Source organism: Methylobacterium sp. Gmos1 (genome assembly GCF_053764715.1).
This window is the reverse complement of record NZ_JBSNCC010000009.1, coordinates 167,729-223,606: the sequence shown is the minus strand read 5'-3', so window position 1 is coordinate 223,606 and position 55,878 is coordinate 167,729. Positions and strand designations below refer to the sequence as shown.

Below are 55,878 nucleotides of genomic sequence, written 5' to 3'. Positions count from 1 at the left end.
AGCGGGCGGGCGGAGATCAGGTTGGTGAAGTAGAGCGCCGGAATCGCCCCCTCCTTGGCCTTCTGCACCACCGGCGTCGTGCCGATGGCGAGGTCGGGCCGGAACTCCTCGACCGCCGCGAGGTCCTGCTCCAGGGAGGCGCGGAACTGCACATGGCAGCCGCGCGCCTCGAGCCAGTCGCGGTCGGCCTCGGAGTGGGGGGTGCGCGGGCAGGCGGTGCCGACGTAAGGCACCTCGGCGCCGCTCTCGACGAGGAGGCGGGCCACCAGCAGTTCCGAGCCCTCGTAGCCGGTCAGCGTGATCCGGCCGCGGATCGGGCTGGCAGACAGCGCAGCCCGGATCGCCGGCAGGAACCGGTTCTTGGCCGCCGCGACCGCGGATGGCGCGACGCCGCAGGTCTCAGCCATCGCCTCGAGCCAGGCGGCGGTGCCCTCGAAGCCGACCGGGCCCGAGGCGACCGCCGGGCGGCCCGCCGCCTCGAACTCGCGCAAGGACGCGGTGTAGAACGGGTGGATCGCCGCGACCGCCGCGCAGTCGAGGGCGGCGTAGAGCTCGCGCCATTCCCGCGTCGGCACGACCGGGCCGGCGCTCAGGCCCAGCGGTTCGAGGAGCGCGCCGATCTGCATCGGATCGGCCGGGAACATCTCGCCGAGAAGCGCCACGCTCGGTCGCCCGTCCCGGGGCTGGCGCGGCGCCGCGACGGGGCCGTGCTCGGCCTCGGTCCGCGCGACCTTCAGCATCGCGCCGGCGAGCACGTCCTTGGCCTCGGCGTGGGTCGGCACGCCGAAGCCCGGCACGTCGATGCCGATGATCCGCACGCCGTCGATCTCCCGCGGCAGGAGCCGCAGCGGCACGCCCGACGCCGTGGGGACGCAGAGGTTGATGACCACCACCGCGTCGTGCAGAGCCGGATCGGCGGTGGCGTGGACCGCGTCGCGGATGTCCTCGAACAGCTTGCCGGTGACCAGGGTCTCGGAATTGAACGGCACGTAGCCGACGGTGCGGCGGGCGCCGTAGAAGTGCGAGGTGAAGGTAAGGCCGTAGACGCAGCAGGCCGAGCCCGACAGGATCGTGGCGGTGCGGCGCATGCGCAGGCCCACCCGCAGCGAGCCGAAGGCCGGACACATGCTCTGCGGCTGGTCGTGCGGCCCGGTCGGGTAATCGCGCTTCAACGCCTCCAGCGTCTCGCCCATGCCGGCGGCTTGCGCGGCCCGGGCCATCGTCTCCTTGCCGGAATGGCAGCCGAGCCCGTCCTGGCGCGTCGCCGCGAGGTTGACCGGAGTCTCGACGGGTTGTCGGGCCCGCAGGGCCGCGAGATCGAGGGAGGCGCCCATGGTCAGACCGCCTCGTAGACGACTTCGAGGGAGGGCTTCTGCACGACGGGTCGGCCGCGCATGTCCTCGTCGCTCGCCGGATCGAGCACCACGCCGCGCCCGACCGCCTCGCCCTTGAACAGGCCGAGCAGCGCGTCCTGGGACAGCGGCGCCGGCTGGTGCGGCAGAGCGGTGCCGATATTGTCGGCGAGTTCGGCGAAGAGCGGGCCCCAGCGCCCGTCCGGCCGGCCGATGATCTCGTAGTTCGCGCTCTTCCTGCGGATGTCGTCGTCGGCGGGGATCGAGGCCAGCACCGGGATGCCGGCGGCCTCGGCGAAGGCCTGCGCCTCGCCGGTGCCGTCGTCCTTGTTGATGACGAGGCCGCCGACGCCGACGTTGCCGCCGAGCTTGCGGAAATACTCCACCGCCGAGCAGACGTTGTTGGCGACGTAGAGCGATTGCAGGTCGTTCGAGCCGACGACGATGACCTTCTGGCACATGTCGCGGGCGATCGGCAGGCCGAAGCCGCCGCAGACCACGTCGCCCAAAAAGTCGAGCAGGACGTAGTCGAAGCCCCATTCGTGGAAGCCGAGCTTTTCGAGCAGCTCGAAGCCGTGGATGATGCCGCGGCCGCCGCAGCCGCGGCCGACCTCCGGCCCGCCGAGCTCCATCGCGAACACGCCGTCGCGCTTGAAGCAGACGTCGCCGATCGCCACCGCCTCGCCGGCGAGCTTGCGCCTGGTCGAGGTCTCGATGATCGTCGGGCAGGCCCGGCCGCCGAACAGGAGCGAGGTGGTGTCGCTCTTCGGGTCGCAGCCGATCAGCAGCACCCGCTTGCCCTGCTGCGCCAGCATGTAGGACAGGTTGGCGAGCGTGAAGCTCTTGCCGATGCCGCCCTTGCCGTAGATCGCGATCACCTGGGTCTCGCGGGTCGCGGTGGTGGGGACCGGATCCGGCGGGATCGCGGCCTCGGCGCGCAGCAGCGTGGCGGAGGCCTGGAGGGCGGCGCCGTTGATGACAGCGTTCATGAGCGGACGCTCCAATCGAGGACCATCTTGAGGCAGGCGGGATCGCCAAAGGCGGTGCGGTAGGCGCTGTCCGCCTCCGCCGCCGGGCGGCGGTGGGTGACGAGGCCGTCGAGGGACAGGGCGCCGCTTCCGGCGAGCGCCGCCACGGCGTCGAGGTCGCCGGGCTGCCACTGCGCCGCGACGCGGATGCGCGCCTCGCGCAGGAAAGCGGGCGGGAAGGCGAAGGAGAGCGGCGCCTCGTAGAAGCCGGCGAGCACCACCTCGCCGCCGGGCGCGAGCCGGGCGATCAGGGTGTCGAGGAGGCCGGCATCGCCGCTCGCGTCGATGATGCGGGCGTACCGCGTCTCGTCGTGCTCCGGGTCGATCACCGGATAGTCCTCGGTGCTGCGACGCGCGGGGTCGCGCTCCCACACCACCGGGTCGAGGCCGTCGATCCGGGCGATGCGCGCCATGAGCCGCCCGAGCACCCCGTGGCCGACGATGAGCTGGCGCCCGGAGCCCGCGCTCCCGGCCAGCGCGTGGTGGGCGGTGGCGGCGAGCGCCAGCAGGATGCCCTGCTCGGCCAGCGTGTCGGGAATCGGCCGCAGCCGGCTGCCGGCGGAGACGAGGTGGGAGGCCGCCCCGCCGAAGAGCCCGCGGACCGGCCCGAAGCAGCGCGCCCCCGGCACGAACACCGTCTCGCCGACGCGGCGGCCGGATTCCGGGCCGGCCTCGACCACCCGGCCGACGGATTCGTAGCCCGGGACCAGCGGGTAGCCCATGCCGGGGAAGTCCGGCATCCGGCCCGACCAGAGCAGGCGCTCGGTGCCGGTGCTGATGCCGCTCCAGGCGACCTCCACGGTCGCGTCGGCGGGGCCGGGTGCGTCGAGAGCGAGCCGGGCGAGGCCGAGCCGTTCGGGACGGTCGAGGATCACGGCCTGCGCGTCCATGCGGGGCGGCCTCCCTCTCGCTGAAAAACTGCCGCATCGCGCGGCAAACGTCATCTTAGTTGGACAACAGTGTGCGTCAAGTTTGCTTTACACTTTTGGTACGGATGAACCGTCACGGCGCGGTCGCGACGAGCAGGCGGACCAGCAGCGGGCGCCGCGTCCGGTGCTCGCGCACCCGCGCGAAGCCGGCGGCCTCGAGCATGGCGGTGAGCTCGGCGGCGGTCCGGGGCCGGCCGCTGCCCATGGCGAGGAGGTAGAAGCCGAAATAGGCGTCGCCGACCGGCTCGGCGCCTGGGGTGCCGGCCATCGGCTCGGCGACGAGTAGCGTGCCGCCGGGCGGCAGCGCCGCGCGGGACGCCTTGAGAAGCGCGAGGGCAGGCCCGTCGTCGTGGTCGTGCACGACCCGCACCAGCGAGACCGCGTCGGCGCCCGCCGGCAGCCCGTCGTGAAAGCTGCCGCCGCGGGCGGTGGCGCGCTCCGCCAGCCCTTCCGCGGCGAAGCGGCGCTCGGCGCGGGCGGCCACCGGCGGCAGGTCGAACAGCGTGACGCGCAAGCCCGGGGCGCTCTTTGCCGCCTCGACCGCGAAGGCGCCCTCGCCGCCGCCGACGTCGAGGAGGTGGGCATGAGGGCTAAGCGGGTAGGCGTCGAGGATGTCGCCGGCGACGAGCGCCTGCGAGGCGCCCATCAGCGCGCCGTAGGGGGCGACCGCGGACTCGTCGACCGCGGCCGGGTCGTCGGTGGCCGCATAGGCCCAGTAGGACGAGAGCCGGGTCGAGCCGGCGGTGCCGCGCAGGAGCGCGACGGGATCGCGCAGGTCGTCGTAGAGCATGGCATGGTGGGCGACCATCGCGGCGACGGAGGGGTTGCCGATGAGGGCCGCGCCGAGGTCGCCGAGGGCGAAGCGGCCGTCGCGCAAGGGCGTGAGGAGGCCGAGGGAGGCGGCGGCGCGCAGCAGGCACAGTGCCCGGTCGGGGGGCAGGTCGAGGCGGCGAGCCAGGTCCTCGGGCGGAAGCGGGCCGTCGGCGAGGATCCGGAACAGGTCGAGGCGCAAGGATGCGGCGAGCACCTGGGCGTAGACGAAGCCGGCGCAGAGATCGAACAGCGCCCGGGCGTTGCGGCGGGCGATCCCGCGGGTCGGCGGGAAGGCGGCGGCGAAGCGCTGGAAGCGGGGGCTCGCGATCAGGCGGTGGCGCCAGGCGAGGAGGCGGTCGCGCCAGGGAGGCGGGGCGGCTGCGGTCGCCGGAAGGACGTGCGGGCTGGGCCTCATACCCCTCCCCCCACGGAACTCGGGCTTGCCCGAGTTCCGCATCTACCTACCCAAGTCGGGCATGCCCGACTTGGGATGGGGGAGGGTGGCCTGCGAAGCAGGCCGGGAGAGGGGACGCCGTTTCCGGAGAAGTCGCGACCGTCATGAAGGGCGCCACATCCTTCACCGTCGCGCCGCCCCTCTCCCGCCCCAGCACGAGTGCTTCGCACTCGCCGTGGGGCACCCTCCCCCGCAGAGGGGGGAGGGGTCAGAGGGCGCGGTGTCCCTCGCACGCGGGCCATCGTCCTCACGCCACCACCAGGCTCTGCGCCAGCCGCGCCGGCAGGAACAGCCGGGTCTGGGCCAGGATCTCCTCGCGCAACGCCGCGACGCCGGGGCAGTCGGGGATCACCGCCATCGCCTCGTGGGCGAGGTCGGAGAGGCGGCGAAGCGCCCCGTCCATGCCGAGGAGCGCCGCCGCGTTCGGCCGGCCGAGGGTCACGTCGCGCCCGACCGGCTTGCCGATCTCCTCCTGGCGGCAGGCGACGTCGCGCAGGTCGTCGGCGACCTGGTAGGCCTCGCCGAGATATTCGCCGAGAAGCCGCCAGCCCATCGGCTCGGCCCCGGCGGCGGCGGCCCCGGTCACGGTCGAGGCGGCGAAGAGCGCGCCGGTCTTGGCCTGCTGGTAGACCGAGAGCCCGACCTGCGGCTCAGATTCCCAGGCCTGGCCCGCGACGATGCCGGCGGGCGAGCCGACCGCCCGGGCCACCAGTCCGACGAGGGCGGCGAGCCGCGTCGGGGTTCGCGCGGCGCCCCGCGCCAGGGTCTCGAAGGCGAGCACGATCAGCGCGTCGCCGGTGAGCAGCGCCACCGGCTCGCCGTAGGCGACGTGGACCGTCGGCTTCTGGCGCCGGAGCGCCGCGTCGTCGAAGCACGGCAGGTCGTCGTGGACGAGCGAGGCGCAGTGCAGGAGCTCGATGGCGGCCGCCGCCGCGTCCGCCGCCGCCGGGTCGTCGTCGCCGCAGGCCCGGGCGACCGCGAGGCAGAGGCGGGGCCGGATCCGGTGCCCGCCCGGGAACACCGCGTAGCGGATCGCCTCCGCCAGCTGCGGCGGGGCGCCGGGCGCCTCCGCGTAGGACACGGCCACGTCCAGGGCGCGCTCGATGCGCCGCCCGTCATCCATGGTTCCCGCCATCATGACGTCTCTCCCGGATGTCATTTCGTTTGAACATCTCAGACTGTCAACTTACATTGACACTGTTGCCGCGGGAGATCAACGGCGTGGCGGACGAGCGCGTGGTGGTGATCGGGGCGGGAATCGGCGGGCTCGTCGCCGCCTTGCGGCTCGCCGCCGCCGGCCTGCCGGTGACGCTGGTCGAGAAGGGCCCCGCCCCCGGTGGCAAGATGCGCCGGGTGCCGGCGGGGCCGCTTCACGTCGAGGCCGGCCCGACGGTCTTCACCATGCGCTGGGTCTTCGACGAGATCTTCTCGGAGTGCGGCGCCGATCTGTCGTCCCGCGTCGTCCTGGCACCGGCGGCTGTGCTCGCCCGCCACGCCTGGAGCGGGAGCGAACGGCTCGATCTCTTCGCCGATCCCGACCGCTCCGAGGCGGCGATCGCGGAGTTCGCCGGCCCGCGCGAGGCGGAGGGTTTTCGCCGGTTTCGCGCCCGGGCGGCGGAGATCTACCGCACGCTCGAGGGACCGTTCATCCGCGGCCAGCGGCCGAGCCCGGTCGACCTCGCGATGCGGGCCGGGCCCGGGGGCCTGGGCGGGCTGATGCGGATCCAGCCCTTCACCACGCTCTGGACCGCGCTGTGCGAGCATTTTCGCGATCCCCGCCTGCGCCAGCTCTTCGGCCGCTACGCCACCTATTGCGGCTCCTCGCCGTTCTCGGCGCCCGCGACGCTGATGCTCGTCGCCCATGTCGAGCTGGAGGGGGTCTGGACCGTGGCCGGCGGGCTGTCGCGGCTCGCGAGCGCCGTCGCGGATCTTGCCGCCGAGCGCGGGGCGACCTTGCGCTACGGCGCGGCCGCGACGGAGATCGTCGTCGCGGGCGGGCGCGTCGCGGGCGTCGTGCTCGACACCGGCGAGCGGCTGCCGGCGACCCGCGTCGTCGCCAACACGGATGCGGCGGCGCTCGCCGACGGGCTGTTCGGGCGCGAGCCCGCCCGGGCGGTCGAGCCGGTGCCGCCGGGCGAGCGCTCGCTCTCGGCCGTCACCGTCGCGGTGGCGGGCGTGCCCTCGGGCTTCGACCTCGTGCGCCACAACGTGTTCTTCTCGCCCGACTACGCCGCCGAGTTCGCCGACCTGCGGGCCGGGCGCCTGCCGCGCGACCCCACCGTCTACGTCTGCGCGCAGGACCGCCACGACGACGGCGTGCCGGCGCGCTCGCCCGAAGCCCTGCTCTGCCTCGTCAACGCGCCCGCCCGCGGCGCCGCCTTGTTCCCGGAGGAGATCGCCCGATGCCACGACACGATGAGCCGGCGGCTCTCCGCCTGCGGCCTGACGATCAGCGAGACGGCGCGGACGACCACGACTCCGGCGGAGTTCGAGCGGCTGTTCCCGGCGACGGGCGGGGCCTTGTACGGCCGGGCCTCGCACGGCTGGATGGCGTCGTTCCGCCGCCCGGGGGCGCGCACGCGGCTGCCGGGGCTCTACCTCGCGGGGGGCAGCGTCCATCCGGGGCCGGGCGTGCCGATGGCGGCGCAGTCGGGGCGGCTCGCGGCGGCGAGCGTCCTGCTGGACCTCGGTTCGACCTGAGCGTGCCGCCCGGCGGCTACGCCTGGTGGTACGTCGACGGCGTCAGCGACGACGGGCAGCACGGGATCACCGTCATCGCCTTCCTCGGCAGCGTGTTCTCGCCCTACTACGCCTGGAGCGGGACCAAGGACCCGATCAACCACTCGGCCGTCAACGTGGTGCTTTACGGCCGGCCCAAGGCCTGGGCGATGACCGAGCGCGGCCGCGCCAGCGTCGCCCGGAGCGCGACCTCGCTCGCCATCGGCCCGAGCGCGATGGAGTGGGACGGCACGATGCTGACCATCCGGGTCGAGGAGGTGACGAGCCCCCTGCCCTCGCGGATCTCCGGCACCATCCGGGTGCGGCCCTCCGGGATCACGCCGGGCCCGTTCACCCTCGACGCGGAGGGCCGACATCGCTGGTGGCCGCTCGCGCCGTCCTCGCGGATCGAGGTGGCGCTCGACCGGCCGTCCTTGCGCTGGAACGGCCACGCCTACTTCGACACCAACGACGGCGACGTGTCCCTCGAGGAGTCGTTCCGCGGCTGGACCTGGTCGCGCTCGACGCTCTCGCGCGGCGCGGCGATCCTCTACGACGTCGAGCGCCGCGACGGCAGTCGCCAGGACCTGTCGCTGCGCTTCGACCCCGACGGCACCCCGCGCCCGATCGAGCCGCCGGTGCCGGCCGCCCTGCCGCCGACGCTCTGGCGCCTTCCCCGCGCGACCCGCAGCGACGACGGCCGGGCCGCGGTGTTGCGCCGGTTCGAGGACGCGCCGTTCTACTCCCGCTCGCTCCTCTCGGCGCGGATCTGCGGCGAGGCGGTGCAGCCGGTGCACGAGGCCCTCGACCTCGACCGGTTCGCGAACCCGCTGGTGCGCCTGATGCTGCCCTTCCGCATGCCGAGAGCCCTGCGCTGAACCCGACCCCTCGCCACGCATCCGGAGACAGCCATGGTCGAGACCGCGAAACTGGAGAAGGCCGAAGCGGAGGGCGGGCGCCTCACGCGGCTCTCGGCCTTCGTCTTCCTGCACACCGAGCACGCGATCTACGCCGCCCTCGGCGTGCTGCTCGCGCTCACCGCCGTGATGGCGCTGGTCGACGCCGCCGGCATGACGCTGAAGGCGGTCACCTCGGTGGGCGCCGCAGCCCAGCTCCTCGACGTGGTCGACCGGCTGCTGTTCCTGCTGATGCTGGTCGAGATCCTGCACACGGTGCGGGTGTCGATGCGCTCCGGCCGGCTGACCTGCGAGCCGTTCCTGATCGTCGGGCTGATTGCCTCGATCCGGCGCGTCCTGGTGCTCACGCTCCAGACCGCCGAGCAGATGCACGAAGCGGCCTGGACGCCGCAGAAGGAGGCGCTGTTTCGCGCCTCGATGATCGAGCTCGGCGTGCTCGCCGGGCTGATCCTGGTGATGGTGGTGTCGATCTACCTGCTCCACCGCGCCCGGGACGCCGACGAGCCGGCCGGGTCCGAGTAGCCGCGGCCGTCCTCGTGCGGCCGGCGTGCAACCCCCGCCGGGCGCGCGGCATTGATGGGGTTGAGCACCACACAACCGAAGGGAGGGTCTCGATGGGCTTGCTGTTCTTCCTGGTCTTCGTCTGTCCGTGGATCGCGGTGGCGATCGTCTCCAGCCGCGGCGTCTTGATGAAGCCGAAGCCGTATTGAGGCGGGCGTGGCGCGCCGGCCCGACGCGGCCGGTGCGCTGCCGTCACAGGCGGGCCATGATCCGCCGCCACCACGGCAAATCCCCGCCGCGCGCGCGGCCGGCATGCTGCTCGGCCGCCTCCTGCTTGAGACGGTGGATCACCGGGTTGCAGGCCTCCTGGTCGGCGACGAGGGCCGAGGCCGGCGTTCTCGGCAGGCCGTGGCGCGCGCGGTAGGCCTTGGCGTCGAATCCGGCGCACGGGTCGAGATCCCGCTTTGCGCCATGGCGCAGGAGGTGGGCGAAGGCGTCTCGGTTGCGGCCGATCTCGGCGCCGTGGCACGCGAGGTAGAAGGCGAGGTCGAACAGGGCGTTGGGCGCGTAACGCTGGCTGCGCCGGTGGGTGAGGTAGTGTCGCAAGGCCGAGGTACCGGACCGCAGACCATAGGTGCGGGCGTACCAGGCCGGATCGAAGGTGCAGGCCGGCCGGAAGCCGGCGCGCTCGCCGACCCGGATGTAGTGGCAGAGCGGGTTCACGCCATCGGGATTGCCGCCGAGATACAGGCCCGCGTACCAGGCGGGATCGAAGTAGAGGTTCGGGCGCCGGCCCTCGCGGGCGCCGAACCGGCAGAAGTGCTCCAGCGGATCGCCACCATCCGCGACCACGTCGGGGGATTCCAGCAGGTAGTGGTTGACGTCAAACAGGCCCGAGCCTGCGATGAGGGCGTGGTCGCGCGTCGGGGTCATGGCGGGGCGGGCTTCGTGGATCGTGCGACGGCAAGGCTACGGTGTGCGGACGCGACGGCCAAACCGCGCGGACCGGCGTGGTCCCGTGGTCGTCGTTTCCCCGAGAGCCTGTTCGATCGCCTCGACGGACTCTTCGCCTTCCTCGTCGTTCGGGGCTCCGCTGTCGCGGCCCCGGGGTGACGCCGAGGGGTCGAGGACGGTCGGCTCGACGGCTGGCTCATGGGGGCTCCTGGCTCATGGGGGCTCCTGGCTCATGGGGGCTCCTGGGCGAACCGCTCACGAAAAAGGCCCGCGGCGCACCTGTCGAGGGCGCCGCGGGCCGGGTTCGTCGGGCCGGCCCGGGGGCCGGCGGAGGTCAGGCCCGCCGGATGAGGCGCGCGAGGAGCGAGCGCTCCGGCTTCACCGCGGCGAGCCGCGCCCGGACGCGGTCGACCACCGGGCCGTGGAGCAGGAACGGCGCGCAGGCCAGTTCCAGGTTCAGGGCCACGGCGACGAAGTCCGGGTGCAGGGTGACCGGGCCGTCGTGGTTCTCGAAGGTCCCGCGGTTGCCGCAATCGAGATAGCTCTCGGCGGGCATCCCGTCGGCCACCAGCACGTCGTGAACCGGCAGTTCCACGTGGTGGTAGACGACCTCGGGCAGGTCGAGCTGGGCGACCGACGTACCGTTGACCAGCACGCCCGCCGGGATCAGCACGTCCTCGACGAAGAGGGCGTGGCCGGGGGAGACGACGAGGTCGCGGTGCGGCAGGCCGGGACCGAAGGCGTGCGCCGCGATCCGGATCGGCTGGGCCCGCTCGGGCTGCGGATGGCGCCGCAGGTCGACGTGACGGCGGCCGACCCAGCGGATCGCGACCGTCTCGCCGGCCGCGGTGACGACCGCGTCGCCGGCCCGCAGGGCCTCGACCGGACGCTCGCCCTGCGGCGTCAGGATCATCGTTCCCGACGCGAAGCAGATCACCGGACCGGTCGCTCCGTCAGCGCCTGTCGCACCGCCGGGACCGGTCGCTCCTCCCGCACCGGTCGCTCCGCCAGGGCCTGTCGCACCGCCCGGACCTGTCGCGCCGCCCGAGCCTGTCGCACCACCCGGACCAGTGGCGCCGCCCGAGCCTGTCGCTCCACCCGGACCTGTCGCGCCGCCCGAGCCTGTCGCACCACCCGGACCGGTGGCACCGCCCGGACCAGTGGCGCCGCCCGAGCCTGTCGCTCCACCCGGACCTGTCGCGCCGCCCGAGCCTGTCGCACCACCCGGACCGGTGACACCGCCCGGACCTGTCGCGCCGCCCGAGCCTGTCGCACCACCCGGACCGGTGGCACCGCCCGGACCAGTGGCGCCGCCCGAGCCTGTCGCACCACCCGGACCGGTGACACCACCCGGACCGGTGGCACCGCCCGGACCAGTGGCGCCGCCCGAGCCTGTCGCACCACCCGGACCTGTTGCACCACCCGGACCGGTGGCGCCGCCCGGACCGGTGGCGCCGCCCGGACCTGTCGCGCCGCCCGGACCTGTCGCGCCGCCCGAGCCTGTCGCACCACCCGGACCGGTGGCACCCGTGCTGCCGCCTGCTCCGGTTGCGCCCGTGGGACCGCCTGCTCCAGTCGCACCCGTGCTGCCGGCCGCACCGGTCGCGCCTGTGGGACCGCCTGCTCCAGTCGCGCCCGTGCTGCCGGCTGCTCCGGTCGCGCCCGTGGGACCGCCTGCTCCGGTCGCGCCCGTGCTGCCGGCTGCACCGGTCGCGCCCGTGGGACCGCCTGCTCCTGTCGCACCACCCGGACCGGTGGCACCCGTGCTGCCGGCTGCTCCGGTTGCGCCCGTGGGACCGCCTGCTCCGGTCGCGCCCGTGCTGCCGGCCGCACCGGTCGCGCCCGTGGGACCGCCTGCTCCGGTGGCACCCGTGCTGCCGGCCGCTCCGGTCGCGCCCGTGGGACCGCCTGCTCCGGTGGCACCCGTGCTGCCGGCCGCACCGGTCGCGCCCGTGGAACCGCCTGCTCCGGTGGCACCCGTGCTGCCGGCCGCTCCGGTCGCGCCCGTGGGACCGCCTGCTCCGGTGGCACCCGTGCTGCCGGCCGCTCCGGTGGCACCCGTTGCGCCGGCGCCCGTCGCGCCAGTGGCGCCTGTCGCGCCGGTCGAACCGGTCGCGCCCGTGGCTCCCGTCGCGCCGGTCGAACCGGTTGCGCCCGTGGCACCGGTTGCGCCCGTGGTTCCCGTCGCGCCCGTGGCACCGGTTGCGCCCGTGGCACCGGTCGCGCCCGTGGCTCCCGTCGCGCCGGTCGAACCGGTTGCGCCCGTGGCACCGGTCGCGCCCGTGGCACCGGTTGCGCCCGTCGCCCCGGTAGCACCGGTTGCGCCCGTATCACCGGTGGCTCCGGTTGCGCCCGTGGCTCCGGTCGCGCCCGTCGCCCCGGTAGCACCGGTTGCGCCCGTATCACCGGTGGCTCCGGTTGCGCCCGTGGCACCGGTTGCGCCCGTGGCGCCAGTCGCGCCCGTGGCCCCGGTTGCGCCCGTGGCGCCAGTCGCGCCCGTGGCCCCGGTTGCACCCGTGGCGCCAGTCGCGCCCGTGGCCCCGGTTGCACCCGTGGCGCCAGTCGCGCCCGTGGCCCCGGTTGCGCCCGTGGCGCCAGTCGCGCCTGTGGCTCCGGTTGCGCCCGTGGCGCCAGTCGCGCCTGTGGCTCCGGTTGCGCCCGTGGCGCCAGTCGCGCCTGTGGCCCCGGTTGCGCCCGTGGCCCCGGTGGCACCCGTCGCCCCGGTAGCCCCGGTAGCCCCGGTAGCCCCGGTAGCCCCGGTGGCGCCTGTCGCTCCGGTGGCTCCCGTCGCGCCCGTCGAACCGGTTGCGCCCGTCGCACCGGTCGCGCCCGTATCGAAATTTGCCGCCGTGGAATTCAGCGTCATCGTCTCAGTGCCACTAGACGCCGACGTGTCGCCGCCACCCACGTTGTCGGTCACGGAGAAGAAGTTGTTGTTGACATCCACGGCATATGCCGTAAGCGCCGTGGGCGGAGATGTTCCGTTATATATGTACTGATAAGTATAAGGTAAAGCTGATCCCTGGGCGTAGCCGCCTGGCGGTGCGCCAGGCCCGCTTGCAGCCGTGGTCGTGGTTCCTATAAAAGTGCCTGAACTGGTATATAGCGATATAAATGCCGTGTAAAATTGTGGACCTTGGAATGTCCCTGTTATCGTAAACAATGTCTGAGGCATTTGGTGTATATCCTAAGTGCAGGTCTGAAAAATCCCGTTCCGTAAACGACATCGGGCGGCGTTGGTCGCAGACTCGTGAGGAGCCACATCTTGCGCGTCAGATACTCGTACAGGGTGTTGCTTCTCCGCCACAGGTTGTGCCCTACAATGCCCAATGCGCAGCTGTTGGGGAAGGACAATCCCAGCTCCTTGTCGTCGTGGTTCGCCAATTTCAAGCCTAGTGACAATTTTGCACTTTTGAGTCGTCGTGATGACGGCGAATTTTCTTTGAAGATCGTCCGTGTATTCATAAGTTTAGATATTTATTTTTTCTTGCAGAGTCAATTTTTAGATGAAAAACGATGCAATTTCGATGATCGGAAGGGAAAAAAATATTTTTTTTCTAGATATTGATAAGGTAATCCCGCGCTGTTGCGCGTTCCGCGGCGATGATCTCGATCTCGGTCACGATCGACCTGCCGGCAGTTCGGCCGACGGTCCCCGCCTGGGCGGCCGGTCGCCCGGCGGCGCGCGGGGCCGCAGGATCGCCGACTCAGCGCCTCAAATCTCACCTGCGTCTTGTCAGGCCATGTCCATAGAGGAAACGGATATATTTTACAAAAACCCGCTTGCGGAATACCGCTCGCGTCCTTTACCAGTCTGCGTGCCGGGTGAAGCGCCGCCGAGATTGATTCGGTTTTGCGACACTCTTGTGCACGGCAGCATTCATCGAAGGATATTCGTCATGGAAGCGATGACCGGCATGATCTTCATGGTTCCGTTCGACTGGGCGCCGGACGGATATCAGAAGTGCCAGGGCCAAACCCTGGCGATCCAGCAGTATCAGGCCCTGTACAGCCTGCTCGGTACCCTGTACGGCGGCACCGGCACCACGACCTTCGGCATCCCGAACCTGGTGGGGCGCTCGGCCATCGGCACCGGCGTCTTCCCTGGCAGCGGCACGTCGTACAACATCGCCTCGCAGCGCGGCTCCGAGACGACGACGCTCACCACCAACAACCTGCCGCCCCATACCCATGCGGCGACGTTCACGCCTACAACCGGCAGCCAGGCCGTGAACCTTCCGGCGGTGAGCGGCAACCTGAAGGTCAGCGTGATCGCTGCCACCGCCGGGACGGGGCAGAACTCGCCGGCCGGCAACTTTCTGGGGTCATTGACCGGAGCGAACAGGATGTACAGCAGCAGCCCCACGAGCACGGCGGCGCTCGCCGACGGGTCGACCACGGTGACGGGCAATCCCTCGATCCCGGCCCAAAGCGTCAACATCAACACGGTGACCGGCGGCAACGTGACGATCGGTACGACCGGCACCGGCACGGCGTTCAGCTCCTTCCAGCCCTCGCTGGCGCTGACCTTCATCATCACGATGTTCGGCATCTACCCGAGCCGTCCGTGACCGCGCCGCTCGACACCCTGGCGGCCGGGCTCTTCGCCCCGGCGCTGGGCCAGGCGTTCACGCTGAACGGCCCGGACGGCACGGCCCTGGCGGCGACGCTGGCCGCCTGCACCGAGTACCCGCGCGCGACCATGCCGGGCAGCCCGCGCACGGCGTTCAGCCTGCTCTTCGCCTGCCCGGCGCAGGCCGCCGGCGCCTTCGCGGGCGGCGACTGCGTGCTGTCGCACCCGACGCTCGGCGCGTTCGGGCCGCTCTACCTCGAGCGCGTCCTGCCCGTCGGCCACCCGCCGGGCACCGCCACCTTCCAGGCGCAGTTCAGCTGAGCGAGGGCGGCCGGCCCCTCGCCTCGCGCATAGGGGGCCGGCCCCGCACCCCCACCGACAGGAGACCCGCCCCATGGGCCATGCCGGTTCGATCCCGCTGATGGGAGGCCTGGGCCTACGCCCCGCCCGCCCGACGGACCAGACCTTCCTGCTCCAGCTCTTCGTCGAGTCGCGGCCCTGGCTCTCCTGGGCCGACCGCGACCGCGACTTCCTGCAAGTGCTCTACGAGCAGCAGTACCAGGCGCTGCGGGCCGGCCTCGGGGGGCGCTATCCCGAGCACCTCGACTTCGTCGTCGAGCGGACGGGCCAGGCGGTCGGGCGCCTCGTCGTCGACCTCGGCTACGCCGACTGGCGCATCACGGAGCTCGCGATCGTCGCGGCGGCCCGCGGCAAGGGCATCGGCAGCGACCTCGTGCGCAGCCTCCAGGCGGCGGCCGGGCAGCAGCGCCTGCCGATCACCCTCTCGACCCCGATGGCCGGCACCGACGCCCGGCCGCTCTACGAGCGCCTGGGCTTCCGCGTCATGGCGGTCCGGCCGCCGCTCTACGAGATGGCGTGGTACCCGCCGGGCGTGCCGGTGCCCCAGGCCGAAGGCGCCCCCGTCACCGCCGGGTGAGGACGGACGCTTGACATCGCCGCCGGCCCGCCGATCCTCGCCGGGGATCTGAGCGGAGGCGGCGATGGACTGGGCAGCGGCGGCCTACCGGGCGCGCCGGCTCTTCGCGGCCCGCGGGCGGATCGTTTCGGAGGAACGCTCGCTGGCGCTGGTCGACGCCTTCGCCGCGCACGGCACGATGGATCCGGCGGCCTTGCGCGAGCACGGCACGGCCGACGCCGTCGCGGCGATCCTCGGCCTCGTCACCACGGCGATCCACGGGCGCGGCCACGTGCCGGCGGTGAACGGCTGGTACCGGCGGGAGGGGACCGCCTTCGTCGTCCATCCGGGCTTCGCGATCGCCTGGGCTGCGGCGCGGGCCTGCGAGGCGCCCCCAGACGCCGGCCGATGACCCTGCGCGACCGCTACGAGGCCGCGGTGCGCGGCCTGGCCGACCGGGTCGCCGCCCTGCGCCGCGCCGGCCTGCCGCCCGAGGCCATCGCCCGCGAGGTCCACGCCGAGCGCCGCCGCCTCGCGATCCACTACAAGGGCCTGACGCCCGAGCCCTACCGCAGCCGCATCGCCGCGCGGACGCTCCGGGTCTACGGCGACCCGCAGGGGCCCTCGATCGAGTTCCTGCGGGCGCAGGGCAAGAGCTGGGAGGCGATCATCGCCGGCGCCACCCGCCCGGGGCCCCCCGTCGGCCTCACGCCGGAGGACGGGTGAGGCTCCGGGAAAGGGGGCGCCGCCCCCTCTCCCGCTTCTTTCCGATCTCCCGGCCCTCAGCCCTGCGCCAGGGCCGTCGCCACGCGGCGGGCGAAGGCGACGGGATCGCGCGGCGGGTCGCCGCCCTGGACGTGGGCGAGGTCGACCAGCGTCTGGGCCGCCTCGCCGACATCCTCGCCCGCCGCCGCCCGCTCGGCGATGCGGCGGATCAGCGGGTGGCGCGGGTTCAGCTCCAGCACCGGCTGGCCGCCCATGCCGCCGCCGGCGCCGCGCCCGGCCCGGCGCAGGAGGCGCTGCATCTGCAGATCGGGCCCGAAGGCCGGGGCCGAGAGCAGGACCGCGCTGTCGACGAGGCGCTGGCTCGCCTTGACGTCGGAGACGTCGTCCTTGAGCGCCTCCTTGAGCTTCGGCAGCAGGTCGGCGAGGTCGGCCGGCGCGTCGCCCTCCGAGACCTCGGGCTCGAAGGCCGAGAGGTCGTCGCCCCCTTGCGTGATGCTGCGGATCGGCTTGCCCTCGAACGTGTCCATCCTCTCGGGCCAGAACGCGTCGACGTGGTCGGAGAGCAGCAGCACCTCGAGGCCGCGGGCGGAGAAGCCCTCGATCTGCGCCGAGCGCTTCAGCGCCTCGGTGTCGTCGCCGACGAGGATGTAGATCGCCTCCTGGTTCGGCTTCATCCTGGCGACGTAGTCGGCGAGCGAGGTCCAGCCTTCGACCGTGGACGAGCGGAAGCGCAGGAGGCCGGCGATGTCCGGGCGGTGCTCGGCATCCTCCCACAAGCCCTCCTTCAGCACCGGCCCGAAGGCCTGCCAGAAGGTGGCGTAGGATTCCGCGTCCTTCGCCCGGCTCTTGAGCTCGGAGATCACCTTGGCCGTCACCGCGCGGCGGATGCGGGCCAGCACCGGGGTCGCCTGGAGCATCTCGCGCGAGACGTTGAGCGGCAGGTCCTCGGTGTCGACCACGCCCCGGACGAAGCGCAGCCAGGACGGCAGCAGCCCGGCCTCGTCGGTGATGAACATCCGGCGCACGTGCAGGCGCACCTTGCTCTCGCGCTCCTCCTCGACCGCCATGAAGGGCTTCATGCCGGGCACGAACAGGAGCGCGGTGAATTCGAGCTGGCCTTCCGCCCGCCAGTGCAGGGTCGCCCACGGCTTGTCGAAGGCGTGCGCGACCTGGCGGTAGAACTCGGTGTACTCGTCCTCGCCGACCTCGGACTTGGCTTTTCGCCAGAGCGCCGTGCCCTTGGTCGAGGGCACCTCCTCGCCGTCGCGCACGATCGTCACCGGAACGGTGATGTGGTCGGCCCACTTGCGCACGATGGTCTCGAGGCGGATCGGCTCGAGGTATTCCTCGGCATCGGCCTTCATGTGCAGGACGATGTCGGTGCCGGGCTCAGGCCGCGTGGCGGGCGCCAGCGTGTACTCGCCCTGCCCCTCCGAGGCCCAGGTCCAGGCCTCGTCCGAGCCGGCCTTGCGCGAGGTGACCTCGACCCGGTCGGCGACCATGAAGGCGGAGTAGAAGCCGACGCCGAACTGGCCGATCAGGCTCGGGCGCTCCTCGGGCTTGGCGTCGGCGAGGGACTGGCTGAAGGCCCGGGTGCCGGAGCGCGCGATGGTGCCGAGGTTCTGCGCCAGCTCGTCCTTGCCCATGCCGATGCCGGGATCGGAGAGGGTCAGGGTCCGGGCCGCCTTGTCGGGATTGATCCGCACCTTGGCGTCCGCCGGCAGCGCCAGGGCGGAATCGGTCAGCGCCCCGAACCGGCGCCGGTCGACCGCGTCGGCGGCGTTGGCGACGAGCTCGCGCAGGAAGATCTCGCGCTCGGAGTAGAGGGCGTGGACCACGAGGTCCAGGAGGCGCCCGACCTCGGCGCCGAACGAATGCCGCTCCACAGTCTCGCTCACGGGGTGGTTCTCCGGTTGGGAACAAATCGTCGCGGGCGGATATGCGGGGCGCCGACCGGCTTTTCAAGGAAGCGGAACCGCCACCCCCACCAGGCGGGCGACGATCGCCCGAACCTCGTCGCGGCCGGCCGGCGCGAGGTCGACCGAGCGGTGGATCGACAGGCCCTCGATCATCGCGTCGAGGGCGCGTGCCGTCGCGGGCGGGAAGTGCTGCTCCAGGGCGGCGCGGCTCTTGCCCATCCAGCCCTGCATCACGCTCCGCAGCGCCGGCACCCGGGCGGCGTAGGCGTAGAGCTCGTAGCTCAGGAGCAGGTTGCGGGGCGTCGCCCAGCTCTCGTCGACGACGAGGTCGACCACCGCCTCGCAGGCCTCCGCGCCGGTCCGGGCGAGCGCCAGCCGCTCGGTGAACCGGGCCGAGACCGTGTCGGCGAGCAGCGTGAACGCCTCGGTCAGGAGGTCGTCGAGGCCGGCGAAATGGTAGGTCATCGAGCCGAGCGGCACGTCCGCCGCCGCGGCGATCCGCCGGTGCGTCGCGCCGGCGACGCCGTGCTCGGCGATCGTGTCGAGGGCCGCCCGCAGGATGCGGGCGCGCCGGTCGGGATCGTAGCGGCGGGTGACGGGAGGCAAGCGGGTCTCGGATCGGTTGGCATTCGGTGTCGATGCGTACATATGTACGCATCGGCTCAGTCGATGGGCCGAGCCTAGCGGAGGACCGGGAGCGATGACCATGACGGGCCAGAAGCGGAAGATGCTCGCCGGCGAGCTCTACGTCGCCGACGATCCGGAGCTCGTCGCCGACAACCGGCGCATCTCGGCGTGGATGGACCGCTACAACGCCGGCAGTACCTTGAGCCAGCCGGAGCGGCAGGCGCTGATGGCGGAGGCCTTCGCGCGGGTCGGCGAGGGCTGCAACATCCGCCCGCCCTTCTACTGCGACTACGGCTACAACATCAGCCTCGGCCGCGGCGTGTTCCTCAACTTCAACTGCTGCATCCTCGACGTGGTGCAGGTGACGATCGGCGACATGACGCAGATCGGCCCGGGCGTGCAGATCCTCACCGCCGACCACCCGCGCGATCCGGCCCAGCGCAGGCAGATGCTCGAATTCGGCCGGCCGGTCGCGATCGGGGCGAATGTCTGGATCGGCGGCGGGGCGATGATCCTGCCCGGCGTGACGATCGGCGACGACGCGATCATCGGGGCGGGCAGCGTGGTCACCCGCGACGTGCCGGCGGGGGGCGTCGCGGTCGGCAACCCGGCGCGGGTGCGGGCGGCGGGGTAGCCCGGCCTCATACGATTTCCGATTGATCGCTTCGCGATGCGGAAATCGGTCTCGCTCACGCGCCGCGCGGGCTCGTGATACGAATTCCGAACTGATCGTCCGGAATTCGTATCACCCCTCCGGCCGGCGGACCACCAGGAGGTTGGCGACCAGCACCTGCACCGCCTCGCCGTGCTGGTTGAGCGTCGTGGTGCGCACCTTGGCGAGGCCCTGGCTCGGCCGCGAGCGGGAGGGCCGCACCTCGATCACCTCGCTCTCGAGCCGGATCGTGTCGCCGGGGCGCAGGGGCTTGGGCCAGCGCAGCTCGTCCATGCCGGCGCCGACGATGCCGCCGGCAAGCCGCATCTCGCTGTCGACGAGGAGCCGCATGGTGAGCGCGGCGGTGTGCCAGCCGCTCGCCGCGAGACCCCCGAAGAAGGTCGTCTTGGCGGCCTCGGCGTCGAGGTGGAAGGGCTGCGGGTCGAAGTCCCTAGCGAAGCGGACGATGTCGGCCTCGGTGACGGTGGTCTCGCCCGAGCCGTAGGTCTGGCCCGGCGCCAGGTCGTCGAGGTACAGTTCCCGCGTCATCCTATTCCCCTCCCGCCACGACGAGGGCGGGCGCCGCCGCCCGCTCCCCGCGAAACCACGCCCCGGCGGCGACCGCGCCGGCATTGATGAGCCCGAGCGCGGCGAGCCCGAGGCCGAGCGCCAGAAAGACCCCGTCGAGCCCGAGGCCGAGGCGCAGCGCCAGGACGCCGCCGCCGATCGACACCGCCATGCGGGCGAGCCCCGCCACCAGCGGCCACCCGACCCGGCCGGCGCCCTGCGAGGCGAAGTAGAGCGCGAGCCCGATTCCGGAAAAGCCGTAGAACGGCCCGACGAGGTGGAGGTAGCGGGCCCCGACCGCGAGCATCTGCGGATCGTGGCCGAACAGGGTCAGGAACGGCAGCGGCCACAGGGCGGCGGCAAGGCCGATCGTTTCCGTCAGCGCCCCGGCGATCGCCGCCCCGGTCCAGGCCACCTTGAGGGCCCGGGCCCGGTCGCCGGCACCGATGCAGGTGCCGACCATCGCGCCGATCGGCGCGCCGAGGCCGAAGACCAGCGGCACCAGGAGGTATTCGAGCCGCGCCCCGGTGCCGTAGCCCGCCACCGCCGCCGGCCCGGCGGCGCCCGCGAAGGCGGTGGCGGCGGCGATCGTGACGTTGGTGGTGGCGCTGACGATCGACGAGACCGCGCCGATCCGCAGGATGTCGCGCAAGGGCGCCCAGGCGAGGCGCGGCGGGCGGGGGGCGGGCCGCAGCAGGCCGCGCCCGGCCCAGAGATGGTGGGCGAAGACGAGGCTGCCGGCGGCGTAGTAGGCCAGCACCGCGACGCCGCCGCCGACGATGCCGAGGCCGGGGATCGGGCCGAGCCCGTAGATGAGCGCCGGCGAGAGCGGCACCAGCACGGCGGCGCCGACGCTGATGACGATCGCTGGCAGCGCCATGTTGCCGGTGCCGCGGATCACCGCCGCGAGCGCGTTGAACAGCCAGACCAGCACCGCGCCGCAGAACACCACGCCGCCATAGGTGGTGGCCGCTTGCAGCGAGGCGCCCTCGCCCCCCATCGCCCGGTAGAGCATCGGCCCGAAGGCGAGGTCGAGCGCCGTGGTGAGGAGGCCGAGGACGAGGGCGATGGCGGCGGCGTACCACGGCATCTCGTCGGCCTGCGCCCGCCGCCCGGCCCCGAGGCTGCGGGCCACCGCCGACAGGATGCCGCCGCCCATGGCGCCGGCGGAGATCATCTGCACCAGCATCAGGACGGGGAAGACCAGCGCCATGCCGGCGAGCGCGTCGGTGCCGAGCCCGGCGACGAAGGCGGTCTCGATCAGCCCGACCAGGGCCTGGACCAGCATCACGACGACGTTGGGCGCGGCGAGACGCAGGAGCGTCGGCCCGATCGGGGCGTGGAGCAGGCGGTGGGTGCGCGCGTCCATCGGGCTGCCCTCCTCGTCGGGTCAGTGCGGCCGGTGGCTCCGGCGCCGCGCAATTAGTGGCATGTGCAAGTTTTTCGTCAAGCCTGGAGGTGGCGGGCTGCTTTCATCCCGGCACGACGCGGGACGGTGGCCTGTACGCGTACCCGGCTGATCCATCGCCCCTTGTACGCCCCTTTCGAGGGGCTGCATGAACGATCGCGATGGCCGGTGGCGCGGGGAGACCGATCGCCGGTCGATCGGTCGAGTCACCTTGGTACCGTGCCGCTCCAGCGTACAGACGCGGACCGGCGGATCGACGCGAATTTTTACGCTCCTACGCCACCCCCAGCGCCGCCATCCGCTCCGCCTCGGCGGCCGCGAGGTCGAAGTCGTCCTCCGGAACCCGCGGCAGGAAGCGCTCGACCTGCTCGCAGAGCACGAGGTCCGGCAGGATCCGCTCGACGTAGCCCCAGTCGAGGTTCGACGACCAGATGAAGTGGACCTCGCGGAAGGTCTCCGCCAGCATCGCGGTCAGGCCGTTGGGGGAGAAGTTGGCGCAGGAATCGCCGAACAGCACCAGGGTCCGGGGATCGGCCTCGGGCGAGCGGTTGCGGTAGACCGCGTGGGCGCCGGTGTGCAGCTCGCCGAGGCGGCCGGCGGCGGCGTAGGCGTCGATCAGGCGGCCGCCGCCGACCCGCTCGGCGTCGCGGAAGAGCTGGTAGTTGCGCACCCGCTCGAGCGGCGGCGCGTCGAGCTTGTTGCCGATGTCGAGCACCGCGTCGAACTCGTGGAACGGCCGCTCCAGGAAGTCGGTGCGCGGGGTCGCGCCGCAGGCCCGGCAGACCAGCCGGTAGGCGAGCAGGCAGCCGTGGATGTTCCAGTGCGTGTCGGTCCGGTAGTGCAGGTCCTCGTCCCGCCGCGCCCGCATCGGCCCGAGGAGGTCGATCCAGGCCCGGCGCCCCGGCCACGACCAACGCATCAGGTCGCCGAGGCGGCGGGCCGGCCCGAGGCGCGGATCGAGGGCGAGGCCGTCGAAGCGGTCCTCGTAGACGCTGAGCTTCTCGGGCACGACGAGGTGCAGGTAGCGGCTGCCGAGGCCGCGGGCGCGGCGGATGCGCCGCAGGATCTGCCGGCGCCACAGGCGCAGCATCCGGTCCATCGGGCGGATCCGCCGGTACTGGTCGGCGACCTCGTTGGTGCCCCCGGTGAGGAAGAGCCAGCCGTCCTTGCCCGCGTGATACATCCGCTTCCCTGCCCGCGGCCCCGCGAGGGGAAAGCCGCCACCGAAAGTCGTCTGCTACGGCGGAATGGAAAAATAAAGGTGAGCGGGCGCTGGATCGGCCCTCGCGGGCTCAGTGCTGCCGGACCTTGGCGCCGTAGCGGCGGCGCCACTCGGCCAGGATGCGGGGCCGGTTGCGGGCCATCCAGTCGAGGTCGTTGCGGATCATCCGCGCCTCGGCGTGGGGCGGGTAGAACGGTCCCGGGCTCGAGACGCCCGGATAGGCCACGATGGCGAAGCTGCGGGCGTAGAGCGCATTGGCCTCGCGGCTCGCCGCCCAGTCCGCCACCCGCCGGGCGAGCGCCAGGTGCGGCCGGCCGGCCGCGACCGCGAAGCCCTCCGCCTCCCAGCCGGTGCCGTCGACCGGCACCACGATGTCGATGGGGGCGCCCGCCGCCTTCAGGGCGGCGGCCCGCATGTCGAGGGAGAGGCCGGCGGCGGCGCGGCCCGCGGCGGCCTCCTGGCACGGGGCGGAGCCGCTCGGCAGGTAGGCCGCGACGTTCCCGTCGAGCGCGTCCATGTAGGCCCAGCCCGCCTCCTCCCCGAGGGTCTGGAGCCAGCCGGCGACGAGGAGGTAGCCGGTGCCGGAGGCCGCGGGGTCCGGCATCACGATCCGCCCCTTGAGCGCGGGCGCGAGGAGGTCGCGCCAGAAGCTCGGGCGCGTGATCCGGTCCCGGCGCGCCACCTCGGTGTTGAAGCAGACGACCCCGAGATAAGCGTCCATGCCGGTCCAGCTGTAGGGCGGGCTCGGGTCGCGGAAGAACGGCCGCAGCGCCTCGACGCCCGCGGGCCGGTAGGGATCGAGGAGGTTGGCGGCCTCGAATTGCAGCAGGCTGGTGGCCGCGAGGCCGAGGAAGAGGTCGGCCTGCGGCGAGGCGCGCTCGGCGAGCACCCGGTCGGTGATGACGCCGGTCGAGTCCCGCTGCCAGGCGATCTCGACCTCCGGCACCGCCGCCTCGATCGCCCGGCGGATCGGGTCGAGCTGCTCGGGCTCGAGGGCGGTGTAGGCGACGAGCCGGGTGCGCTCCGCGGCGGGCGCCGGGCCGGCGAGGATGCCGGCAAGGGCGAGCCCGGCGACGAGGCGTCGGACCGCCGCGAGGCCTCGCGCCGTCCCGCTCGCCCGTCCGCCGCCCGACGATGCCAGCTTGCGCATCGCTCTCCCCCGCTCGTGGCCCGGCCCCGATCCTGTCTCCAAGCGCGTATCCCTCGGGGTAGAATCTTCGCGCGACGATGCGGTGACGCGCCGCAGCCCGTGGCGCGAACCCGGCTCGCGGATGAAGGACCGCCCCGCCCGTGTCGAGTACTCGACACAGGAACCCGGCATGGTCCTGCGGCAACTCTCGCGGCGGCGAACCATGCGATAGGTCGTTGACATTGCCAGTCGTTCCATGTCGGGAGGGTACCCACGCGCCCCCGACTTGCTCTAGGATGATGGTCGCACGGACCGTTCCCAGAGACGCCACGGTATGACCCAACCGACTCCGCCAGTCGCCTTGATCGCGGATGACGACGACTTCTTCCGCCTCGCCGTGGTGGCGATCCTCACCCGCAGCTTCGGCTTCGCCGAGGTCGTCGAGACCGGGTCCCTCGACGCCGCCCTCGACCAGCTCTCGACCCGCCGGGGTGCCGTGACCCTGGCGCTGTTCGACCTCGCGATGCCCGGGATGGAGGGCCCCGGCAGCCTGAGCGCGGTGCGCGAGTGCTTCCCGGCGGTGAAGGTGGCGGTGGTCTCGGCCTCGACCGAGCGCAACAAGATCCTCACCGCGCTCGAGGTCGGCGTGCACGGCTACGTGCCCAAGGGCATCGGCTCGGCCGAGCTGACCCGGGCGGTGGGCATGATCCTCGACGGCCAGATCTTCGTGCCGGCGTCGCTCGCGGTCCTCGACGGCGCCGGCCCGCGCCCGGCGCCCGAGGTGCGCGGCGCCGCCTTCGACGGCCGGCCGGACTGGCGTCCCGAGAGCCGCCAGGACGGGCGCCAGCCGCGCATCCCCGACCTGACCCCGCGCCAGCGCGACGTGCTGGCGCTCCTCGTCGAGGGCCGCTCGAACAAGGAGATCGCCCGGCGGCTCCAGCTCGGCGAGGGCACCGTCAAGGTCCACATGGCGGCCCTCCTGCGCAGCCTCGGGGTGCAGAACCGGGCCGCGGCGGCGGTGGTCGGGGCGCGGCTGCTCGCCGATTGAGGAGCCCGCCCCCGTCGCGCAGTGACCCGGGCGGAACGTCCATGGCAGTCGAGGTGCAATACCTCTGCTGCGTCGAGACCCTTATTTTCCTATTTCCGTCGGGCCGGGGCGGGCAAATTCGACATTGTCGCCTGTCGTCACCGAGCCGCTGGCGATGAATTAAGTCATCGATTCTGACCCAAGGTCACTACCCTGGAACCGTTCGTGTCTTGACACTGAGTGTGGCTGGTTTATCACCTTACGGTATGGCGGATCGGCTGGCGAGACGCGCTCGCATCATCGATTGAACCTTCAATCGTGGCATCATGGAGCGCGGGCGCGCTGCAGGACAATCCCGATCTGCCGCCGGGACGGGGCACGGCGGGTAACAGGCGATGGATCGGGAAGAAATCGGGACCGAGAACATCCACGCTGCCCTGGACGCCCTGCTGAACCTGCCGCCGCTCAAGAAATCTCCGCAGCTCTCGGCCTTTCTCGCCTACGTGGTGCGCGAGAGCCTGGCCGGGCGGGGCAGCCTGCTGAAATCCTACACCATCGCGACCGACGCCCTCGGCCGCTCGACCAGCTTCGATCCGGCGACCGACGCCATCGTGCGGGTCGAGGCCCGGCGCCTGCGGCAGGTGCTGCAGCAGATCTACGCCGACCCCGCCTGCCCGCTCGAGGTCCGCATCGACCTGCCGCTGGGCCGCTACGAGCCGAGCTTCCGGCAGATCGTGCCGGCGGCGGGAGGGCCCGCGCCCTCCGACCCGCCGGCGCCGGCCGCCGAGGCGGGAGGCGTGCACGAGAGCGAGCAGCGCTACCGCGCCCTGGTGGAGGCGAGTGCGGCGGTGGAGTGGCGCTCGAGCCCCGACGGCCAGCTGCTCCAGACCTTCGGCCTCAGCGCCCGGACCGGCCTGTGCGACGCCGATCTGCATGGCTTCGGCTGGCTCACCACCCTGCATCCGGCCGACCGGGCCGGCGTCGAGGACCTGTGGCGGGCCTGCTGCCAGAGCGGGACGCCGCTCGACGCGACCTACCGGGTGCGCCACCGCAACGGCCAGTACCGCTGGATGCTCGCCCGCGCCGTGCCGCTGGAGAATGCCGAGGGGGCGATCCGCGAGTGGGTCGGCACCATGGCCGACATCGACGAGCAGGTCCGCGCCGCCGAGGCCCTGCGCACCAGCGAGGAACGCCTGCGCCTCGCCGTCGCGGCGGCCGAGATGATGACCTGGGACGTCGATCCGTCGACCCGGGTGGTCACCTGCTCGGAATTCGGCGAGAGCCTGATGGGCCTGACCAGCGGACCGCTCGACGAGTTCCTGTCGATGGTCCTGCCGGAGGATCTCCCGGCCGTCCTCACCAGCCTCGAGCCGGCCCTGCGCGGCGAGGGGGCCTACGACGCGCAGTACCGCATCGTCGACCACGATGGCCACGTGCGCTGGATCTCCGCCCGCGGCAGCCTGGTCACGGCGCCCGACGGCCGCGCCCGGCTGATCGGCGTCGCCTGCGACATCTCCACCCGCTACATCAATCCGCGCCTCCCCGGCGAGCAGCGGTTGTCGGCCTGACGCGGGCCGCCCGCCGCTCCCGGTTTCAGGCCGCGGCCTTGGCCGGGCGGGGTCCGCGGGGTGCCGCGGCGCGCTTGCGGGGAGGCTTTGCCGCAGGATCCTTGGCGGAGTCCTTCACGCTTGCGACCCTGGCGGCCGGTGCCGCACCGCGCTCCGTACCGTGCCACCAGCCCTGCCAGCTCCACCGGCCCGGTCCGGTGACGGCGTAGAGCACGAAGCCGGCGGCAAGGCCGAGCTGGGCCAGGAACAGCTCCTGCTCGACCCGGGCGACGGCGCCGGAGAACTCCCAGAACCGGTGCAGCAGCAGCCCCGCCGCCACCGCGTGGAGGGCAAGGCCGAGGCCGACGAGGCGCGGCACCAGGCCGAGCGCGAGGAGCAGCGGCCCGAACAGGCCGATCACCACCGAGGCGGTGGCGACCGCGTTCGGGTAGGGCATGCCGGTGCCGGCCAGCGTCAGCGCGAAGCCCGACGGGTTGAGCCCCCGCCCGATCGCCGCCGGCAGCAGGGACGTGGCCAGGAGCAGCCGCCCGGCGAGCAGGATTCCGTCGTTGCGCGCAGCCATCCCGGGACACCTCGTTTCGATGTCAGGACGGTGGCGCGGGACCGGTTAAGGCGGTTCTACCGGGCCCCGCTCCCGAACAGCCGGCCGCGCTCGGTCCACAGCACCATGGCGAGGGCGAGGCTGCTCAGCACGCAGTAGCCGATGGCGAGCGGGGTGACGGTGCCGTCGAAGGACTGGCCGACGAGGAGGCCGCAGAAGGCCGCGAGCAGCGTGGTGTAGAAGCCGATGAACGACGAGGCGGTCCCGGCGATCGCCGCCAGCGGCTCCATCGCCAGGGCGTTGTAGTTCGGCATCGCGAAGCTCATCAGGAACTGGCACGCGGCCAGGGTCACGATCAGGAGCCACAGCGGCGGCGTGCCCGCGAAGGCCAGGACCAGCGCGAGCTGGAGGCCAGCGGCGAGGAACAGCCCGAGGGTGCCCGCATGCGCCAGCCGCCGCATGCCGAGCCGGCGCACGAGGCGCGCGTTGATCAGCGTCGCCACGCCCATCGCGCCGGCGATCAGCGCGAAGGCGACCGGGAACAGCGGCCCGAGATGGTAGAGGCCGGTGTCGAACACCGCCTGCGCCGAGCCGACATAGCCCATGATGCAGCCGGTGGTGAGGCCGAGCGCCGTGGCGTAGCCGAGGGAGGCGCGGTTGCGCACCGTGACGGCGATGCCCGACCCGATCGCCCGGGCCGAGACCGGACGGCGGAAGGCCGGGTGCAGGGTCTCGGGCAGGCGGGTGCCGAACCACCCCAGGGTGACGAGGGCGAGCGCCAGCATCAGCCCGAAGATCAGGCGCCAATGGCCGACGACGAGGACGGCACCGCCCAGCGAGGGGGCGAGGATCGGCACGATGAGGAAGACCATCATGCAGAACGACATCACCCGGGCCATGTCGCGGCCCTCGTAGCGGTCGCGCACGATCGCCACCGCGAGCACTCGGCCCCCCGCCCCCCCGACGCCCTGGATCGCGCGGGCGAGCAGCAGCACCTCGAAGCTCGGCGCCAGCATCGCCAGCACGCTGCCGGCGAGGTAGATGCCGATGCCGACGATCAGGGCCGGGCGCCGCCCGGTCCCGTCCGAGACCGGGCCGTAGAGGAGCTGGGCGGTGCCGAAGCCCAGCATGTAGACGTAGACCAGCAATTGCAGCCGGTTGGGGTCCTGGACCGCGAAGTCGCGCTGGATCGCCGGGAAGGCCGGCAGGAAGCTGTCGATGGTGACCGCGGTCAGGCCCATCATCAGCGCCATCAGGGCCACGAACTCGACGAAGCCGGGCCCGGCCCAGCCCGCATCGGCCCGGCTGGTCTCGGCGGGAGAGGCCCTGCCGCTCGCGCTGCTCGCCATGGTCATCCTGAAAGGCCGGCGCACGGGAAGAGGAGGGCCGGCTCGGGCCCGAGCAGTGCCGGACGCCGACCCCGCCCGCAAGGCGCGCGAGGGCATGGCAGCGATGCGAGGCCGTCCGAGGCGCGGCATAGTCCAGATGCGGGCCACGTCGCAGCGCGGGCTTAAGCCGGAAGTAGCATTTTTGACGTAAGGGAATATTTCCTAGGACGGAGTGGTCTCCCGGTGCAGCACGACGACAGGAGGACATGCTTGACTGTCGGCGATCCTGCCGCCTCCGCCGCGATGCGATCCGATCCGTCGGGCATCGTGCCGGGGGCCTCCGGCCGCCTGGACTGGCTGCTGCGCTTCGAACCGGCCGTCGATGCGCGCTACGAGGCCGAGCACGGGCCCGAGCGCGCCGCGGGGCTGCGCCACGTCATCCTGGTCGGGCTCATCTTCTACAACATGTACAACTTCACCAGCATCACGCTGATGCCGGACATCCTCGAGTTCAGCTTCGTCGCCCGCCTGTGCGTGGTGACCCCGGTCTCGCTGGGTCTGGCCTGGCTGGCCACCCGCGTCTCGCCGGCACTCCGCGAGCGCCTCGTCCTCCACGGCATGATCGGGGCGCTCTCGGTCCCGCTCCTGCTGTTCTGGCTGACCGAGGCGATGTTCGGCACCTACACCTTCGGCGAGGTGATCCTGGTCGTGATCTATGGCAACATGCTGCTCGCGCTGCGCTTCCGCGACGCCCTCGCCTTCACGGCGTATGCCTGCGCCCTCGCGACGCTCGCAGCCGCCACCAAGGCCGGCCTCGATCCGGCCCTGCGCGTCGCGTTGCCGCTGCAATTCGCCACCGGCTGCGCGTTCAGCCTCTACGCCAACTACCGGATGGAGGCCCAGCGCTGCCGCGAGTACCTGCGGACCCTCTCGGCGCGGCTCGCCTCGGAGGCGGAAGCCGCGGCGCGCCGGCGCTACCAGGGCCTGTCGCACACCGACGCCCTTACCGGACTGCCGAACCGCCGCTCCCTCGACGAGACCGCCGAGGCCTGGTTCTCCGGCGAGCGCGCCGCCGCCGTGATGATGGTCGACATCGACCACTTCAAGCTGTTCAACGACACGCTGGGCCATCCGGAGGGCGATGCCTGCCTGCGCCGCGTGGCGGACCTGTTCGCGACCTTCGTGCGCGGTCCCGACATCCTGGCGGCGCGCTTCGGCGGCGAGGAATTCACCTTCCTCCTGCGCGACGCCGGCGCGTTCGAGGCGGCGCGGTTCGCCGCCGGCCTGGTGCGCGCCGTCGAGGGGATCGGCATCGCCCATCCGGGCCGGTGCGACGGCAGCGGCACTGTGACGATCAGCGTCGGCGTCGCGTTGAAGCCTGCGGGCCGGGCCCGCTCCCGCGAGGACTTGTTCGCCGAGGCCGACCAGGCGCTCTACCAGGCCAAGCGCCGGGGCCGGAACCGGTACGCCCTGGCGGGTGACGTCGCGGCGGCGGTGGTGGCGTGAGCGTGTCCCATCCTTGCTCGTCGCGTCCGCGCTAGAGCACGTCACGATCGCGAGGCAATCGCGAAGCTCTCCAAGTCTTTGTTTTTCCGCAGTTTCTTCGACGAACCGGCATCCACGTCGGGGGACAATGCTCTAGCGGGCGGTGCAGCGCAGGGCCTCGCGCTGGCAGGCGATGCCCGGGGTCGAGCAATGGACCCCGTCGGCGCCGCGGGTGCAGACGCGGCAGGAATCTGTCCATTCGCGGCAGCCGGAATCCTCGGCCGGCGACGTGACGGCGGTCGGGGGCGCCGGCAGGGGGGCCGGCCCACGGGCCGGCGCGAAATTGGCGACGAGGATCGTCGCCAGGGTGGCGATGGCGGCGATCCACGCGAAGGCGGCGTCGCGGGAGCGGTCGGGTCGGGTCTCGGCCATGCCGGGGGTCCTCACCTGCCGCTCCTCGCCTGTCAATCCGCGATCTGCCGCCGTGCACCAGGGCGCCGACGCATCTGGGCCTCGCGCTCCCGAGCGTGTCCACTCGAGAGCGCTGCGGCGCTACTCCGCCGCCCGGGCCTCGGGGGTGCCGACGCCCGCCGCGGCGAGCCGGGGCGCGTGCGCGGCCTCGGCCACCGGCAGCTCGTCCTCCTCGGCCAGGACCACGAAGCGCCCGGCCTCGCCGTCATAGACCAGCAGGTGCCCGGTCTCGATCTCGAACAGCCAGCCGTGCAGGGTGAGCTGGCCCGAGGCGAGCGCGCTCGCCACCGCCGGGTGGGTGCGCAGGTGGTTGAGCTGCACCAGCACGTTCTCCATCGCCAGGGCGTGGAGGCGGCGCTTGTCGTCGATGTCGTCCGGGTAGGCGTCGCAGACGATCTTGCGGGCGGCCTCGCCGTGGCGCAGCCAGGCGCCGACATTCGGCATCTTCTCGGCCAGCCCCGGGGTCAGCAGGCCCTTCATGGCGCCGCAATCCGAGTGGCCGCAGATCACGATGTCGCGCACGCCGAGCGCCAGCACGGCGTACTCGACCGCCGCGGTCACGCCGCCCAACATGGTGGCGAAGGGCGGCACGATGTTGCCGACGTTGCGGGTGACGAACAGCTCGCCCGGTCCCGCCTGGGTGATCAGCTCCGGCACGACGCGGGAATCGGCGCAGGAGATCACCAGCGCCTTCGGCTTCTGGCCGTCATGGACGAGGCGCTGATAGACCGAGCGCTGGCTCGGGAACACCTGCTCGCGGAACTGGGTGAACCCCTGGACGATGTTGTCCATCATCGGCAACTTCCTCTCTCTCGGCCGCAACCGCGCGGGCCCGTTCGGGCCGCGCCATGATGCCGAGAACGCTGCGAGGAGCCGGCGGGTTGCCCTGGGTCGCGCGTCTGCCCGTGCGTCATCTGGCCCGGCGAGGGGCGGGATGAGACATCGGTCCTCGTGCGTGGCCGGTGCGCACCGGCCTTTCCCCCTCCAACGCGCCAAGGGCGGGAAATCGTGCGGGCGGGGCTGCGCGCTATGACGACGCGGCGAATTCTGCGACGAAGGGCCGTCCACGCCAAAGCCTCCCGGAGACACGGCCCGCCATGCACCCGCACACCTTCCTCTGCGTCGACGCCCATACCTGCGGCAACCCGGTGCGGGTGGTCGCCGGTGGCGGGCCGGTCCTGCCCAACGTCCCGATGGGCGAGAAGCGGCAGATCTTCGTCGCCGAGCACGACTGGGTGCGCCGGGCCCTGATGTTCGAGCCGCGCGGCCACGACGCGATGTCGGGCTCGATCCTCTACCCGCCGTCGCGGGAGGATTGCGAGCTCGGCATCCTGTTCATCGAGGTCTCGGGCTGCCTGCCGATGTGCGGCCACGGCACGATCGGCACCGTCACGGTGGCGCTGGAGCAGGGCTTCGTGGTGCCGCGCGTCGAGGGGCGCCTGTCTCTCGAGGTCCCGGCCGGCAAGGTCGAGGTCGAGTACCGCCGCGACGGCCGCTTCGTCGACGAGGTCCGGCTCTACAACATCCCGAGCTACCTGCACGCGGCGGACGTTCCCGTCGAGGTGCCGGGCCTCGGCCCTCTCGTCGTCGACGTGTCCTACGGCGGAAACTTCTACGCCATCGTCGAGCCGCAACCCGGCTGGTCCGGCCTCGACGGCATGAGCTCGGCCGACATCCTGACCTGGAGCCCGCGGGTGCGCGAGGCGGTGCAGCGCGCGGTCGCCCCGGTCCACCCGGAGGATCCGCGCATCCAGGGCTTGAGCCACGTGATGTGGGCCGACCGTCCGAAGCACCCGCAGGCGCATGCCCGCAACGCCGTGTTCTACGGCGACAAGGGCATCGACCGCTCGCCCTGCGGCACCGGCACCTCGGCCCGCATGGCGCAGCGCGTCGCCCGGGGCCTGCTCGGCGTCGGCGACGACTTCGTGCACGAGAGCATCATCGGCACGCTGTTCCACGGCCGGGTCGAGAGCGCCGCGGAGGTGGGCGGGCGCGCCGCCATCCGCCCGAGCATCGGCGGCTGGGCCCGGGTGATCGGGCACAACACCATCCTGGTCGACGAGCGCGACCCCCTCGCCTTCGGCTTCCAGCTGGCGTGAGACGGGCGGGGCGCCCGAAGGGGCGCCCTACTGCGACGCCCCCTCCCCGATTATCGTGAAGCCTTGCGCCTCGAAGAAGCGCCGGGCGGCCTTGCCGCGCAGGTAGGTCAGGAAGCGCGCCCCGGCCTCGCCCTTCGCCTCGGCCGTCACCGCGAAGGGGTAGACGACCGGCGGGTGGCTGTCCGCCGGAAACACCCCCACCACCTTCACGCCCGGATCCGACCTGGCGTCGCTCTCGTAGACGACCCCGAGCGGCGCCTCGCCGCGCGAGACCAGCGCCAGCGCCGCCCGCACGTTGTCGGCCTGCGCCAGCCGCGGCTGCACCTGCGCCCACAGGCCCAGTTTCTCGAACGCCGCCTTGGCGTACTTGCCGATCGGCACCGAATTCACCTCGCCGGTGGCGAGCCGCCCGTCGGGGCCGAGCGCTCGCGTGAACCAGTCCGGCGTGAACGCCGCCTCGGACACCTTCGCGTCCCTGGGGGCCACCACGACCAGGCGGTTGGCGAGCAGGTTCACCCGGGTCTCGGGCCGGATCAGCTTGCGGGCGGCGAGGTAGTCCATCCATTCGAGGTCGGCCGAGGCGAACAGGTCGGCGGGCGCCCCCTGCTCGATCTGGCGGGCGAGCGCCGAGGAGGCGGCGTAGCTCGCCCGGACCGGGATGCCGCTCTCGGCCGCGAAGGCCTTGCCGGCCTCGTCGAGGGCGTTCTTCAGGCTCGCCGCCGCGAACACCGTCGCGGGCTCCGCCGCGGCCGCCGGGTGGGCGAGCGCGGCGGCGAGAAGCAGGCAGGCGGCCCGGAGGGCGCGGCGCGTGCGCATGATGGCGGACCCTTTCGCTCGTAATGGTCGTGCGGGTTATATGCCGCCCAGCGCAACGTCGGCGAGTGCCGATTGGTCGTGACGGCGTCCGGTCGAAACGCCCGGGCGGCGTCGGGATCGCCGGAGGAGACGCCCCGATCCACGGCCACCGACGATCGTCGGGTTCCCGCTCCGCTCCGCGCCGTGCGAGGATGCGGCAAACTAGACGCTTCCGTGGGGGAAACCGACGCCATGCTGCTCTACGAGCACCCGCTCTCGTCCTACGCGCAGAAGGTGAAGATCGCCCTGCGCGAGAAGGGGGTGGCCTTCACCGCCGAGCTGCCGGAGACCTTCGGCACCGGCCGGACCGACGGGCCGTTCGCGCAGGCCAATCCCCGCGCCGAGGTGCCGGTGCTCGTCGACGGCGATGTCGGCATCTTCGAATCGACCGTGATCCTCGAATATGTCGAGGAACGCTGGCCCGATCCGCCGCTGCTGCCGCGCGACCCCGCCGCCCGCGCCGTCGCCCGCATGACCGAGGAGGTCTGCGACACCCAGTACGAGGCGGTGAACTGGGGCTTTGGCGAGATCCTGTGGTTCCGCCGCGCCACCGGGGCGCTCGCCGACCACCTGCGCGGGCAAGCCGCCGCGCAGACCAAGATCCTCCAGGACTGGCTCGCCGGCCGTCTCGGCGGGGCCGACTGGTTCGGAGGGGAGCGCTTCGGCTGGGCCGACGCGGCGGCGGCCCCGATGGTCAACCGCTCGGTGCATTACGGCCTCGGGCCCGCCGAGGGCAGCCCGCTCGCGCGCTGGCACGCGCGGATCCGCGAGCGCCCCTCGGTCGCCGAGACCTTCCGCGAGTTCGACGCGGCCGCGGCCCGGATGGCGGAGGCCGCCGACCTCTACACCACCGGCGGACGGCGGCGGGAATACCGCGACCACCGCCTCGAATGGATGGTGAAGTCCGGCGGCGTCGAGGTGGTGCTGGCGGGCCTGCGCGACCGCAACATCCGCTTCCCCTGGCCCGCCGGCGAGGCCCGCTGACGCCGCCCCGCCCACGACAAGAAGCACGCCCCCGGGAGACCCCATGCACCCCCTGCGCATCCTCGACCGCCTCGAGGAGATCCTGATCGCGAGCCTGATGGCCGGCGCGACGCTGCTGATCTTCGTCGCCGTCGTGCACCGCTACGCCTCCGGCATCGATGCCCTCTACCCGATCACCACGGCGATCCACCTCTCCTGGGCCCAGGAGCTGTGCATCTACATGTTCGTCTGGATGGCGAAGTTCGGCGCGGCCTACGGCGTGCGCACCGGCATCCATGTCGGCGTCGACGTGGCGGTGAACCAGCTGTCGCCGGCCTGGCGCGACCGGATCGTGCTGTTCGGCCTCTTCTGCGGCGCGCTGTTCACGGCGATCGTCGGCACGATGGGCGCGCGCTTCGTCTACGGCCTCGTCGACACCGACCAGACCACGCCCGACCTCGAGATCCCGAGCTGGGTCGTCTACCTGGCGATCCCGCTCGGCTCCTACCTGATGTGCTTCCGCTTCCTCCAGGTCGCCTGGAGCTTCTGGCGCACCGGGGAGCTGCCCCACCACGATCCGGGCCACGTCGAGGGCGTGGTCGAGAGCCCGCACGCTGCCCAGGATCTTGCGCAAGACCTTGCGAACGAAGCCCGCACCGGAGGCACTGCCCGATGAACGCCGCCATCATCTTCGGGCTGCTCATCGCCCTGATGCTCACCGGCATGCCGATCTCGATCGCCCTCGGCCTGTCGGTGCTCACCTTCCTGTTCACCATGACCACCGTGCCGATCGAGGCGGTGGCGCTCAAGCTGTTCACGGGGATCGAGAACTTCGAGATCATGGCGATCCCGTTCTTCATCCTGTCGGGCAACTTCCTCACCCATGGCGGCGTCGCCCGGCGGATGATCAACTTCGCCACGTCGATGGTCGGCCACTGGCACGGGGGCTTGGGGCTGGCCGGCGTCATGGCCTGCGCGCTGTTTGCCGCCATCTCGGGCTCGAGCCCGGCGACCGTGGTGGCGATCGGCTCGATCATCCTGCCGGCCATGGTGGCGCAGGGCTTCCCCAAGCGATTCGGCGCCGGCGTCATCACCACCTCGGGCGCGCTCGGCATCCTGATCCCGCCCTCGATCGTGATGGTGATGTACTCGGTGGCGACGAGCGGCGCGGTGGTGACCGGGCCCGACGGCCAGCGCGTCTCCTCGGCCTCGATCTCGACGCTCTTCGTCGCCGGCGTGATCCCGGGCCTGATGCTGGCCGCGCTTCTCGGCCTCACCACCTGGTACCGGGCGCGCAAGTTCGGCTACCCGCGGATGCCGAAGGCCACCTGGCGCGAGCGCTGGGTCGCGTTCCGCAAGTCGGTCTGGGGCCTGCTGCTGATCGTGCTGGTGCTGGGCGGCATCTATACCGGCGCCTTCACCCCGACCGAGGCGGCGGCGGTCAGCGCGGTCTACGCCTTCGTGATCGCGCTGTTCGTCTACCGCGACCTCACCTGGCGCGACGTGCCGCGGGTGCTGCTCGATTCGGCCAACATGAGCGCGATGCTGCTCTACATCATCACCAACGCGGTGCTGTTCTCGTTCCTGATGACGAGCGAGCAGATCCCGCAACAGATGGCGAGCTGGATCACCGGGGCCGGCCTGAACTGGGTGGTGTTCCTGCTGATCGTCAACATCCTGCTGCTCGTCGCCGGCAACGTGATGGAGCCCTCCTCCATCGTGCTCATCATGGCGCCGATCCTGTTCCCGATCGCCGCCAAGCTCGGCATCGACCCGGTGCATTTCGGCATCCTGATCGTCGTCAACATGGAGGTCGGCATGTGCCACCCGCCGGTCGGCCTCAACCTCTACGTGGCCTCGGGCATCACCCGCATGGGCATCACGGAACTGACGATCGCGGTCTGGCCGTGGCTCCTGACGATGCTGATCTTCCTCGTCGTCGTCACCTACGTCCCGGCGATCTCGCTCTGGTTGCCGCGGATGCTCGGGATGATGTGAGGCCCGCCCGACATGATGTACGCTCCGGGACGATCAGCGTCCCGGAGACCCGCCATGGCCCTCGTGATTCCGGTGATTCTCGGCTCGGTGCGCCAGGGGCGCAACGGCCTGCGCGCCGCCCGCTACGTCGCGGGCGCCCTCGCCTCCCGCGGCCACGAGGCGCCGCTGGTCGACCCGGCGGAGCTCGGCCTGCCGCTGCTGACGCGGATGTACAAGGAATACCCGACGGGCGAGGCGCCGGAGGCCCTGGAGCGGTTGGCCGCCCTCTACCGCCGGGCCGATGGGTTCGTGGTGGTGTCGGCGGAGTACAACCACAGCATCCCGCCGGCCCTGTCGAACACCCTCGACCACTTCCTGGAGGAGTACTTCTGGCGCCCTTCCGCGATCGTCTGCTACTCCGCCGGCCGCTACGGCGGCGTGCGGGCGGCGATGCAGCTGCGCGCCATGCTGGGGGAGCTCGGCACCCCGAGCATTCCCTCGCTCCTGCCGATCCCCGAGGTGCACAAGGCGCTCGACGAGGACGGGCAGCCGCTCCAGCCCTGGCTGGAACGCCCGACCGCGCGGTTCATCGACGAGCTGACCTGGTACGCCGAGGCGCTGCGGGAGAAGCGAAGGGGTGGGGTGCCGTATTGAGCGAATTCACCCCGCCCTTTCCCGGGCGCATGCAGCGCCAGCGGAATGCGACCCGGAACCAGCACGAGACTTCGCGAAGCGCCCGTCTATCTGCAACGGTGCAGAACACAGAGCCGCTTCGCGGCACTTCTCTCCTGGATCCCGGATCTCCTTCCGCTTCGCTCCAGTCGTCCGGGAAAGGGAGGGGTGAATTGCAGGTCGGGGATCGCCCCTACACCACTCCCGCCCGCAGGATGTCGTGGATGTGCAGGATCCCCACCGGGCGCCCGCGCTCGACCGCGAACAGGGCGGTGATCTGGCTGCGGTTCATCAGCTCCAGGGCGGCGCTGGCGAAGGTGCCGGGGCTGGTGGTGATCGGCGACGGGGTCATGATCTCCTCGACCCGGCGGGCGAGGAGGTCGCTGTGGCCCGCACCCGTGCTCATGTGGCGGCGCACGTCGCCGTCGGTGATCATGCCGACGAGCCGTCCGGCCTCGTCGAGGATGCCGGCGCAGCCGAAGCGCTTGCCCATCACGGCGATCAGCGCCTCCGAGACGCGCAGGCCCCGGGGCACCAGCGGCATCTCCTCGCCGGCGTGCATCAGCTGGGCCACGGTCTTGAGCCGGGCCGCGAGCTTGCCGCCGGGGTGGAAGAGCTTGAAGTCGCTGGCCGAGAAGCCGCGGCGCTCGAGCAGCGCCACCGCCAGCGCGTCGCCGAGGGCGAGCTGGATCACGCTCGAGGAGGTCGGCGCGAGGTTGTGCGGGCAGGCTTCCTTGACGAGCGGCAGCGGCAGCAGGATGTCGGCGGCCTGGCCCAGCGTGCTGCCCGGGTTCGACGTCATGCCGATCAGCGTGACGGCGAAGCGCTTGGAGAAGCTGATGAGGTCGCCGAGCTCGGCCGTCTCGCCCGACCACGACAGGGCGATGACGATGTCCTGCTGCGTGATCATCCCGAGGTCGCCGTGGCTGGCCTCGCTCGGGTGGATGAACGAGGCCGGCGTGCCGGTGGAGGCGAGCGTCGAGGCGATCTTGCGGCCGATATGGCCGCTCTTGCCGATGCCCGACACGATCACCCGGCCCGGGATGTCGTGGATCGCCGCGACGGCGGCGCCGAACCCGGCCTTCAGCTCGTGGTCGAGGGCGCGGGCGAGGGTGAGGAGCGCCTCGGCCTCGGTGCGGACGCTGCGGATGGCGGAGAAATGCGCCGCCTCGACCACCTGCGCCGCCACGCCCACGCCGTCCTGCGCCTCGTAGCTCTCGGCCCGGTTCGAACTCTCCATCGTGCTCCTCGATCCCGACGTGATCCTGTCGCGCAGGAGCCTGCCGACTCATTTGCGGCCAGAATGCGTGCGCCCGCGCCGCCGGACGGCGATTTTTGATCCCTGGCGGCGTTGTCGCGTCAGAGGCCGCGCCGCGCGCCGAGGTAGTTCTCGACGAGGCCCGTCAGCTCGGCGGCGGTCTCGGCGACCGTATGGTCGGCGGTGTCGACCACCGCGCGGGCCCGCGCGTAGAGCGGCTCGCGGCTGACCAGGATGCCGCGGATCTCCCGGAGCGCGTTGTCGCTATCGGGCATCCGCGTCGGGGCTAGGCCCTTGGCGGCCTGCTCGCGGACGCGGTGGATGTGCTCCTCCGGCCGCGCCTTGAGCCAGACGGTGAAGAACGCCGACAGCAGCAGGTCGAAGGTGACCGGCTCGGCGACGATGCCGCCGCCGGTCGCCAGCACCATCGGGCCCGGCCGCTCGGCGAGCCGCCTGAGCGCCCCCTGCTCCAGGCGGCGATAGGTCTCCTGGCCGTAGATCGCGAAGATCTCCGCCACCGACAGGCCGTTCTCGCGCTCGATCTCGCGGTTGAGCTCGACGAAGGTCCAGCTCATCCGCTCGGCGAGGATCCGCCCGAGGGTCGACTTGCCCGCACCCCGCAGGCCGATCAGCGCCACGCGCTGCGTCGGGGCGTCGCCCGGCGCCGCCGCGCCCGAGAGCACGCGCTTCGCTTGGGCGATCTGGTCGGCCGAAGCCTTCTCCAGCAGGTCGCGCACCACTGGCCAGTCCGGCGGGCTCTCGACCGCGGCGATCAGGTCCTCGAGCCGCACGCCCATGGCGATCGCCACCCGGCGCAGGAGGATGATCGAGACGTTGCCCTGCCCGCCCTCGAGCTGCGCGATGTAGCGCTCGGACAGGCCGGAGGTCTGCGACAGCATCTTGCGCGACATCGCCCGCACCGCCCGCATGGTGCGGACGCGCTGGCCGAGGACGGTCAGGAACTCCGCCTCCGGGTCGCCCGCCTCGGGGGCGCCCGCGGGCTCGTCCGCGCTCGGGCGCGATCCGGTTCTGTTGGGCATGGCGGGCTTCACCGGGTCCGGGGGGCGAAGCGACGGCTTCGTCCGGGCGGCGGGAGGGCGGGGCCGGAGATCGGGCGGGGGCGGATCATGGGATCGTCTGCCGGCGATCGTCCCGCCCGGGGCGGGAGCGTCGTCCGGGCGGTTCCTCGGGACGGGCAGGAAGGGGCGGACAGAAGTCGACGTGCATACCCCATGCCGTCCCGCCTTGCCATGGTGCAGTGCGAAACGCAGGGCGCGATCGTCCGGTTTCCCCACCCCAGTGGCCCGCGACGGAGCGGGGGAGCCATCCGGCGCCCCGCCCTGGGCGGCATCAGCCGACGCGCTCGACCGCCAGCGCCACGCCCTGTCCGACGCCGACGCACATCGTGGCGAGGCCGAGCCGACCGCCGGTCCGGGCGAGCTGGAGCGCGACGCTGCCGGCGATGCGCGCCCCCGACATGCCGAGCGGATGGCCGAGCGCGATCGCGCCGCCGTTCGGGTTGACGTGCCCGGCATCGTCCGGCAGCCCGAGGCCGCGCAGGCACGCCAGCGCCTGCGAGGCGAAGGCCTCGTTGAGCTCGACCGCGTCGAAGTCGGACGGCTTGAGGCCGAGCCGCGCGCACAGCTTCTCGACGGCGGGGATCGGCCCGATGCCCATCACGCGGGGCGGCACGCCGGCCGACGCGAGGCCGAGCACCCGGGCGATGGGGGTGAGGCCGTGGCGCTCGGCGGCCTCGCGCGTCGCCAGCACCAGCGCCGCGGCACCGTCGTTGACGCCCGACGCGTTGCCGGCGGTCACCGTGCCGTCCTTCTTCACGAAGGGCTTCAGCTTGGCGAGACCCTCGGCCGTCGTGTCGGCCCGCGGGTGCTCGTCGCGCTCGACCTTGACGTGGGTGCCCTTGCGGTCGGGGATCTCGACCGCGACGATCTCCTGCGCGAAGGTCCCGTCGCCCTGTGCGCGTGTGGCGCGGGCTTGCGAGCGCAGCGCGAAGGCGTCCTGGTCGGCGCGGCCGACCTGGTAGTCCTCGGCGACGTTCTCGGCGGTCTCCGGCATCGAATCGACGCCGTACTGGTGCTTGAGCACCGGGTTGATGAAGCGCCAGCCGATGGTGGTGTCGTGGATCTCGGCCTGGCGCTGGAACGCGCCCTCGCTCTTGCCCATCACGAATGGCGCCCGAGTCATCGATTCGACGCCGCCCGCCACCGCGAGATCGAGGTCGCCGGACCGGATCGCGCGCGCCGCGGCGCCAACCGCGTCGAGGCCCGAGGCGCACAGCCGGTTGAGGGTCAGGCCCGGCACCCGCTCGGGATAGTCGGCGAGCAGCAGCGCCATGCGGGCGACGTTGCGGTTGTCCTCGCCGGCTTGGTTGGCGCAGCCGAGAAACACCTCCTCCACCGCCTCCTTCAGGGCCGGGTTGCGCCGCGCCAGCTCGGCGAGCGGCACGGCGGCGAGGTCGTCCGCCCGCACCTTCGCCAGCGCGCCGCCGTAGCGGCCGATCGGCGTGCGCACGTAGTCGCAGATGTAGACGTCCCGCGCCGCGCTCATGGGCTTCTCTCCCGGTTCTCGTTTCGAAAAATCGGTACGGCGCCGCGCCCCTTCGATCAAGCCCCCGGACCGGTCCCGGCCGACCCGTCACCGGCGCTGACAGAATGTCGCGGCGTCTTGTGCAGTGCGGTCGGAACCCCCACTGTTCCGCTCCGTGACCGGTCGTCTCTGGACATCTCTCGCGCGTTTCTGCGCGACCGCCCTTCTCGGCCTCGGCTTCGCCTTCCTGGCGATGTCGGCGGCGGATGCCGCGGCCGGCCGTCCGCAACCGGTGCTGCGCGCCGCCCACGGCGCCTCGCCGATGGCGAGCCTGCACGCACACTGGGTCAAGGGACCCGCCTGCACCGTCACGGCCAGCAGTATCGACAATCCCCGGCCCGACGACAGTGGCGCGGCGAGCGCGACCCTCGCCTGCCCGGCCGACGGCCCGGCCTCCCCCGCCGCCGCGCTGCTGCCGCCGCGCCGCCTTGGCGCCCCGGTCCAGGCCGGCACCGCCCTGCCCGAGCGACCGCCCAAGCCCTGCGCCTGACCGAGCCCTGCGCCTGACCGGCACGTCGCTGATGTAAGGCGACGCACGGTCACATCTCCGCCTCGGAACCCTGCGAGCCTGACCGCTCGCCGCTGCCGCCCCGGCAGCAGCGCCGACGCGCGCGCCCTCTCAGAGGCTCGCCCGACCGCGAGCCCCGCCCGACCTTTGCCTGGATAAGCCCCGCGGCGCTGCCCGCGACCGCTTCGTCCGAAAACCGCGCAGGAAAGACCGCCCGTGATCCAACGCCGCCGCATCCTCCTCGGAGCGACCGCCCTCTTCCTCGGGCTCGCCGCCTGCAAGCCGAACCAGCAGGCTGCCGCACCCACCGCCCCGGCCGCACCGCCGCAGGTTTCGGTCGTGACGGTGAAGAACCAGCCGATCCCCTACGAGCGCGACCTGCCCGGCCGCGCCGCGCCGACCCGCATCGCCGAGGTGCGCGCCCGCGTCGCCGGCCTCGTCATCAAGCGCACCTTCGAGCAGGGCAGCTTGGTCAAGGAAGGCGACATCCTCTACAAGATCGACCCGATGCCGTTCCGCGCCGACCTCGCCAGCGCCGAGGCGACGCTCGCCAAGGCCGAGGCCGCCCAGGTGCTGGCCCGCCAGCAGGCCGACCGCCTGGAGGCCCTGCTGTCGCGCCAGACCGCGAGCCAGGCCCAGTACGACGCCGCCTTCGCCGGCCAGAAGCAGGCCGAGGCCGAGGTCGCCGGTGCCAAGGCGGCGCGCGACCGCGCCCAGCTCAATCTCGGCTACACCGATGTGCGGGCGCCGATCTCGGGCCGCATCGGCCGGGCGCTCGTCACCGAGGGCGCGCTCGTCGAGCAGGGCGGGGCCAGCAACCTGGCGACGATCCAGCAGCTCGACCCGATCTACGTCGACATCACCCAGTCGGTCGGCGAATTGAACAAGCTGCGCCGCGACCTCGCCAGCGGCGAGCTCGACCGCCTCGCCGCGGACGTCGCGAGCGTGCGCGTCATCATGGACGACGGCTCGCTCTACCCCGAGCCCGGCCGGCTCCTGTTCTCCGACGTCACCGCCGACCCGAGCACCGGCCAGGTGACCCTGCGCGCCGTGGTCCCGAACCCGCACGGCGAGCTCTTCCCGGGCATGTACGTGCGCGCCCGGATCAAGCAGGGCATCGATTCCGACGCCATCGCGGTGCCGCAGCAGGCGGTGCAGCGCTCCAACGACGGCCGCGCCCAGGTCTGGCTCGTCGGCGAGGGCGACAAGGTGGTGCTCCAGCCGGTCGAGGTCGGCCCCGTCGTAGAGGGCCAGTGGGTGATCCGCGACGGGCTCAAGGCCGGCGACCGGGTCGTCGCCGAGGGCTTCCAGAAGATCGTCGCCGGCACCAAGGTCGCGACCGTGCCGTTCGAGACCACCACCATGGCCGCGGCCGGGGCCGGGCGCCAGCCCGCCTCGACCGAGCAGCGCTGAGGAGACCCGCACCTTGGCCAGCTTCTTCATCGACCGGCCGGTCTTCGCCTGGGTCGTCGCCCTGTTCATCTGCTTAGGCGGCGCGCTCACCATCCCGATGCTGCCGGTGGCGCAGTACCCGATCATCGCGCCGCCCGCGATCGCCCTCTCGACCGCCTATCCGGGCGCCTCGGTCGAGGACCTCTATACCGGCACCACCCGCCTCATCGAGGACGAGCTGAACGGCGCGGCCAACATCCTGAGCTTCGAATCGGCCAGCGACGCCTTCGGCAACATCGAGATCACCGCGACCTTCCAGCCCGGCACCGATTCGAGCCTGGCCTCGGTCGAGGTGCAGAACCGCCTCAAGCGCACCGAGGCCCGGCTTCCGGCCGAGGTGCGCCAGCAGGGCATCCTGGTCGAGGAGGCCTCGGCGGCCGTCCTCAACATCATCACGCTGGTCTCCACCGACGGCTCGATGGACGAGGTCGCGCTCGGCGACTTCCTCACCCGCAACGTCATCAACGAGATCCGGCGAATCCCCGGCGTCGGGCGCGCCACCCTGTACTCGACGCAGCGCAGCTTGCGGATCTGGATCGACCCGGACAAGCTGCGCGGCCTGTCGCTCACCGCCTCCGACGTGACCAAGGCGGTGCAGAACCAGAACGTCCAGATCGCCTCGGGCGCCGTCGGCGCCCAGCCGAGCCCGGCGGCCCACGCGGTCAACTTCCCGATCCTGGTCAAGGGCCAGATGCGCACGCCCGAGGAGTTCGGCGCGATCGTGCTGCGGGCCAATCCCGACGGCTCGAACGTGCGCCTGCGCGACGTCGCCCGGATCGAGCTCGGCGGCGAGGACTACAAGTTCACCACCCGCCTCAACGGCGGGCCGGCGGCGGGCATCAACGTGACGCTGGCGCCCGACGGCAACGCGCTCGAGACCGCCAAGGCGATCCGCGCCAAGATGGAGGAGCTGTCGCAGTTCTTCCCCGAAAACCTGAAGTGGGACATTCCCTACAATATCACCCCGGCGGTCCAGGCCTCGATCAAGAAGGTCCTGATGACCCTGATCGAGGCGGTGGTGCTGGTGTTCATCGTGATGTTCCTGTTCCTGCAGAACATCCGCTACACCCTGATCCCGACGATCGTGGTGCCGATCGCGCTGCTCGGCACCTGCACGGTGATGCTGCTCGCCGGGTTCTCGATCAACGTGCTCACCATGTTCGGCATGGTGCTGGCGATCGGCATCCTGGTCGACGACGCGATCGTGGTGGTCGAGAACGTCGAGCGGATCATGGCCGAGGAAGGGCTGTCGCCGAAGGAGGCGACTCGCAAGGCGATGGGCCAGATCACCGGCGCGATCGTCGGCATCACGCTGGTGCTCGTCGCGGTGTTCATCCCGATGGCGTTCTTCCCCGGCTCGGTCGGCATCATCTATCGCCAGTTCTCGATCGCGATGGTGACCTCGATCGGCTTCTCGGCGCTGCTCGCCCTGTCGCTGACCCCGGCGCTCTGCGCCACGATGCTCAAGCCGATCGAGAAGGGCCACCACGCCAAGGGCGGCTTCTTCGGCTGGTTCAACCGCATCGTCGACCGCGAGACCGCGCGCTACGGCCGCGGCGTCGCCTGGGCGGTCGCCAAGTCCGGGCGGATGATGGTGGTCTACCTGATCCTCGTCGCCGGCACCGCCTACGCCTTCGTGCGCCTGCCCGAGGGCTTCCTGCCGGTCGAGGACCAGGGCTTCTTCACCGTCGACGTCCAGACCCCGCCGGGCTCGTCCTTCAACCGCACGCTGGCGGCGGTGAAGAAGGTCGAGGAGCACCTGATGGCACAGCCGGGCGTGGCGACCGTCACGATCGTCAACGGCTTCTCGTTCTCGGGGCAGGGCCAGGTCACCTCGCAGGCCTTCGTGACGCTCAAGCCGTGGTCGGAGCGCGGCCCCGACCAGTCTGCGCTCGCGCTGGTCAACGGTACCAACAAGGCGCTCTCGACCTATCGCGACGCGATCGTCCAGGCCCTCGAGCCGCCGCCGATCGACAACCTCGGCAACGCCTCGGGCTTCAGCTTCCGCCTCCAGGACCGGGCCCAGAAGGGCTACGCGGCCCTGATGGCGGCGCAGGAGCAGCTCCTGTCCATCGCCCGCAAGAGCCCGATCCTCAAGAACGTCTACGTCGAGGGCCTGCCGCCCGCGCCGCAGGCGGAGCTGGTGCTCGACCGCGAGAAGGCGGCGGCGCTCGGCGTCTCGTTCGAGGACATCAACGACACGATCCAGGTCAACCTCGGCTCGTTCTACACCAACGACTTCCCGAACCTCGGCAAGATGCAGCGGGTGATCGTCCAGGCCGAGGACGGCCAGCGCCTCAACGCCACCGATCTCCTCAACTACAGCGTTAAGAACCAGCAGGGCACGATGGTGCCGATGTCGTCCTTCGCCGACGTGAAGTGGAGCGTCGGACCGGCCCAGATCATCGGCTTCAACGGCTACCAGTCGGTCCGCATCACCGGCGAGCCGGCGGCGGGCTACACCTCCGGCGAGGCGATCGCCGAGATGGAGCGGCTGATGACCCAGCTGCCGAAGGGCTTCGGCTACACCTGGACCGGCCAGTCGCTCCAGGAGAAGCAGGCGGGCTCGCAGGCGACCCTGCTGCTGGCGCTGTCGGTGCTGATCGTGTTCCTGTGCCTGGCCGCGCTCTACGAGAGCTGGTCGATCCCGCTCGCGGTGATGCTGGTCATCCCGCTCGGCGTGATCGGCTCGGTCGCCGGCGTGCTGATCCGCGAGATGCCGAACGACGTCTACTTCAAGATCGGCCTCATCACGATCATCGGCCTGTCGGCGAAGAACGCGATCCTGATCATCGAGTTCGCCCGCGAATTGTGGCGGCCCGGCACGACGCTCGTGACGGCGACGATCGAGGCCTCGCGCCTGCGCTTCCGGCCGATCGTGATGACCTCGCTCGCCTTCATCTTCGGCGTCGTGCCGCTCGCCATCGCGACCGGCGCGGCCTCGAAGAGCCAGCAGGCGATCGGCACCGGCGTGATGGGCGGGATGATCTCCGCCACCGTGCTGGCGGTGATCCTGGTCCCGGTCTTCTTCGTCGTGGCGATGCGGTTCTTCCAGCGCCGCCGGGTGCGGGAGGAGAACGAGGCGGGGCCGGTCGATGCCGCGCCCGAGCCTGTGCTGCGCGAGCCCGCGCACGGGCACTGACGGCGAAGCGCGTGGGGCCGGCTCTCCCGAGCCGGCCCCGCGCCTTCATCGCGTTCCGGGCGGACCTGTGCCCGATCGATGTCTCGCGCGCCGCATGACCCAAGGTTGAATTTAATAGGAATAATTGCCTTGCGATGGTCCGGTGCACGCGACTGGTACCGACCGTGACGTTTCCCAATCGTTTCTTGGTCACGACTGGGCACGCCCAAGCCCTTGGGTGAAATATTAAGCAATTTGCATAATATTTGCGCGATCATGATCGGACATCGCGCTCCCGGGCCGGAGTGCCGCCGATTTTTGCGCCAGCTCCGCGAAAGACCCCCCGCATGACGATCAAACTGAGGTTCATCGCCCTGCTCGCCGGTCTCGGCCTGCTCCTGCTCGCCACCGCGACATTGGGCAACCTCGCGCTCCATTGGAGCCACCAGAGCCTCAAGACCGTGTTCGAGGACCGCGTCGTCTGCCTGCGGCAGTTCAGCATCATCCGCGACGCCTATGACGACCTGCTCGACGTCTCGCGGCTGCTGCGCGGCCGGCAGATCGAGGCGGCCCGGGCGAGGGAGCGGATCGAGCGCGACCTCTCGAACGTGCGCACGCAGTGGTCGGCCTACATGGCGACCTATCTGACCCCGGAGGAGGCGGCCCTCGCCAAGGACCTCCAGGGACAGATCGACCGCAACGGCACCGTCGCGGCCGAGATCCTCCGGCGCCTCGCGGCCGGGGGGCAGGCGGAGTTCGAGACGACGCATGCGGACCTGCTCAAGGGCATGCAGGCCATGACCGCGACGCTGAGCCAGCTGACCGGCGTGCAGGTCCGCGAGGTGGAGGCGGAGTTCCAACGCTCCGAGGCCACCGCCGGCTGGTCGCGCCTCGGGCTGCTCGCGGCACTCGGCCTCGCGGTGCTCAGCATCGCCTACGGCATCTACACGGCGATCTTCCAGATCACCCGCCCGCTGGGCAGCCTCGTCCGCGTGCTCCAGCGCATGGCCCTCGGCGAGATCGACGCGCCGATCGCGGAGGCCGCCCGCCGCGACGAGATCGGGGCGGTCGGCCGGGCGGTCGAGGGCATCAAGGCGATGGTCGCCCGCAAGGCCGCCGAGGAGGCCGAGGTCAAGCGGCGCGCCGACGCGGCGGCGGCGGCGGCGCGCAAGCGCACGATGATCGAGCTCGCCGACGGCTTCGAGCGCGCGGTCGGCGGCATCGTCGGGATGGTGTCGTCCTCGGCGACGGAGCTCCAGGCCACCGCCCGGCAGATGAGCACCATCGCGACCGAGACGGCGTCGCAGTCGACCACCGTGGCCGCCGCGGCGGAGGAGGCGGCCGCCAACGTCAACACCGTCGCTGCCGCCTCCGAGGAGCTGGGCTCGTCTGTGACCGAGATCGGCCGTCAGGTCCAGGGCTCGGCCCAGCTCGCCCGGTCGGCGGTCAGGGAGGCCGACGAGACCGCGCACCTCGTCCAGGCGCTCCAGGCGACCTCGGGCCGGATCGGCGACATGGTGGGGATGATCTCCTCGATCGCCGGGCAGACCAACCTGCTCGCGCTCAACGCCACGATCGAGGCGGCGCGCGCCGGCGACGCGGGGCGCGGTTTCGCGGTGGTCGCCGCCGAGGTCAAGGAACTCGCCAACCAGACCGCCAAGGCGACCGAGGAGATCGGCCGCCAGATCGGCGAGGTGCAGGGCGTGACGGCCCAGGCCGCGGCGGCGATCGGCGGCATCACCGGGCGGATCCGCGAGATCGACAGCGTCGCGACCTCGATCGCGGCGGCGGTGGAAGAGCAGGGCGCGGCGACGCAGGAGATCGTCCGCAACGTCGCCCAGGCCTCCGCCGGCACCACCGAGGTCACCGGCAACATCGCCGGCGTGGCGCAGGCCTCGGAGGAGACCGGGGCCGCGGCCGGCCAGGTCCTCTCCGCCGCCTCAGAGCTGTCGCACCAGTCCGAGCGGCTCGGCGCCGAGGTCGATCGCTTCCTCGCCACCATCCGGGCGGCCTGATTCGATTTCCGCTTGGATCTGCTTGGAAAAAGTAGAGCGCATCTCCCCTCTCCCCGCGATGCCGGGCTTGCCGAGTGATCCTTGCCCGGTATCGCTGCAAGGTGTGGGAGAGGGGCCGTGGGGATCGAAGATCCCGCGTGAGGGTGCTACGGTCCCGCGGAAGCCTCGGACCGACCTGCTGCCAGCACCACGCTCAGAGATTCACACTGAAGCGTATCACCCTCACCCCTACCCCTCTCCCAGACCTTGCAGCGATACCGGGCAAGCCCGGCATCGCCTGGAGAGGGGATCCCGCGCCTCTTCGTATCTGAGCAAATCAATCCGGAACTGTGTCAAGACTTGTTGATGAGCCTCGACAGTCCCCCGGATGCTCCGCCACGCTCACTTCATGTTGGCGTTGAAGATCCGCTCGAACTCGCCCGAGGCCTTTGCCAGGTGCAGCCACTGGTCGACATAGGCCTTGAACACCGTGTCGCCGCGCGGGAGCAGGAAGCCCATCTCGCCGTACTGGAGCGGCTGGTCGGGGTTCACCGCGCACAGGCCCGGATGCAGCTTCTCCTGGAGCTTCACTTCGACCGATTCGGCGACCATCACGTCGGCGCGGCCCTGCGCGATCTCCTGCCAGATGACGCGGTTGTCGGGGAAGAGCTGGATCTGCGCCTTCCCGAGGTTGGCGCGGGCGAACTTCTCGTTGGTGCCGCCGGGATTGACGACGACGCGGGTCGCCGGCTGGTTGATGGCGTCCGTCGTCTGGTACTTCGCCACGTCGTCGCAGCGCACGATCGGCGCCTTGCCGTTGACGAGGTACATCTCGCTGAAGAAGGCCTCGCGCTGGCGCGGCAGCGTGACCGAGATGCCGCTCATCGCCACGTCGCACTTGGCCTTGAAGTCGGCGAGCAGGTTCGACCACTTGGTCTGGATGAACACGGCTTCCGCGTCGAGCGACTTGGCGAGCGAGCGGCCGAGATCGATGTCGATGCCGACGAAGTCGTTGGCGCCGTCGGGGCGGTAGGAGAACGGGCGGTAGTCGCCGGTGGTGCAGACGTTCAGCACCTTGCGCTCGACGACCTGGTCGAGGCGCGAGGGCTCGTCCGCTGCGCGGACCTGCGTCGCTGCCAGCGCCACCATCGCACCGGTCACCAGCCGGACCGTCAACGAACCCACGCCCATGAAACCTGCTCCACGTCCCACTTGACTCCGACGGCGGCAGCGTAGGGACGCGGAGGGAAACCGTCCAGCTTCCGCAACAGGACCGCGGGGCCGGGCCCGGCGTGCCCGTTACCGCATCACGCCGCCTCCACCGGCATGACGAAAGCGTTGAGCTTGTTGCCGTCGGGATCGCGGAAATACGCCGCGTAGAAGCCGCCGCGCGGGCCCGGCTGGCCCTCGTCGCTGCCGCCGAGATCGAGCGCCAGGCGATGCAGGCGATCGACCTGCGCACGGTCCCGGGCGGCAAGCGCCACCATGACGCCGTTGCCGACGCTCGCCGGGTTGCCGTCGTGGGGCTTCGTCAGGCCGATGCCGGCAGCGCCGCCCGGGCTGCCCCAGGCGATGAAGCGGTCGCTCTCCATCATGCGTCCGGCGCCCATCTCGCGGGCCAAAGCGTCGTAGAACGCCGCCGACCGCTCCAGGTCGTTCGTCCCGAGAGTCACGTAGCCGATCATGAGCGTCCCCTGCGATGACGGGCCGGCGGCCCCGCCTTTGGCGAGGCCTTTACGCCGATTCCCGAGCGGACGGCCAGGCGCTTCACCACAGCAGCGGGTGACGAAAAACCTCGATCCGGTCCCCCTCCTCCACCGTCGTCACCGCTTCGGCCAACTCGGCGAGCCCGTCGCTGCCGGTGAGCGAGGAGAGGACGCCGGCGCCGTCGCGGGGGAACTTCACCGCCTCGACCGTCCCGTCGGGGCTGCGCCGCAGGGAAACGCGCACGTATTCCCGCCGCCCGGCCTTCTTGCGGTAGCGGAAGGCGGCGCGGGCGGGCTCGCTCGGGGGCGCGTCGAGCCGGGCGCCGCCGAGGCGGGCGAGCAGCGGGCGGACGACGAACAGCAGCGTGACGTAGACCGCGACCGGGTTGCCCGGCAGGCCGACGAAGGCGGTGTCGCCGATGAGCCCCATCGCCACCGGCCGGCCGGGCTTGATCGCGAGGCGCCAGAACACCAGCCGGCCGGCCGCCTCCACCGCCGCCTTGACGTGGTCCTCCTCGCCGGTCGAGACGCCGCCGGAGGTGAGGATGAGATCGTGGCCGCCGGCCGCATCCCGCAGGCGCCCGGGCAGGAGGGCGGGGTCGTCGCGCAGGATGCCGAGGTCGCTCACCTCCGTGCCGAGGCGGCGCAGGAGCGCGACGAGGAGGACCCGGTTCGAATCGTGGATCGCGCCCGGCCGCAGCGAGGCGCCGGGCTCGGCCAGCTCGTCCCCGGTCGAGAACACCGCGACCCGCAGGCGGCGGCGCACCGCGATCGCCGCGTGGCCGGTGGCGGCGGCGAGCGCGAGGTCGGGCGGGGTGAGGCGGCGGCCCTCGGGAATCACGAGGCTCCCGCGCGCGACGTCCTCGCCGGCGAGCCGCCGGTTGGCGCCGGCCCTCAAGCCGGCGGGCAGCGCGACCGCGTCGCCCTCGCGTCGCACGTCCTCCTGCATGAACACCGTGTCGGCCCCCGGCGGCATCGGCGCGCCGGTGAAGATCCGCAAAGCCGAGCCCGCCAGCGCGCCGCGCCCCGGCGCCGCGCCGGCCGGCAGGCGGCCGCGCACCGGCAGCACGGTCTCGGCGCCGGGCCCGAGATCGGCGAAGCGGACGGCGTAGCCGTCGACGGCGGAATTGTCGAAGGGCGGCAGGTCGAGGCCGGCGAGGACGTCCGCGGCGGCGATCCGCCCGTCGGCCTCGATCAGCGGCACGGTCTCGATGCCGGCGAGCACCGGCAGCCGCTCGGCGACGAGGGCCGCGGCCTCGTCGACCGAGAGCAAGGGACCGCCGAAGGCGAAGCAGTCGTCAGTCAGCTGCGCCATGGGATTCGACCTTCCGAGCTTCGAGCCTCTCCAGCACCGCGTCGAGGGGCTGCGACCGCGCCAGCACGATATCGGCGACCGCCTCCACCGCGTCGAGGGGGACGACCGGCCGGCCGGCCTCCGGGAAGGGGTGGTCGCTCGCCACCGCGACGATGTCGGCGTCGTCCGGATGCAGCGGCGGGCGGTGATTGGCGTGACGGTAGACCTCGAGCTTCGGATGCGCCTCGCGCTTGAAGCCCTCGATCACCGCGAGGTCGCAGGGCGACAGGCGGCGCAGCAGGTCGGCGAGGCGCGCCTCCTCCTCGACCTCGCGGATCTGCACGGTGCGGCGGGCCGACGAGACGATCACTTCGCAGGCGCCGGCCTCGCGGTGGCGATACGAATCCTTGCCCGGCTGGTCGACGTCGAAGGCGTGGTGGGCGTGCTTGACCGTCGCCACCCGAAGCCCGCGGGCGCGCAGGACCGGGATCAGCCGCACGAGCAGCGTCGTCTTGCCCGCCCCCGACCAGCCGGCGAGCCCGATGACCCGCATCGTCACGCCTCCGCCCGGGCAAAGCCGAGCCCGGCGAGATCGGCGGCGAGCGCCCCGTCGTCGAGGAGGCGCAGGAACGCCGCCAGGGCCGGCTCGTCGCGGCGGTCCTCCCGGTAGGCGAAGTCGTAATGCTCCTCGGTGAGGGGCAGGAAGCCGAGGCCGTAATCCTGCGCCACGGTGGCGATCGCCACGCCCCAATCCGCCCGGCCCTGCGCCACCGCCGCCGCGACGGCGTTGTGCGAGCGCGGCTGGTTCCAGTAGCCGGCGGGCCGGGCGCCGTTCAGGAGCCCTTCGACCAGCGCCCGCGTGCCGGCGCCGGTGTTGCGGTTGACCATCACGGCCGCGTCGTCCGCAAGAAGCCCGCTCACCGCGGCTTGCGCCGACGCCCCCTCGAAGCGGGGATCGCCCCGACGAAACACCACCCCCTGGAGCCGGCGCCAGCCGGGCGCCAGGGCGAGGCCGGGGGTGAGGTAGGGCGCGTTGTAGCGCCCGGTCTCGGGATCGAGGAGGTGCATCGCGGCGAGGTCGCATTCCCCCCGGCGCAGGGCGGCGAGCCCTCCGGCCGAGCCGACCCAGAGGGTGCGGGCCGAGACGCCGCGCTCGGCGAGATGCCCGACCAGCCGGTCGAGGCCGAGGCAGTGGCTGCCGACGATCATCAGGTCCGGCGGCCGCGCCGCCCTGCCGATCCGCGCGACGCGCACGGTCTCGCCGGCCTCGATCCCGGCTCGGTTCGCCGGCACCGCGAAGAACCCGTCGGCCTGCGAGAAGGCGGTGACGGCGCCCGAGCCCTTGGCGAGCGGCAGCGCCACCAGGCCCTCCGTGCCGCGGGAGAGCGCCGCCATCACGTACTCCGTGCGGCCGAGCTCGGAGGCGAGGCGCTGCGGCAGGCGCGCCTCGACGCTCTCCTCCTCGCGCGCCGGCAGGCCGGCGAGCGCGCGGATCAGCGGCACCACGAATTCGTGGAAGGTGAACATCGCCGAGGTCGGGAAGCCCGGCAGCACCACCACCGGCACGTCGCCGGCACGCGCCAGGCACAAGGGCTTGCCGGGCTTCAGCGCCACCCCGTGGACCAGGATGCCGGGCTCCCCCAGCCGCGAAAGGATGCGGTGCGAGACGTCGCCGGCCCCCTTCGAGGTGCCGCCGGACAGGACGACGAGGTCGGACGAGGCGAGCGCCGCCTTCAGCGCGGCTTCGAGCGCCGCCTCGTCGTCCGGCACGATGCCGCCCGGCACGGCGAGGCCGCCATTCTCGGTCACGCTCGCCGCCACGATGGCGCCGTTCGAGTCGTAGAGCCGTGCCGGCGCGAGGGGCGATCCCGGCGCCACCAGCTCGTCGCCGGTGGAGAGCACCGCGACGCGGGGCCGGCGCACGACCGCCACCTCGGCGAGGCCGCAGGCCGCCAGCATGCCGATCTCGCGGGCGGTGACCAGGGTGGCGCGGCGCAACACCGTCTCGCCGCGGGCCATGTCGGCGCCGGCATAGCCGACGAACCGGCCCGGCCCCGCCGGCTGGCCGAGCGCGATCGCGGGCACCGGGCCGTCCTCGAACTCGGTCGCCTCGATCATCACCACCGCGTCGGCGCCGCGGGGCAGGACGCCGCCGGTGGCGATCGGCGTCGCGGTGCCGGGGGCGACCGTCAGCCCGGGCGCGACGCCGCAGGCCAGGATCTCGGCGTTCAGGGTGAGGCGGCGCGGCTCCGCCTCGCTCGCCCCCTCGGTGTCGGCGCTGCGCAGGGCGAAGCCGTCGACCAGGGCGCGGTCGAAGGGCGGCACGTCGATCGGCGAGGCGATGTCGGCGGCGAGTACCCGACCCAGGGCCTCGTGCAGCGGCACGATCTCGGGCGGCAGGGGGGCGTGCGGCACGGCCTCGCGCCAGCGCGCCATCGCCTCGTCCCGGCTCACCACCGCCAGGAACTGCTCCTGGCGCGCGGCGGCGGCGAGGCGGGCGAGGAAGGGGTCGGCGGGGGAATGGGTCAAAGCGGCAGCACCTCGACGGCGGTCCCGGCGGGATAGCCCTCGTGGGCCGGCGGCACCAGCAGGGCGGCGTCGGTCCGGCCTAGGCGGTGGAGCGGGATCTCGGCCCCGCCGAGCGGTTCGGCCCCGGACGCCGTGCGGTGCAGGAACACCACCTCGGTGAGCCCGATGACTGAAGTAACCTTGCGCGCGAGCGGCAGGGTGAGCGTCGCCTCGGGAGCGGTGCCGGCGAGCGCCGCCAGCAGCGGCCGGCCGAGGGCGAGCCAGGCGGCAAGCGCCGCGTCGGGCCGCCCCGGCAGCAGCAGCACCGGCCGGCCCGCCGCCTCGCCGAAGCCGGCGCTCTCGCCCGGCCGCAGGGCGATGCCGTGGGCGTGGAGCCGCCCGGCCCGCGCCAGCGCCGCGGCGCTGGCGTCGCGCCGCCCGGGCCCGGTGCCGCCGACGACGACCACCGCGTCGGCCCCCGGCGCCAGCAGGGCGTCGGCGAGGGTATCGGCGTCCGCCGGCCGCGGCGTCGCCTCGGCGAGGTCGCCCCGGGCGCCGATCCAGGCGCCGAGCAGCGGCGACAGGGTGTCGGGTGGGGCCGCCAGCAGCCGCAGGCGCGGCCGGCGCACGGCCACCCGCGCGAGCCCCGCGGCGGAGAGGACGAGGACGTGGAGCGCGCTCACCCGCTCGCCCGCGGCCAGGAGCCGGGTACCCGCCGGCAACTCGGCGCCGGGGGCCCGTGTCCCCTCGCCCATCGCGGCCTCGGCCTCGATCTCCCGCGGATCGGCGCCCAGCGCCTCGGGCTGCAGCAGCGCGTCGGTGCCGGCGGGCAGCGCCGCGCCGGCCTCGACCCAGGTGGGGGATCGCGCCAGGCGCACCGGTGCGTAGGGCGAGGCGCCGACGACGGCCGCCGCCTCCACCGCCCAGCCGTCGCGGAGCGCCCTGCGCTCCGCTGGCCAACCCGTTTCGACCACGACGTCCCGCGCTGCCACGGCGCCGACGGCCTCGGCCGGGCTCGCCTCCACGGCCGCGACCGGGCGCGCCAGCGCGGCGAGCGCCGCCACCGCCTCGGCGAGTGGCATCAGCGCGGTCGTGGACGCCCGCGGCGTCACCGGCGGGCGCCCGGGTGATGAGGCGAGGCCATGCGAGGGTCCTGATCCCGGAACGGTGGGGGAGCCGATGCGGCAAGCGCCGGCCGGGATCAAGGTTTCGGCATCCGGAGCAGGCGGCGGCGGAGAAAATGTCGCGCTCCGCCGCCGATCGGGACGATGGCGCCGGGGGCGGCAGGGCCCTCGCGGCCCCTACGCCCCCAGCCGCCCGATGATGTGGTCCGCCACCCGGAGCGAGTTGGCGATGATCGTCAGCGTCGGGTTCACGGCGCCGATCGACGGAAAGAAGCTCGCGTCGGTGACGTAGAGGTTGTCGAGCTCGTGCGCCTTGCAGTCGAGGTCGAGGACGGAGGTCGCCGGGTCGGTGCCGAAGCGCAGCGTGCCGGCCTGGTGGGCGGTGCCGCCGATCGGCACGTCCTTGCCGAGATAGAGCGAGCGGTCGAACAGGTGCGGGTGGATCTCGAGCTTCGCGCAGAGGTCGCGCAGCTTGGCCTTCAAGCGGTGCAGGGCCTCCTCGTTGGTCTGCGTCAGGTCGAGGCGGACCTTCCCCCCATCGTAGAAGATCCGGTTCTCCGGGATCGGCAGGTCCTCGGTGGTGAGCCAGAAATCCAGCGAGTGCTTGGCGAGCCAGTCGAACGGCTTCTCGGGGAACCATTGCAGGAAGCCCGGCAGCCCTTCGCCGTGGATCTGCGTTCCGTCCGACTTGCCGACCATCTGGATGTGGCCGAGCGGGAACTCCCAGTCGTCGGCGCCGAAGTAGAAGTCGTTGAGGCCGAGCGTCTTCTGGAACCTGGTCGGGTTCGGCGTGCGCGAGATGGCGAGCACCGTCGAGTTGTTGTGCCGCATGTAGTTGCGGCCGACCTGGCCCGAGCGGTTGGCGAGCCCGTGCGGGTGGGCGTCGCTGGCCGACCGCAGCATCAGCAGCGCGGAGGAGAGCGCGCCGCAGGCCACCACCACGATGTCGCCGGTGAAGATTTCCGTGGCGCTGCCGCGCTTGACCTCGACGCCGGTCACCGTCCGCCCGGCCGGATCGGTGAGGAGCCGGTCGACATAGGCGTTCGTCATCAGGGTGAGGTTGTCGTGCGCCGCCAGCGCCGGGTCGACGCAGACGATCTGCGAATCGGCCTTGCCGTTGGTGATGCACGGATAGCCGTCGAAGGCGTCGCAGCGGATGCAGGCCGAGTGCGGCAGCGGCTTGCCGTCGCGCTCCTCCAGCCGCACGCCCACCGGCAGGTGGAACGGGTGGTGCCCCTCGCGCTTCAGGCCGTCGAACAGCTCCTGGATCCGGGGCTCGTGGGTGATCGGCGGGTAGGCGTAGGGCTTGCTGGAAGGCGGCTCGGTCGGGTCCTCGCCGCGCAGGCCGTGGACGTAGTAGAGTTCCTCCGCCGCCTGGTAGTACGGCTCGAACACGTCGTACTTCACCGGCCATTCCGGCGAGATCCCGTCCGGGTGGCGGATCGCGAAGAAGTCCTTCTCGCGCAGGCGGAGCAGGACCGAGCCGTAGACCTTGCTGTTGCCGCCGACGAAGTAGTGCAGGCCGGGATGGAAGCTGGAGCCGTCGGCGCCGTACCAGGTCTCGGGCGCCTGGTAGCGGGCATCGACGAAGACCGCCTGGCTGTCCCAGTTCTCGCGCTCGCGCGGCAGGTAGTCGCCGCGCTCTAAGAGCAGGATGCGCTTGCCGGTCTGGGCGAGCCGCCACGCCATGGTGCCGCCGCCCGGCCCCGAGCCGATGATGACGACGTCGTAGTGCCGGTTCTCGCTCATTGGTGACCCCTTGGGCGATCCCTTCCCGGCGGGCGCGGGATGATCCGGGCCGCTCGGCCGTGCTCGGTGCGGATATGGCGGGGCTGGCGCGAACGTCGACCCGCCCCAGTTAGGTTTTTGCAGTGCGAAACAGGACAGTGGAGTACGGGACCAATGGCCTCCCTCAGCG

50 protein-coding genes (2 of these 50 only partly in view) are annotated in these 55,878 nt (G+C 72.2%); 22 read left to right on the top strand and 28 right to left on the bottom strand.

All coding sequences use genetic code 11. The features are described from left to right. The 5 genes from bchY to ACS5PV_RS19040 form a co-directional block, all read right to left on the bottom strand. Positions 1-1,334 carry the 5' portion of a chlorophyllide a reductase subunit Y gene (bchY, locus tag ACS5PV_RS19060; protein ID WP_455396909.1) on the bottom strand. Its footprint begins 199 nt before the window's first position, so the window shows 1,334 of its 1,533 coding nt (coding positions 1-1,334); its start codon is at positions 1,332-1,334; the stop codon falls past the left edge of the window. A 2-nt stretch (positions 1,335-1,336) separates the two neighbouring features. Beyond that, positions 1,337-2,341 carry a chlorophyllide a reductase iron protein subunit X gene (locus tag ACS5PV_RS19055; RefSeq protein WP_455396908.1) on the bottom strand — a complete coding sequence of 335 codons (1,005 nt, stop codon included), beginning with the start codon at positions 2,339-2,341 and terminating at the stop codon, positions 1,337-1,339. Continuing rightward, positions 2,338-3,270 carry a chlorophyll synthesis pathway protein BchC gene (bchC, locus tag ACS5PV_RS19050; RefSeq protein WP_455396907.1) on the bottom strand — a complete coding sequence of 311 codons (933 nt, stop codon included), beginning with the start codon at positions 3,268-3,270 and terminating at the stop codon, positions 2,338-2,340. The genes ACS5PV_RS19055 and bchC overlap by 4 nt, the downstream gene beginning before the upstream one ends. Positions 3,271-3,382: 112 nt before the next feature. Next, positions 3,383-4,537, bottom strand: a complete 1,155-nt coding sequence (locus ACS5PV_RS19045; protein ID WP_455396906.1) for a methyltransferase — start codon at positions 4,535-4,537, stop codon at positions 3,383-3,385. A 286-nt stretch (positions 4,538-4,823) separates the two neighbouring features. Continuing rightward, on the bottom strand, positions 4,824-5,699 hold the full coding sequence (locus tag ACS5PV_RS19040) for a polyprenyl synthetase family protein (protein WP_455396929.1): 876 nt from the start codon (positions 5,697-5,699) through the stop codon (positions 4,824-4,826). 98 nt (positions 5,700-5,797) lie between these two features. Between ACS5PV_RS19040 and crtD the strand changes: the two genes are divergently transcribed. From crtD to ACS5PV_RS19025, 3 genes are read left to right on the top strand one after another with little or no spacing between them, the layout of a single operon-like run. After that, positions 5,798-7,276: a 1-hydroxycarotenoid 3,4-desaturase CrtD gene (gene crtD / locus ACS5PV_RS19035; protein WP_455396905.1), complete on the top strand. Its 1,479-nt coding sequence runs from the start codon at positions 5,798-5,800 to the stop codon at positions 7,274-7,276. Between the two features lie 2 nt (positions 7,277-7,278). After that, on the top strand, positions 7,279-8,172 hold the full coding sequence (locus ACS5PV_RS19030) for a carotenoid 1,2-hydratase (RefSeq protein WP_455396904.1): 894 nt from the start codon (positions 7,279-7,281) through the stop codon (positions 8,170-8,172). Positions 8,173-8,205: 33 nt separating this feature from the next. Further along, on the top strand, positions 8,206-8,733 hold the full coding sequence (locus tag ACS5PV_RS19025; RefSeq protein WP_455396903.1) for a phosphate-starvation-inducible PsiE family protein: 528 nt from the start codon (positions 8,206-8,208) through the stop codon (positions 8,731-8,733). 231 nt (positions 8,734-8,964) lie between these two features. Here ACS5PV_RS19025 and ACS5PV_RS19020 read toward each other — a convergent pair whose 3' ends face one another. Both ACS5PV_RS19020 and ACS5PV_RS19015 read right to left on the bottom strand, forming a co-directional pair. Continuing rightward, a complete protein-coding gene (locus ACS5PV_RS19020; protein WP_455396902.1) occupies positions 8,965-9,645 on the bottom strand; it encodes a hypothetical protein in 681 nt (226 codons plus the stop codon). 355 nt (positions 9,646-10,000) lie between these two features. Next, positions 10,001-10,603 (bottom strand): Hint domain-containing protein, encoded by a 603-nt coding sequence (locus tag ACS5PV_RS19015; RefSeq protein WP_455396901.1) that lies wholly within the window; start codon positions 10,601-10,603, stop codon positions 10,001-10,003. Between the two features lie 2,569 nt (positions 10,604-13,172). Here ACS5PV_RS19015 and ACS5PV_RS19010 point away from each other — a divergent pair. The 5 genes from ACS5PV_RS19010 (at position 13,173) to ACS5PV_RS18990 (ending at position 15,881) form a co-directional block, all read left to right on the top strand. Next, positions 13,173-14,237, top strand: coding sequence for a phage tail protein (locus ACS5PV_RS19010; protein WP_455396900.1), 1,065 nt, complete (start codon positions 13,173-13,175; stop codon positions 14,235-14,237). Then, positions 14,234-14,560 (top strand): DUF6916 family protein, encoded by a 327-nt coding sequence (locus ACS5PV_RS19005; protein WP_455396899.1) that lies wholly within the window; start codon positions 14,234-14,236, stop codon positions 14,558-14,560. The genes ACS5PV_RS19010 and ACS5PV_RS19005 overlap by 4 nt, the downstream gene beginning before the upstream one ends. Before the next feature lie 73 nt (positions 14,561-14,633). Then, on the top strand, positions 14,634-15,176 hold the full coding sequence (locus ACS5PV_RS19000; protein WP_455396898.1) for a GNAT family N-acetyltransferase: 543 nt from the start codon (positions 14,634-14,636) through the stop codon (positions 15,174-15,176). Positions 15,177-15,240: 64 nt separating this feature from the next. Next, entirely contained in the window at positions 15,241-15,567 is a 327-nt protein-coding gene (locus tag ACS5PV_RS18995) for a hypothetical protein (protein ID WP_455396897.1), read from the top strand. Beyond that, positions 15,564-15,881 (top strand): cell wall-binding protein, encoded by a 318-nt coding sequence (locus ACS5PV_RS18990; protein ID WP_455396896.1) that lies wholly within the window; start codon positions 15,564-15,566, stop codon positions 15,879-15,881. Before ACS5PV_RS18995 ends, ACS5PV_RS18990 begins: the two co-directional genes overlap by 4 nt. 56 nt (positions 15,882-15,937) lie before the next feature. Here ACS5PV_RS18990 and htpG read toward each other — a convergent pair whose 3' ends face one another. Beyond that, positions 15,938-17,779 carry a molecular chaperone HtpG gene (gene htpG, locus ACS5PV_RS18985; RefSeq protein ID WP_455396895.1) on the bottom strand — a complete coding sequence of 614 codons (1,842 nt, stop codon included), beginning with the start codon at positions 17,777-17,779 and terminating at the stop codon, positions 15,938-15,940. A gap of 63 nt (positions 17,780-17,842) precedes the next feature. Then, positions 17,843-18,406, bottom strand: a complete 564-nt coding sequence (locus ACS5PV_RS18980; RefSeq protein ID WP_455396894.1) for a TetR/AcrR family transcriptional regulator — start codon at positions 18,404-18,406, stop codon at positions 17,843-17,845. A gap of 100 nt (positions 18,407-18,506) precedes the next feature. On the opposite strand from ACS5PV_RS18980, the gene ACS5PV_RS18975 reads away from it, so the two are divergent. Continuing rightward, entirely contained in the window at positions 18,507-19,061 is a 555-nt protein-coding gene (locus ACS5PV_RS18975) for a sugar O-acetyltransferase (protein ID WP_455396928.1), read from the top strand. A gap of 111 nt (positions 19,062-19,172) precedes the next feature. Here the strand turns inward: ACS5PV_RS18975 and ACS5PV_RS18970 are convergent, their stop codons facing one another. From ACS5PV_RS18970 to ACS5PV_RS18955, 4 genes are all read right to left on the bottom strand, one after another. Further along, positions 19,173-19,628, bottom strand: coding sequence for a MaoC family dehydratase (locus ACS5PV_RS18970; protein WP_455396893.1), 456 nt, complete (start codon positions 19,626-19,628; stop codon positions 19,173-19,175). Position 19,629: 1 nt separating this feature from the next. Then, positions 19,630-21,015, bottom strand: a complete 1,386-nt coding sequence (locus ACS5PV_RS18965; protein WP_455396892.1) for an MATE family efflux transporter — start codon at positions 21,013-21,015, stop codon at positions 19,630-19,632. Positions 21,016-21,328: 313 nt separating this feature from the next. After that, a complete protein-coding gene (locus tag ACS5PV_RS18960; RefSeq protein WP_455396891.1) occupies positions 21,329-22,237 on the bottom strand; it encodes an alginate O-acetyltransferase AlgX-related protein in 909 nt (302 codons plus the stop codon). A gap of 109 nt (positions 22,238-22,346) precedes the next feature. Beyond that, positions 22,347-23,426, bottom strand: coding sequence for an extracellular solute-binding protein (locus ACS5PV_RS18955; protein ID WP_455396890.1), 1,080 nt, complete (start codon positions 23,424-23,426; stop codon positions 22,347-22,349). Between the two features lie 313 nt (positions 23,427-23,739). Between ACS5PV_RS18955 and ACS5PV_RS18950 the strand changes: the two genes are divergently transcribed. Beyond that, positions 23,740-24,453: a response regulator gene (locus tag ACS5PV_RS18950; protein WP_455396889.1), complete on the top strand. Its 714-nt coding sequence runs from the start codon at positions 23,740-23,742 to the stop codon at positions 24,451-24,453. Positions 24,454-24,827: 374 nt separating this feature from the next. Then, complete coding sequence (locus ACS5PV_RS18945) at positions 24,828-26,000, top strand: PAS domain-containing protein (RefSeq protein ID WP_455396888.1); 1,173 nt, start codon at positions 24,828-24,830, stop codon at positions 25,998-26,000. Positions 26,001-26,025: 25 nt separating this feature from the next. Here ACS5PV_RS18945 and ACS5PV_RS18940 read toward each other — a convergent pair whose 3' ends face one another. Beyond that, on the bottom strand, positions 26,026-26,562 hold the full coding sequence (locus tag ACS5PV_RS18940; protein ID WP_455396887.1) for a DoxX family protein: 537 nt from the start codon (positions 26,560-26,562) through the stop codon (positions 26,026-26,028). Between the two features lie 56 nt (positions 26,563-26,618). Further along, positions 26,619-27,890, bottom strand: a complete 1,272-nt coding sequence (locus ACS5PV_RS18935; RefSeq protein WP_455396886.1) for a multidrug effflux MFS transporter — start codon at positions 27,888-27,890, stop codon at positions 26,619-26,621. Between the two features lie 249 nt (positions 27,891-28,139). On the opposite strand from ACS5PV_RS18935, the gene ACS5PV_RS18930 reads away from it, so the two are divergent. Continuing rightward, positions 28,140-29,375: a diguanylate cyclase gene (locus tag ACS5PV_RS18930; protein ID WP_455396885.1), complete on the top strand. Its 1,236-nt coding sequence runs from the start codon at positions 28,140-28,142 to the stop codon at positions 29,373-29,375. Positions 29,376-29,507: 132 nt separating this feature from the next. Here ACS5PV_RS18930 and ACS5PV_RS18925 read toward each other — a convergent pair whose 3' ends face one another. Together ACS5PV_RS18925 and ACS5PV_RS18920 are read right to left on the bottom strand one after the other, a co-directional pair. Further along, positions 29,508-29,786 carry a hypothetical protein gene (locus tag ACS5PV_RS18925; RefSeq protein ID WP_455396884.1) on the bottom strand — a complete coding sequence of 93 codons (279 nt, stop codon included), beginning with the start codon at positions 29,784-29,786 and terminating at the stop codon, positions 29,508-29,510. Between the two features lie 120 nt (positions 29,787-29,906). Next, on the bottom strand, positions 29,907-30,617 hold the full coding sequence (locus ACS5PV_RS18920) for a carbonic anhydrase (RefSeq protein WP_455396927.1): 711 nt from the start codon (positions 30,615-30,617) through the stop codon (positions 29,907-29,909). A gap of 305 nt (positions 30,618-30,922) precedes the next feature. Between ACS5PV_RS18920 and ACS5PV_RS18915 the strand changes: the two genes are divergently transcribed. Further along, positions 30,923-31,924, top strand: coding sequence for a 4-hydroxyproline epimerase (locus tag ACS5PV_RS18915; RefSeq protein WP_455396883.1), 1,002 nt, complete (start codon positions 30,923-30,925; stop codon positions 31,922-31,924). 27 nt (positions 31,925-31,951) lie between these two features. On the opposite strand, the gene modA is transcribed toward ACS5PV_RS18915, so the two are convergent. Next, entirely contained in the window at positions 31,952-32,740 is a 789-nt protein-coding gene (modA, locus tag ACS5PV_RS18910; RefSeq protein WP_455396882.1) for a molybdate ABC transporter substrate-binding protein, read from the bottom strand. Between the two features lie 231 nt (positions 32,741-32,971). On the opposite strand from modA, the gene ACS5PV_RS18905 reads away from it, so the two are divergent. Genes ACS5PV_RS18905 through ACS5PV_RS18890 form a run of 4 tightly spaced genes read left to right on the top strand, consistent with a single transcriptional unit; the run spans position 32,972 to position 36,373 of the window. Continuing rightward, complete coding sequence (locus ACS5PV_RS18905; RefSeq protein WP_455396881.1) at positions 32,972-33,763, top strand: glutathione S-transferase family protein; 792 nt, start codon at positions 32,972-32,974, stop codon at positions 33,761-33,763. A 43-nt stretch (positions 33,764-33,806) separates the two neighbouring features. Then, positions 33,807-34,418, top strand: a complete 612-nt coding sequence (locus ACS5PV_RS18900; RefSeq protein WP_455396880.1) for a TRAP transporter small permease — start codon at positions 33,807-33,809, stop codon at positions 34,416-34,418. Further along, positions 34,415-35,740: a TRAP transporter large permease gene (locus ACS5PV_RS18895; protein WP_455396879.1), complete on the top strand. Its 1,326-nt coding sequence runs from the start codon at positions 34,415-34,417 to the stop codon at positions 35,738-35,740. The genes ACS5PV_RS18900 and ACS5PV_RS18895 overlap by 4 nt, the downstream gene beginning before the upstream one ends. Before the next feature lie 54 nt (positions 35,741-35,794). Further along, positions 35,795-36,373 carry an NADPH-dependent FMN reductase gene (locus tag ACS5PV_RS18890; RefSeq protein WP_455396878.1) on the top strand — a complete coding sequence of 193 codons (579 nt, stop codon included), beginning with the start codon at positions 35,795-35,797 and terminating at the stop codon, positions 36,371-36,373. Positions 36,374-36,584: 211 nt separating this feature from the next. On the opposite strand, the gene ACS5PV_RS18885 is transcribed toward ACS5PV_RS18890, so the two are convergent. The 3 genes from ACS5PV_RS18885 to pcaF form a co-directional block, all read right to left on the bottom strand. Further along, positions 36,585-37,631, bottom strand: a complete 1,047-nt coding sequence (locus ACS5PV_RS18885) for a KpsF/GutQ family sugar-phosphate isomerase (protein WP_455396877.1) — start codon at positions 37,629-37,631, stop codon at positions 36,585-36,587. A gap of 119 nt (positions 37,632-37,750) precedes the next feature. Next, a complete protein-coding gene (locus tag ACS5PV_RS18880; RefSeq protein ID WP_455396876.1) occupies positions 37,751-38,689 on the bottom strand; it encodes a helix-turn-helix transcriptional regulator in 939 nt (312 codons plus the stop codon). A 310-nt stretch (positions 38,690-38,999) separates the two neighbouring features. Continuing rightward, a complete protein-coding gene (gene pcaF / locus ACS5PV_RS18875; protein ID WP_455396875.1) occupies positions 39,000-40,214 on the bottom strand; it encodes a 3-oxoadipyl-CoA thiolase in 1,215 nt (404 codons plus the stop codon). Positions 40,215-40,368: 154 nt separating this feature from the next. Between pcaF and ACS5PV_RS18870 the strand changes: the two genes are divergently transcribed. The 4 genes from ACS5PV_RS18870 to ACS5PV_RS18855 all read left to right on the top strand — a co-directional run bounded on the left by ACS5PV_RS18870 (position 40,369) and on the right by ACS5PV_RS18855 (position 47,349). After that, positions 40,369-40,743: a hypothetical protein gene (locus ACS5PV_RS18870; RefSeq protein ID WP_455396874.1), complete on the top strand. Its 375-nt coding sequence runs from the start codon at positions 40,369-40,371 to the stop codon at positions 40,741-40,743. Positions 40,744-40,995: 252 nt separating this feature from the next. After that, complete coding sequence (locus ACS5PV_RS18865) at positions 40,996-42,174, top strand: efflux RND transporter periplasmic adaptor subunit (protein WP_455396926.1); 1,179 nt, start codon at positions 40,996-40,998, stop codon at positions 42,172-42,174. A 13-nt stretch (positions 42,175-42,187) separates the two neighbouring features. Beyond that, a complete protein-coding gene (locus tag ACS5PV_RS18860) occupies positions 42,188-45,355 on the top strand; it encodes a multidrug efflux RND transporter permease subunit (RefSeq protein ID WP_455396873.1) in 3,168 nt (1,055 codons plus the stop codon). 326 nt (positions 45,356-45,681) lie between these two features. Further along, complete coding sequence (locus ACS5PV_RS18855) at positions 45,682-47,349, top strand: methyl-accepting chemotaxis protein (RefSeq protein ID WP_455396872.1); 1,668 nt, start codon at positions 45,682-45,684, stop codon at positions 47,347-47,349. 381 nt (positions 47,350-47,730) lie between these two features. Here the strand turns inward: ACS5PV_RS18855 and ACS5PV_RS18850 are convergent, their stop codons facing one another. The 7 genes from ACS5PV_RS18850 to ACS5PV_RS18820 form a co-directional block, all read right to left on the bottom strand. Further along, positions 47,731-48,519 carry a transporter substrate-binding domain-containing protein gene (locus ACS5PV_RS18850; protein WP_455396871.1) on the bottom strand — a complete coding sequence of 263 codons (789 nt, stop codon included), beginning with the start codon at positions 48,517-48,519 and terminating at the stop codon, positions 47,731-47,733. A gap of 116 nt (positions 48,520-48,635) precedes the next feature. Then, positions 48,636-49,013, bottom strand: a complete 378-nt coding sequence (locus tag ACS5PV_RS18845; protein WP_455396870.1) for a VOC family protein — start codon at positions 49,011-49,013, stop codon at positions 48,636-48,638. Positions 49,014-49,095: 82 nt separating this feature from the next. Continuing rightward, a complete protein-coding gene (locus ACS5PV_RS18840) occupies positions 49,096-50,349 on the bottom strand; it encodes a molybdopterin molybdotransferase MoeA (RefSeq protein ID WP_455396869.1) in 1,254 nt (417 codons plus the stop codon). Further along, complete coding sequence (gene mobB / locus ACS5PV_RS18835; RefSeq protein ID WP_455396868.1) at positions 50,333-50,881, bottom strand: molybdopterin-guanine dinucleotide biosynthesis protein B; 549 nt, start codon at positions 50,879-50,881, stop codon at positions 50,333-50,335. Before mobB ends, ACS5PV_RS18840 begins: the two co-directional genes overlap by 17 nt. A 2-nt stretch (positions 50,882-50,883) precedes the next feature. Beyond that, positions 50,884-52,857 carry a molybdopterin biosynthesis protein gene (locus ACS5PV_RS18830; protein ID WP_455396867.1) on the bottom strand — a complete coding sequence of 658 codons (1,974 nt, stop codon included), beginning with the start codon at positions 52,855-52,857 and terminating at the stop codon, positions 50,884-50,886. Beyond that, positions 52,854-53,918, bottom strand: coding sequence for a molybdopterin-binding protein (locus tag ACS5PV_RS18825; protein WP_455396866.1), 1,065 nt, complete (start codon positions 53,916-53,918; stop codon positions 52,854-52,856). Before ACS5PV_RS18825 ends, ACS5PV_RS18830 begins: the two co-directional genes overlap by 4 nt. Before the next feature lie 219 nt (positions 53,919-54,137). After that, a complete protein-coding gene (locus ACS5PV_RS18820) occupies positions 54,138-55,709 on the bottom strand; it encodes a GMC oxidoreductase (protein WP_455396865.1) in 1,572 nt (523 codons plus the stop codon). Positions 55,710-55,862: 153 nt separating this feature from the next. Here ACS5PV_RS18820 and ACS5PV_RS18815 point away from each other — a divergent pair, with 153 nt between their 5' ends. Continuing rightward, on the top strand, positions 55,863-55,878 hold the start of the coding sequence (locus ACS5PV_RS18815) for a DoxX family protein (protein WP_455396864.1). It continues 455 nt past the right edge of the window; only the first 16 of its 471 coding nucleotides appear in the window; the start codon lies at positions 55,863-55,865; the stop codon falls past the right edge of the window.

Bases quoted from the DNA above. Each gene is read 5' to 3' on its own strand.
- ACS5PV_RS19010 (WP_455396900.1), top strand. From the start codon at position 13,173: ATGAAAAACGATGCAATTTCGATGATCGGAAGGGAAAAAAATATTTTT.
- ACS5PV_RS19000 (WP_455396898.1), top strand. From the start codon at position 14,634: ATGGGCCATGCCGGTTCGATCCCGCTGATGGGAGGCCTGGGCCTACGC.
- ACS5PV_RS18960 (WP_455396891.1), bottom strand. From the start codon at position 22,237: ATGTATCACGCGGGCAAGGACGGCTGGCTCTTCCTCACCGGGGGCACC.
- ACS5PV_RS18950 (WP_455396889.1), top strand. From the start codon at position 23,740: ATGACCCAACCGACTCCGCCAGTCGCCTTGATCGCGGATGACGACGAC.
- ACS5PV_RS19020 (WP_455396902.1), bottom strand. From the start codon at position 9,645: ATGACCCCGACGCGCGACCACGCCCTCATCGCAGGCTCGGGCCTGTTT.
- bchC (WP_455396907.1), bottom strand. From the start codon at position 3,270: ATGGACGCGCAGGCCGTGATCCTCGACCGTCCCGAACGGCTCGGCCTC.
- ACS5PV_RS18900 (WP_455396880.1), top strand. From the start codon at position 33,807: ATGCACCCCCTGCGCATCCTCGACCGCCTCGAGGAGATCCTGATCGCG.
- ACS5PV_RS18990 (WP_455396896.1), top strand. From the start codon at position 15,564: ATGACCCTGCGCGACCGCTACGAGGCCGCGGTGCGCGGCCTGGCCGAC.
- ACS5PV_RS18995 (WP_455396897.1), top strand. From the start codon at position 15,241: ATGGACTGGGCAGCGGCGGCCTACCGGGCGCGCCGGCTCTTCGCGGCC.
- ACS5PV_RS19055 (WP_455396908.1), bottom strand. From the start codon at position 2,341: ATGAACGCTGTCATCAACGGCGCCGCCCTCCAGGCCTCCGCCACGCTG.
- ACS5PV_RS18855 (WP_455396872.1), top strand. From the start codon at position 45,682: ATGACGATCAAACTGAGGTTCATCGCCCTGCTCGCCGGTCTCGGCCTG.
- ACS5PV_RS18925 (WP_455396884.1), bottom strand. From the start codon at position 29,786: ATGGCCGAGACCCGACCCGACCGCTCCCGCGACGCCGCCTTCGCGTGG.
- ACS5PV_RS18820 (WP_455396865.1), bottom strand. From the start codon at position 55,709: ATGAGCGAGAACCGGCACTACGACGTCGTCATCATCGGCTCGGGGCCG.
- ACS5PV_RS18885 (WP_455396877.1), bottom strand. From the start codon at position 37,631: ATGGAGAGTTCGAACCGGGCCGAGAGCTACGAGGCGCAGGACGGCGTG.
- ACS5PV_RS18890 (WP_455396878.1), top strand. From the start codon at position 35,795: ATGGCCCTCGTGATTCCGGTGATTCTCGGCTCGGTGCGCCAGGGGCGC.
- ACS5PV_RS18975 (WP_455396928.1), top strand. From the start codon at position 18,507: ATGACGGGCCAGAAGCGGAAGATGCTCGCCGGCGAGCTCTACGTCGCC.
- ACS5PV_RS19025 (WP_455396903.1), top strand. From the start codon at position 8,206: ATGGTCGAGACCGCGAAACTGGAGAAGGCCGAAGCGGAGGGCGGGCGC.
- modA (WP_455396882.1), bottom strand. From the start codon at position 32,740: ATGCGCACGCGCCGCGCCCTCCGGGCCGCCTGCCTGCTTCTCGCCGCC.
- ACS5PV_RS18970 (WP_455396893.1), bottom strand. From the start codon at position 19,628: ATGACGCGGGAACTGTACCTCGACGACCTGGCGCCGGGCCAGACCTAC.
- ACS5PV_RS19045 (WP_455396906.1), bottom strand. From the start codon at position 4,537: ATGAGGCCCAGCCCGCACGTCCTTCCGGCGACCGCAGCCGCCCCGCCT.
- ACS5PV_RS18965 (WP_455396892.1), bottom strand. From the start codon at position 21,015: ATGGACGCGCGCACCCACCGCCTGCTCCACGCCCCGATCGGGCCGACG.
- ACS5PV_RS18945 (WP_455396888.1), top strand. From the start codon at position 24,828: ATGGATCGGGAAGAAATCGGGACCGAGAACATCCACGCTGCCCTGGAC.
- ACS5PV_RS18895 (WP_455396879.1), top strand. From the start codon at position 34,415: ATGAACGCCGCCATCATCTTCGGGCTGCTCATCGCCCTGATGCTCACC.
- ACS5PV_RS18825 (WP_455396866.1), bottom strand. From the start codon at position 53,918: ATGCCACTCGCCGAGGCGGTGGCGGCGCTCGCCGCGCTGGCGCGCCCG.
- ACS5PV_RS18935 (WP_455396886.1), bottom strand. From the start codon at position 27,890: ATGGCGAGCAGCGCGAGCGGCAGGGCCTCTCCCGCCGAGACCAGCCGG.
- ACS5PV_RS18920 (WP_455396927.1), bottom strand. From the start codon at position 30,617: ATGGACAACATCGTCCAGGGGTTCACCCAGTTCCGCGAGCAGGTGTTC.
- ACS5PV_RS18845 (WP_455396870.1), bottom strand. From the start codon at position 49,013: ATGATCGGCTACGTGACTCTCGGGACGAACGACCTGGAGCGGTCGGCG.
- ACS5PV_RS18850 (WP_455396871.1), bottom strand. From the start codon at position 48,519: ATGGGCGTGGGTTCGTTGACGGTCCGGCTGGTGACCGGTGCGATGGTG.
- pcaF (WP_455396875.1), bottom strand. From the start codon at position 40,214: ATGAGCGCGGCGCGGGACGTCTACATCTGCGACTACGTGCGCACGCCG.
- ACS5PV_RS18915 (WP_455396883.1), top strand. From the start codon at position 30,923: ATGCACCCGCACACCTTCCTCTGCGTCGACGCCCATACCTGCGGCAAC.
- ACS5PV_RS18905 (WP_455396881.1), top strand. From the start codon at position 32,972: ATGCTGCTCTACGAGCACCCGCTCTCGTCCTACGCGCAGAAGGTGAAG.
- ACS5PV_RS18840 (WP_455396869.1), bottom strand. From the start codon at position 50,349: ATGGCGCAGCTGACTGACGACTGCTTCGCCTTCGGCGGTCCCTTGCTC.
- ACS5PV_RS18955 (WP_455396890.1), bottom strand. From the start codon at position 23,426: ATGCGCAAGCTGGCATCGTCGGGCGGCGGACGGGCGAGCGGGACGGCG.
- ACS5PV_RS19040 (WP_455396929.1), bottom strand. From the start codon at position 5,699: ATGGATGACGGGCGGCGCATCGAGCGCGCCCTGGACGTGGCCGTGTCC.
- ACS5PV_RS18940 (WP_455396887.1), bottom strand. From the start codon at position 26,562: ATGGCTGCGCGCAACGACGGAATCCTGCTCGCCGGGCGGCTGCTCCTG.
- mobB (WP_455396868.1), bottom strand. From the start codon at position 50,881: ATGCGGGTCATCGGGCTCGCCGGCTGGTCGGGGGCGGGCAAGACGACG.
- ACS5PV_RS18880 (WP_455396876.1), bottom strand. From the start codon at position 38,689: ATGCCCAACAGAACCGGATCGCGCCCGAGCGCGGACGAGCCCGCGGGC.